The sequence below is a fragment of the Streptomyces sp. NPDC023573 genome (assembly GCF_055559735.1).
In genome coordinates, this window is the sequence record NZ_JBVHKB010000005.1 from 1 (window position 1) to 57,671 (window position 57,671).

General features: G+C 70.4%; 47 protein-coding genes and 3 pseudogenes (1 of these 50 running past the window's edge). 17 read left to right on the forward strand and 33 right to left on the reverse strand.

Features of this window, described 5'->3' with window-relative positions; translation table 11 throughout:
- Positions 1-360: 360 nt before the first annotated feature.
- The 3 genes from ACZ32T_RS17040 to thyX form a co-directional block, all read right to left on the reverse strand.
- A complete protein-coding gene (locus ACZ32T_RS17040) occupies positions 361-2,046 on the reverse strand; it encodes a ribonuclease J (protein ID WP_467273967.1) in 1,686 nt (561 codons plus the stop codon).
- Between the two features lie 130 nt (positions 2,047-2,176).
- On the reverse strand, positions 2,177-3,076 hold the full coding sequence (gene dapA, locus ACZ32T_RS17045; RefSeq protein ID WP_356713748.1) for a 4-hydroxy-tetrahydrodipicolinate synthase: 900 nt from the start codon (positions 3,074-3,076) through the stop codon (positions 2,177-2,179).
- Between the two features lie 151 nt (positions 3,077-3,227).
- Positions 3,228-3,965: an FAD-dependent thymidylate synthase gene (gene thyX, locus ACZ32T_RS17050; protein ID WP_467273965.1), complete on the reverse strand. Its 738-nt coding sequence runs from the start codon at positions 3,963-3,965 to the stop codon at positions 3,228-3,230.
- Between the two features lie 175 nt (positions 3,966-4,140).
- Here thyX and ACZ32T_RS17055 point away from each other — a divergent pair, with 175 nt between their 5' ends.
- Both ACZ32T_RS17055 and ACZ32T_RS17060 read left to right on the forward strand, forming a co-directional pair.
- On the forward strand, positions 4,141-4,380 hold the full coding sequence (locus ACZ32T_RS17055; RefSeq protein WP_356713746.1) for a hypothetical protein: 240 nt from the start codon (positions 4,141-4,143) through the stop codon (positions 4,378-4,380).
- A 93-nt stretch (positions 4,381-4,473) separates the two neighbouring features.
- The gene (locus ACZ32T_RS17060) at positions 4,474-5,025 is read left to right on the forward strand and encodes a hypothetical protein (protein ID WP_467273963.1); all 552 of its coding nucleotides are present in this window, start codon (positions 4,474-4,476) and stop codon (positions 5,023-5,025) included.
- A 55-nt stretch (positions 5,026-5,080) separates the two neighbouring features.
- Here the strand turns inward: ACZ32T_RS17060 and ACZ32T_RS17065 are convergent, their stop codons facing one another.
- From ACZ32T_RS17065 to eccD, 6 genes are all read right to left on the reverse strand, one after another.
- Entirely contained in the window at positions 5,081-5,533 is a 453-nt protein-coding gene (locus ACZ32T_RS17065; protein ID WP_104789520.1) for a tetratricopeptide repeat protein, read from the reverse strand.
- Positions 5,534-5,547: 14 nt separating this feature from the next.
- Positions 5,548-6,300 carry a 4-hydroxy-tetrahydrodipicolinate reductase gene (dapB, locus tag ACZ32T_RS17070; protein WP_467273960.1) on the reverse strand — a complete coding sequence of 251 codons (753 nt, stop codon included), beginning with the start codon at positions 6,298-6,300 and terminating at the stop codon, positions 5,548-5,550.
- A gap of 12 nt (positions 6,301-6,312) precedes the next feature.
- Positions 6,313-7,704, reverse strand: coding sequence for a M16 family metallopeptidase (locus ACZ32T_RS17075; RefSeq protein ID WP_467273958.1), 1,392 nt, complete (start codon positions 7,702-7,704; stop codon positions 6,313-6,315).
- The gene (locus tag ACZ32T_RS17080; RefSeq protein ID WP_467273973.1) at positions 7,701-9,914 is read right to left on the reverse strand and encodes a polyribonucleotide nucleotidyltransferase; all 2,214 of its coding nucleotides are present in this window, start codon (positions 9,912-9,914) and stop codon (positions 7,701-7,703) included. Before ACZ32T_RS17080 ends, ACZ32T_RS17075 begins: the two co-directional genes overlap by 4 nt.
- 270 nt (positions 9,915-10,184) lie before the next feature.
- The gene (gene rpsO, locus ACZ32T_RS17085; RefSeq protein ID WP_003965855.1) at positions 10,185-10,475 is read right to left on the reverse strand and encodes a 30S ribosomal protein S15; all 291 of its coding nucleotides are present in this window, start codon (positions 10,473-10,475) and stop codon (positions 10,185-10,187) included.
- 176 nt (positions 10,476-10,651) lie between these two features.
- Positions 10,652-12,154, reverse strand: a complete 1,503-nt coding sequence (gene eccD / locus ACZ32T_RS17090; protein ID WP_467273956.1) for a type VII secretion integral membrane protein EccD — start codon at positions 12,152-12,154, stop codon at positions 10,652-10,654.
- A gap of 246 nt (positions 12,155-12,400) precedes the next feature.
- Here eccD and eccCa point away from each other — a divergent pair, with 246 nt between their 5' ends.
- Entirely contained in the window at positions 12,401-16,369 is a 3,969-nt protein-coding gene (eccCa, locus tag ACZ32T_RS17095; protein WP_467367611.1) for a type VII secretion protein EccCa, read from the forward strand.
- A 594-nt stretch (positions 16,370-16,963) separates the two neighbouring features.
- Positions 16,964-18,034, forward strand: coding sequence for a (+)-(1(10)E,4E,6S,7R)-germacradien-6-ol synthase (locus ACZ32T_RS17100; protein ID WP_467273952.1), 1,071 nt, complete (start codon positions 16,964-16,966; stop codon positions 18,032-18,034).
- Between the two features lie 91 nt (positions 18,035-18,125).
- On the opposite strand, the gene ACZ32T_RS17105 is transcribed toward ACZ32T_RS17100, so the two are convergent.
- The 3 genes and pseudogenes from ACZ32T_RS17105 to ACZ32T_RS17115 form a co-directional block, all read right to left on the reverse strand.
- Positions 18,126-18,629 carry a DinB family protein gene (locus ACZ32T_RS17105; protein ID WP_467367613.1) on the reverse strand — a complete coding sequence of 168 codons (504 nt, stop codon included), beginning with the start codon at positions 18,627-18,629 and terminating at the stop codon, positions 18,126-18,128.
- Positions 18,630-18,659: 30 nt separating this feature from the next.
- A pseudogene (locus ACZ32T_RS17110) lies at positions 18,660-18,801 on the reverse strand (IS982 family transposase); the annotation flags it as partial.
- 243 nt (positions 18,802-19,044) lie between these two features.
- Positions 19,045-19,490: pseudogene (locus tag ACZ32T_RS17115) on the reverse strand (transposase); the annotation flags it as partial.
- Positions 19,491-19,893: 403 nt separating this feature from the next.
- On the opposite strand from ACZ32T_RS17115, the gene ACZ32T_RS17120 reads away from it, so the two are divergent.
- The gene (locus ACZ32T_RS17120) at positions 19,894-20,472 is read left to right on the forward strand and encodes a fasciclin domain-containing protein (RefSeq protein WP_467273950.1); all 579 of its coding nucleotides are present in this window, start codon (positions 19,894-19,896) and stop codon (positions 20,470-20,472) included.
- Positions 20,473-20,491: 19 nt separating this feature from the next.
- Here ACZ32T_RS17120 and ACZ32T_RS17125 read toward each other — a convergent pair.
- The 10 genes and pseudogenes from ACZ32T_RS17125 to eccB all read right to left on the reverse strand — a co-directional run.
- Positions 20,492-20,780, reverse strand: a pseudogene (locus ACZ32T_RS17125) (IS5/IS1182 family transposase); the annotation flags it as partial.
- Between the two features lie 65 nt (positions 20,781-20,845).
- The gene (locus ACZ32T_RS17130; RefSeq protein ID WP_467273948.1) at positions 20,846-21,073 is read right to left on the reverse strand and encodes a hypothetical protein; all 228 of its coding nucleotides are present in this window, start codon (positions 21,071-21,073) and stop codon (positions 20,846-20,848) included.
- A 49-nt stretch (positions 21,074-21,122) separates the two neighbouring features.
- Positions 21,123-21,314: a DUF397 domain-containing protein gene (locus ACZ32T_RS17135; protein ID WP_467367615.1), complete on the reverse strand. Its 192-nt coding sequence runs from the start codon at positions 21,312-21,314 to the stop codon at positions 21,123-21,125.
- Complete coding sequence (locus tag ACZ32T_RS17140) at positions 21,311-22,162, reverse strand: helix-turn-helix domain-containing protein (RefSeq protein WP_467273944.1); 852 nt, start codon at positions 22,160-22,162, stop codon at positions 21,311-21,313. The genes ACZ32T_RS17135 and ACZ32T_RS17140 overlap by 4 nt, the downstream gene beginning before the upstream one ends.
- A 283-nt stretch (positions 22,163-22,445) precedes the next feature.
- The gene (locus ACZ32T_RS17145) at positions 22,446-22,745 is read right to left on the reverse strand and encodes a WXG100 family type VII secretion target (protein ID WP_467273942.1); all 300 of its coding nucleotides are present in this window, start codon (positions 22,743-22,745) and stop codon (positions 22,446-22,448) included.
- Positions 22,746-22,808: 63 nt separating this feature from the next.
- Positions 22,809-23,162 (reverse strand): WXG100 family type VII secretion target, encoded by a 354-nt coding sequence (locus tag ACZ32T_RS17150; protein ID WP_467273940.1) that lies wholly within the window; start codon positions 23,160-23,162, stop codon positions 22,809-22,811.
- Positions 23,163-23,240: 78 nt separating this feature from the next.
- Positions 23,241-24,500, reverse strand: a complete 1,260-nt coding sequence (locus ACZ32T_RS17155) for a S8 family serine peptidase (protein ID WP_467367617.1) — start codon at positions 24,498-24,500, stop codon at positions 23,241-23,243.
- A gap of 1,754 nt (positions 24,501-26,254) precedes the next feature.
- Positions 26,255-26,707: a hypothetical protein gene (locus ACZ32T_RS17160; RefSeq protein ID WP_467367619.1), complete on the reverse strand. Its 453-nt coding sequence runs from the start codon at positions 26,705-26,707 to the stop codon at positions 26,255-26,257.
- A 148-nt stretch (positions 26,708-26,855) separates the two neighbouring features.
- Positions 26,856-28,118 (reverse strand): type VII secretion-associated serine protease mycosin, encoded by a 1,263-nt coding sequence (gene mycP / locus ACZ32T_RS17165; protein ID WP_467368035.1) that lies wholly within the window; start codon positions 28,116-28,118, stop codon positions 26,856-26,858.
- A 17-nt stretch (positions 28,119-28,135) separates the two neighbouring features.
- Complete coding sequence (gene eccB, locus ACZ32T_RS17170) at positions 28,136-29,668, reverse strand: type VII secretion protein EccB (RefSeq protein ID WP_467367621.1); 1,533 nt, start codon at positions 29,666-29,668, stop codon at positions 28,136-28,138.
- Between the two features lie 183 nt (positions 29,669-29,851).
- Between eccB and eccE the strand changes: the two genes are divergently transcribed.
- The 9 genes from eccE (at position 29,852) to ACZ32T_RS17215 (ending at position 41,610) form a co-directional block, all read left to right on the forward strand.
- The gene (gene eccE / locus ACZ32T_RS17175) at positions 29,852-31,192 is read left to right on the forward strand and encodes a type VII secretion protein EccE (protein WP_467367623.1); all 1,341 of its coding nucleotides are present in this window, start codon (positions 29,852-29,854) and stop codon (positions 31,190-31,192) included.
- Positions 31,189-31,899: a hypothetical protein gene (locus ACZ32T_RS17180; protein ID WP_401514930.1), complete on the forward strand. Its 711-nt coding sequence runs from the start codon at positions 31,189-31,191 to the stop codon at positions 31,897-31,899. Before eccE ends, ACZ32T_RS17180 begins: the two co-directional genes overlap by 4 nt.
- A gap of 82 nt (positions 31,900-31,981) precedes the next feature.
- Positions 31,982-32,215, forward strand: a complete 234-nt coding sequence (locus ACZ32T_RS17185; protein ID WP_203182782.1) for a DUF397 domain-containing protein — start codon at positions 31,982-31,984, stop codon at positions 32,213-32,215.
- Between the two features lie 354 nt (positions 32,216-32,569).
- Complete coding sequence (locus tag ACZ32T_RS17190; protein ID WP_467367627.1) at positions 32,570-35,473, forward strand: SCO5717 family growth-regulating ATPase; 2,904 nt, start codon at positions 32,570-32,572, stop codon at positions 35,471-35,473.
- Positions 35,474-35,670: 197 nt separating this feature from the next.
- A complete protein-coding gene (locus ACZ32T_RS17195; protein WP_467367629.1) occupies positions 35,671-37,545 on the forward strand; it encodes an ABC transporter substrate-binding protein in 1,875 nt (624 codons plus the stop codon).
- A 3-nt stretch (positions 37,546-37,548) separates the two neighbouring features.
- Positions 37,549-38,640, forward strand: a complete 1,092-nt coding sequence (locus tag ACZ32T_RS17200) for an ABC transporter permease (RefSeq protein WP_467367631.1) — start codon at positions 37,549-37,551, stop codon at positions 38,638-38,640.
- Positions 38,637-39,557, forward strand: a complete 921-nt coding sequence (locus ACZ32T_RS17205) for an ABC transporter permease (RefSeq protein WP_467367633.1) — start codon at positions 38,637-38,639, stop codon at positions 39,555-39,557. Before ACZ32T_RS17200 ends, ACZ32T_RS17205 begins: the two co-directional genes overlap by 4 nt.
- Complete coding sequence (locus ACZ32T_RS17210) at positions 39,554-40,615, forward strand: ABC transporter ATP-binding protein (protein ID WP_467270685.1); 1,062 nt, start codon at positions 39,554-39,556, stop codon at positions 40,613-40,615. Before ACZ32T_RS17205 ends, ACZ32T_RS17210 begins: the two co-directional genes overlap by 4 nt.
- On the forward strand, positions 40,612-41,610 hold the full coding sequence (locus ACZ32T_RS17215; RefSeq protein WP_467270684.1) for an oligopeptide/dipeptide ABC transporter ATP-binding protein: 999 nt from the start codon (positions 40,612-40,614) through the stop codon (positions 41,608-41,610). Before ACZ32T_RS17210 ends, ACZ32T_RS17215 begins: the two co-directional genes overlap by 4 nt.
- On the opposite strand, the gene ACZ32T_RS17220 is transcribed toward ACZ32T_RS17215, so the two are convergent.
- The 10 genes from ACZ32T_RS17220 to rimP all read right to left on the reverse strand — a co-directional run bounded on the left by ACZ32T_RS17220 (position 41,607) and on the right by rimP (position 54,721).
- Positions 41,607-42,731: an XdhC family protein gene (locus ACZ32T_RS17220; protein WP_467367635.1), complete on the reverse strand. Its 1,125-nt coding sequence runs from the start codon at positions 42,729-42,731 to the stop codon at positions 41,607-41,609. The genes ACZ32T_RS17215 and ACZ32T_RS17220 overlap by 4 nt on opposite strands.
- A 79-nt stretch (positions 42,732-42,810) precedes the next feature.
- On the reverse strand, positions 42,811-43,764 hold the full coding sequence (locus ACZ32T_RS17225; protein WP_467367637.1) for a bifunctional riboflavin kinase/FAD synthetase: 954 nt from the start codon (positions 43,762-43,764) through the stop codon (positions 42,811-42,813).
- A gap of 43 nt (positions 43,765-43,807) precedes the next feature.
- Positions 43,808-47,365 carry a S1 family peptidase gene (locus ACZ32T_RS17230; protein ID WP_467367639.1) on the reverse strand — a complete coding sequence of 1,186 codons (3,558 nt, stop codon included), beginning with the start codon at positions 47,363-47,365 and terminating at the stop codon, positions 43,808-43,810.
- 233 nt (positions 47,366-47,598) lie between these two features.
- The gene (gene truB / locus ACZ32T_RS17235) at positions 47,599-48,504 is read right to left on the reverse strand and encodes a tRNA pseudouridine(55) synthase TruB (protein ID WP_467270677.1); all 906 of its coding nucleotides are present in this window, start codon (positions 48,502-48,504) and stop codon (positions 47,599-47,601) included.
- Entirely contained in the window at positions 48,501-48,962 is a 462-nt protein-coding gene (rbfA, locus tag ACZ32T_RS17240; protein WP_467270675.1) for a 30S ribosome-binding factor RbfA, read from the reverse strand. The genes truB and rbfA overlap by 4 nt, the downstream gene beginning before the upstream one ends.
- A 25-nt stretch (positions 48,963-48,987) precedes the next feature.
- On the reverse strand, positions 48,988-49,284 hold the full coding sequence (locus ACZ32T_RS17245; protein WP_356713710.1) for a DUF503 domain-containing protein: 297 nt from the start codon (positions 49,282-49,284) through the stop codon (positions 48,988-48,990).
- Between the two features lie 201 nt (positions 49,285-49,485).
- Entirely contained in the window at positions 49,486-52,590 is a 3,105-nt protein-coding gene (gene infB, locus ACZ32T_RS17250; RefSeq protein ID WP_467367641.1) for a translation initiation factor IF-2, read from the reverse strand.
- 148 nt (positions 52,591-52,738) lie between these two features.
- On the reverse strand, positions 52,739-53,017 hold the full coding sequence (locus ACZ32T_RS17255; RefSeq protein WP_014153747.1) for a YlxR family protein: 279 nt from the start codon (positions 53,015-53,017) through the stop codon (positions 52,739-52,741).
- Positions 53,018-53,180: 163 nt separating this feature from the next.
- Positions 53,181-54,221: a transcription termination factor NusA gene (gene nusA, locus ACZ32T_RS17260; RefSeq protein ID WP_362937801.1), complete on the reverse strand. Its 1,041-nt coding sequence runs from the start codon at positions 54,219-54,221 to the stop codon at positions 53,181-53,183.
- A gap of 2 nt (positions 54,222-54,223) precedes the next feature.
- Positions 54,224-54,721, reverse strand: a complete 498-nt coding sequence (gene rimP, locus ACZ32T_RS17265; protein ID WP_467270669.1) for a ribosome maturation factor RimP — start codon at positions 54,719-54,721, stop codon at positions 54,224-54,226.
- Between the two features lie 171 nt (positions 54,722-54,892).
- Between rimP and ACZ32T_RS17270 the strand changes: the two genes are divergently transcribed.
- From ACZ32T_RS17270 to ACZ32T_RS17280, 3 genes are read left to right on the forward strand one after another with little or no spacing between them, the layout of a single operon-like run.
- Positions 54,893-55,417 (forward strand): hypothetical protein, encoded by a 525-nt coding sequence (locus tag ACZ32T_RS17270; protein ID WP_467367643.1) that lies wholly within the window; start codon positions 54,893-54,895, stop codon positions 55,415-55,417.
- Entirely contained in the window at positions 55,414-55,920 is a 507-nt protein-coding gene (locus tag ACZ32T_RS17275) for a ferritin-like domain-containing protein (RefSeq protein ID WP_467270665.1), read from the forward strand. The genes ACZ32T_RS17270 and ACZ32T_RS17275 overlap by 4 nt, the downstream gene beginning before the upstream one ends.
- Before the next feature lie 46 nt (positions 55,921-55,966).
- Positions 55,967-56,881, forward strand: coding sequence for an aminoglycoside phosphotransferase family protein (locus ACZ32T_RS17280; RefSeq protein ID WP_467270664.1), 915 nt, complete (start codon positions 55,967-55,969; stop codon positions 56,879-56,881).
- A 62-nt stretch (positions 56,882-56,943) separates the two neighbouring features.
- Here the strand turns inward: ACZ32T_RS17280 and ACZ32T_RS17285 are convergent, their stop codons facing one another.
- Positions 56,944-57,671, reverse strand: the final stretch of a protein-coding gene (locus tag ACZ32T_RS17285) for a proline--tRNA ligase (RefSeq protein ID WP_467270662.1). 973 nt of this gene lie beyond the right edge of the window; only the last 728 of its 1,701 coding nucleotides appear in the window; the start codon falls outside the window, past its right edge — the gene reads right to left on this strand; the stop codon is at positions 56,944-56,946.

A 57,671-nucleotide genomic window follows, 5' to 3' on the forward strand; every position in this document is an offset into this window, starting at 1 on the left:
ACTCTATCAGACTCTTTCGTGTCCGATTCCCGGCCGAAGCGGGTTCCTGCTCAATCGCTTTCCAGTTCTTCGCTTTCGCGTTTCCCTTTCCGGCGTTTCCAACTTTACCAGACTCTTTTCCGTTCCGTTTCCGGTCCGAATTTGATTCCGGTGGCCTGTGGAGTGGCCTTTGCCTTTCGGCGGATCCGACTTTATCAGAGATTCTGAGTCGGATTTCCCGCCCCAGCGAAGGGCTCCCAGCGCACGGATGCGCGGGGTGCTTCCCGTTCAGGCGGAACCGCAAACGTACTGGAGCGGGGCGCCTCGATGCAAATCGAGGCGCCCCGCTCCTGGTCGGTGGCCTGAAGGCGGCCGTACCCGTCAGACCTCGACGACGACCGGAAGGATCATCGGACGCCGGCGGTAGGTGTCCGACACCCACTTGCCCACCACGCGCCGCACGAGCTGCTGGAGCTGGTGAGGCTCCATCACCCCGTCCTGCGCCGACTTGTTCAGGGCGTCCTCGACCTTGGGCACCACCGCGGTGAACGCACCGTCGTCGATACCGGAGCCGCGGGCCTGGATGTGCGGGCCGCCCACGATCTTGCCGGACGAACTGTCGACCACGATGAAGACCGAGATGATCCCCTCGTCACCGAGGATGCGGCGGTCCTTCAGCGACGTCTCGGTGACATCGCCGACGGAGAGACCGTCCACGTACACGTAGCCGGCCTGAACCTTGCCGACGATCTTCGCCCTGCCGTCGACGAGGTCGACGACGACGCCGTCCTCGGCGATGACGATGTGGTCCTTCGGCACACCGGTCAGCGCACCCAGCTCGGCGTTGGCCCTGAGGTGGCGCCACTCGCCGTGCACCGGCATCAGGTTCTTCGGCTTGCAGATGTTGTAGAAGTACAACAGCTCGCCGGCCGAGGCATGGCCCGAGACGTGGACCTTGGCGTTGCCCTTGTGGACGACGTTCGCACCCCAGCGGGTCAGACCGTTGATCACGCGGTAGACCGCGTTCTCGTTGCCGGGGATCAGCGACGACGCCAGGATCACCGTGTCGCCCGGGACGATCCGGATCTGGTGATCGCGGTTCGCCATACGGGAGAGGGCCGCCATCGGCTCGCCCTGGGAGCCCGTGCAGACCAGCACGACCTCGTCGTCGGGCAGGTCGTCGAGGGTCTTGACGTCGACGACCAGACCCGCGGGCACCTTCAGATAGCCCAGATCCCGGGCGATCCCCATGTTGCGGACCATGGACCGTCCGACGAAGGCGACCCTGCGGCCGTATTCGTGAGCGGCGTCCAGGATCTGCTGGATGCGGTGGACGTGGCTGGCGAAGCTGGCCACGATGATGCGCTTCTGCGCGTTGGCGAACACCGTACGCAGGACGTTGGAGATGTCCTTCTCCGGCGGGACGAATCCAGGGACCTCGGCGTTCGTCGAGTCGGAGAGAAGAAGGTCGATGCCTTCCTCGCTCAGCCGGGCGAAGGCGTGCAGGTCGGTGAGACGGCCGTCCAGCGGGAGCTGGTCCATCTTGAAGTCACCGGTCACGACGGCCATGCCCGCAGGGGTGCGGATGGCGACCGCGAGGGCGTCCGGGATGGAGTGGTTGACGGCGATGAACTCGCAGTCGAACACACCGATGCGCTCACGCTGTCCCTCGATCACCTCAAGGGTGTAGGGACGGATCCGGTGCTCCTGGAGCTTGGCCTCGATGAGCGCGAGGGTCAGCTTGGAGCCGATGAGCGGGATGTCCGGCTTGAGCCGGAGCAGATAAGGGACGGCACCGATGTGGTCCTCGTGGCCGTGCGTGAGGACGATGCCCTCGATGTCGTCCAGGCGGTCCCGGATGGTGGTGAAGTCCGGAAGGATCAGGTCGATGCCGGGCTGCTCCTCCTCCGGGAAGAGCACGCCGCAGTCGACGATGAGCAGGCGGCCGCCGTACTCGAAGACCGTCATGTTGCGGCCGATCTCGCCCAGGCCGCCCAGCGGGGTGACCCGCAGGCCGCCCTTGGGGAGCTTCGGCGGGGTACCGAGTTCAGGATGCGGATGACTCAAAAGACTCTCCTTACCACGCGCGCCACGTACCGCTGAGGGCACGTGGCGCGCATGTCATTCGTGCACTTGCTGTTGTCAGGTGGTGTTACCGCCGCGAGTGTCCTCGCGTATTCAGTTGTGAAGTCCGTGGTCAGAGCTGTACCCCACCGGCAGCCAGATCGATCTTGAGCTGGGCCGTCTCCTGTGCGGTGAGTTCCACGAGGGGGAGGCGCAGCGGGCCGGCGGGGAGGCCCTGGAGGGTGAGCGCGGCCTTGGTGGTGATCACGCCCTGGGTGCGGAACATCCCGGTGAAGACCGGGAGCAGCTTCTGGTGGATCTCCGTGGCCTTCTGGACGTCGCCGCCGAGGTGGGCCTCGATGAGCGCGCGCAGTTCCGGCGTGGCGACATGGCCGACGACGGAGACGAAACCGACGGCGCCGACCGAGAGGAGCGGGAGGTTGAGCATGTCGTCGCCGGAGTACCAGGCGAGGCCGGACTGGGCGATGGCCCAGCTGGAACGGCCCAGATCTCCCTTGGCGTCCTTGTTGGCGACGATCCGGGGGTGCTCGGCGAGGCGTACGAGCGTCTCTGTGTCGATCGGCACACCGCTGCGGCCCGGAATGTCGTACAGCATGACCGGGAGCTCCGTGGAGTCCGCGATGGCGCCGAAGTGGCGGAGGAGACCCTCCTGCGGCGGCTTGTTGTAGTACGGCGTCACCGCGAGGAGGCCGTGGGCACCGCTGCGCTCGGCGGTACGTGCCAGCTCGATGCTGTGCCGGGTGTCGTTGGTGCCGACGCCGGCGACGACGTGGGCCCGGTCTCCCACAGCTTCCAGCACAGCCCGTACGAGCTGGTCTTTCTCCGCGTCGCTGGTGGTCGGGGACTCGCCCGTGGTGCCGTTGACGACCAGGCCGTCGTTGCCTGCGTCCACCAGATGGGCGGCGAGCCGCTGGGCGCCGTCGAGGTCGAGAGCGCCGTCCGCCGTGAACGGCGTGACCATAGCGGTGAGGACCCTCCCGAAGGGGGTCTGCGGAGTGGAGATCGGAGCCATGGGTAACACGCTACTCGTTGCTCGGAGCGCCGCGCTCCCTCGGGGGACGAGGAAGAGGAGCCCGGCACTGCCTGCTCGGGGGTTCAAGCAGTGCCGGGTCCGTTTGATCAGCCTAGATGAACTTTACGAAACGCCGCAATACGGACACCGCCTACGGGGCTACCCGTCCGTTTTTGTTGAAGGCGGCATGAGTGAGCGGCATCAGGTTCTGCCAGTGCTGTTCCATCTGCTCGCCGACCATTTCGATCTCCCGCTGCGGGAAGGACGGCACCTTGGCCAGTTCGTGCTGTGTACGCAGGCCGAGGAAGTGCATCAGCGAGCGGGCGTTGCAGGTGGCGTACATCGTGGAGAACAGGCCGACGGGGAGCACCGCCCGTGCGACCTCGCGGGCCACCCCGGCGGCGAGCATCTCCTGGTAGGCGTCGTATGCCTGGCGGTACGACGCCTCCATGGCACGGCTGGTGAGCTCGTGCTGCTCCGGGGTTCCCTCGACGAATTCGTACTTGCCGGGGCGGCCCTGCTGGATGAGCTTGCGCGACTCGCCCGGGACGTAGAAGACCGGCTCGAGCTCCCTGTAACGGCCCGATTCCTCGTTGTACGACCAGCCCACGCGATGCCGCATGAACTCACGGAACACGAAGATCGGGGCGCTGATGAAGAAGGTCATCGAGTTGTGCTCGAACGGGCTGCCGTGCCGGTCCCGCATCAGATAGTTGATGAGCCCCTTGGACCGCTCGGGGTCCTTGGTCACCTCTTCCAGGGACTGCTCCCCCGCCGTCGACACGCGGGCTGCGAAGAGCACGTCGGAGTCGGCGGCAGCCGATTTCACCAGGTCAACGGTGACATCGCTGCGGAAGTGGGCTTTCGTGGGCTCGGGGGTGTCGGTCACCGGCGGGGGTCCTTCCAATGGCGTCGCTCGGGCGGCGTCCACTCTACGGGCCCCGGGGACGGCCTCCGTCAGCGGGAAATTCTGGACCGGTTCGGCGATTCGGGGCACCGATGGGGCCTCTCGTACGTCTGACTGATTAGCAGCACCCGTCACAGAGTTCAAGGAGAGTTTCCTCATGTTCCGCCGGCGTGAATCCGTCCCGTTCTCGTTCGTTGCCGAGGCCGACCGGTTCCGCAGTAATGTCACTCCGCCTCCCCGCCGCCGCGCCAGCCGCTCCCAGCTGGCCGCTCACTCCCTCGTAGGGCTGACGCTGATCGCCGGCTTCGCCGGTTCGCTGCTCTTCGGCCTGCCCGCTCTCGACACCGACCGGACGCCGTCGCACAGCCAGACGTCCGAGGCCGCGCGGCACCGCTGACCCGTACGGGCCCCCTGGGGTGGTCGGCCGGGGGGCCGCTCGGTAGCCTCACCGGGCACAGCAATCGAGCGTGCTTGTGAGTGAGGATCAGTCGTGCCCCTGCCCTTCCTGACGGCCGACCGCGCATTCGACGCGGAAGCGGAGGACATCGCGCTGCCGTTCGACGACCATGACAGCTGGCGGCGGCCCTACCGCCCCGGCCCGTGGCGGGTCGCGGCGGCAGCCACCCTGCTGCTGCTGGCGTCCTTCGTCCTGCTGGCCGCGGTGATCATCACGTTCGCCGGATCTCTGTCCGGTGCCTCGCTGTGTTTCGCACTCGCCGCCGTGATGATCGCGTGTGCGCTGCGGCTGCTCCGGGTCGGTGCCTGGGTCAGCCGGCACGGCGTGCGCCGGGTGGGCTTCTTCCTCACGACCACCGTCCGTTGGAACGACGCCGCAGCCGTGCGCACGGTGCAGCAGCCGGTCAAGTGGCTCGGTCTCCCGCGCACCGTCCAGGGACAGGCCCTGGTCGTGGTGCGTAAGGGCGGCGAGTCGCTGGCGCCGCTGGTCACCGACCACAACGCGGACTTCCTGGCCCGGCCCGAGGCGTTCGAGCGTGCCACGGACTCCATCGAGGCCTGGGGCGACGAATACCGCACCCCCTGACGGAAGGGGCCCTCGGGGGCCCGCCAGGACACCTACAAGCCGGTACGGCGCCAGGTCAGGCGCGTACCGGCTTGTTCGTGTGCAGGGCGATGGCGCGCTGCATGGCCTTGCGGGCGCGGGGGGTGTCCCTCGCGTCCTGGTAGGCCACCGCCAGCCGGAACCAGCAGCGCCAGTCGTCCGGGCTGTCCTCGGTCTCCTCCCGGCGCCGCGCGAAGACGGCGTCGGCGGAGTCCCGGTCGATACGCCCGGAGGGGGTGCGCACCAGCTCGTCGACGGGGAGGCCGCCCTCCGCGTCCAGTTCGGCGGCCAGGGCGTTGGCCCTGCGTACGAACTGGGTGTTCTTCCAGAGGAACCAGATGCCGATCACCGGCAGGATCAGCACGGCCACGCCGAAGGTGACCGTGAGCAGCGTGCCGTGCTCGATGAGCAGGACGCCGCGGCTGCCGGCGAGGACGAAGTAGAAGACCAGCACGGCGGCGGTGACGACGTAGGTGAGCTTTGCGCGCATGGGGTTGGGCCCAGTCAGTTCAGGTCGAGGAAGTGTTCCAGGCCGAAGGTGAGGCCGGGAGTGGTCACCACGCGGCGGGTGCCGAGCAGGATGCCCGGCATGAAGCTGCTGTGGTGCAGCGAGTCGTGGCGCAGGGTGAGGGTCTCGCCCTCACCGCCCAGCAGGACCTCCTGGTGGGCGAGGAGGCCGCGGAGCCGGACCGAGTGGACCGGGACCCCGTCGACGTCCGCGCCGCGGGCTCCGTCCAGCGCGGTGGCGGTGGCGTCGGGCTGCGGCGCCGCTCCGGCCTTCTTCCGGGCCGCCGCGATGAGCTGGGCGGTGCGGGTGGCCGTGCCGGAGGGCGCGTCGGCCTTGTTCGGGTGGTGGAGCTCGATGACCTCGACGGATTCGAAGTAGCGGGCGGCCTGCTCCGCGAACTTCATCGTGAGGACCGCGCCGATGGAGAAGTTCGGCGCGATGAGCACACCGGTCTCGGGGGAGGCGGAGAGCCAGGTGTTCAGCTGCGCGAGCCGTTCGTCGGTCCAGCCGGTGGTGCCGACGACCGCGTGGATCCCGTGCCGGACGCAGAAGTCGAGGTTGTCCATCACCGACGCGGGTGTGGTCAGCTCGACGACCGCCTGGGCGCCGCTGTCCGTGAGGGCGTCCAGCGAGTCGCCGCGGCCGAGTGCGGCCACCAGCTCCATGTCGTCGGCGGCCTCCACGGCTCGTACCGCCTCGGAACCGATGCGTCCCTTGGCGCCGAGAACGGCCACGCGCAGCTTGCTCATGTGTTCTTTTCCTTACGGGGTGGTGAGAGAGACCGCTTCCTGGAGGCGGTCGGCCTGCTTGTCCTTCAGCGGGCCGATGACCGAGAGCGAGGGCCGCTGGCCGAGGACGTCGGCCGCGACGGCCCGGACCTCGTCGGGGGTGACCGCCGCGATCTTCGCCAGCATGTCATCCACGGACATCTGTTCGCCCCAGCAGAGCTCGCTCTTGCCGATGCGGTTCATGAGCGCGCCGGTGTCCTCCAGTCCGAGGACGGTGGACCCCGCGAGCTGTCCGACGGCGCGGCTGATCTCCTCGTCGCCGAGGCCGTCCGTCGCCGCGCGGTCGAGCTCGTCGCGGCAGATCTTGAGGACGTCGTGCACCTGGCTGGGGCGGCAGCCCGCGTACACGCCGAAGAGCCCGCAGTCGGCGAAGCCCGAGGTGTACGAGTACACGCTGTAGGCCAGACCGCGCTTCTCCCGTACCTCCTGGAAGAGGCGGGAGCTCATGCCGCCGCCGAGGGCGGTGTTCAGGACGCCGAGTGCCCAGCGGCGCTCGTCGGTCCTGGCCAGGCCGGGCATGCCGAGCACGACATGGGCCTGCTCGGTCTTGCGGTTCAGCAGTTCGACGCGGCCGTTGGCGCGCAGCGTGCGGGAGCCTGCGCGGGGCGCGGTGGGGACGGCGTCGGTGCGGCCCAGGGCGCCGGCGCGCTCGAACGCCTTGCGGACCTGGCGTACGACCGTGGCGTGGTCGACGTTGCCGGCGGCGGCGACGACCAGGTGCGTGGGGTCGTAGTGCTTCTTGTAGAAGCGGGCGATCTGCCCCCGGTCCAGGGCGTTGATCGTGTCGACGGTGCCGAGCACGGGGCGGCCCAGCGGGGTGTCACCGAGCATCGTGTGCGCGAACAGGTCGTGCACGCAGTCGCCCGGATCGTCCTCCGTCATCGCGATCTCCTCGAGGATGACGCCGCGCTCGGCGTCCACGTCCTCGGGGGCGATCAGGGAGCCGGTCAGCATGTCGCAGACGACATCGATGGCCAGCGGCAGATCGGTGTCCAGGACCCGCGCGTAGTAGCAGGTGTACTCCTTCGCCGTGAAGGCGTTCATCTCGCCGCCGACCGCGTCGATCGCGGACGAGATGTCGAGGGCACTGCGCTTGGCCGTGCCCTTGAAGAGGAGGTGTTCGAGGTAGTGCGTCGCGCCGTTCAGGCTGGGCGTCTCGTCGCGGGAACCGACGTTGGCCCAGATCCCGAAGGTGGCGGAGCGTACGGAGGGCAGCGTCTCGGTGACGATCCGGAGCCCGCCCGGGAGGACGGTGCGGCGGACGGTCCCGATGCCGTTGCTGCCCTTGAGAAGCGTTTGGGTACGGGCGACGGCCCGCGCCTCCGAGGAGGTGCGGGCCGTCGTCACGGAACTACGGGACGTCACTTGTCGGTGTCGTCCTTCTTCTCGTCTTCTTCACCCTCGATGACGGGGATGAGGGAGAGCTTGCCGCGGGAGTCGATCTCCGCGATCTCGACCTGGACCTTGGCGCCGACGCCGAGCACGTCCTCGACGTTCTCCACGCGCTTGCCACCGGCGAGCTTGCGGATCTGCGAGATGTGCAGCAGACCGTCCTTGCCGGGCATCAGGGAGACGAACGCACCGAAGGTGGTGGTCTTGACGACCGTACCCAGGTAGCGCTCGCCGACCTCCGGCATGGTCGGGTTGGCGATGGCGTTGATCGTGGCGCGGGCGGCCTCGGCCTGCGAGCCCTGCTGGGCACCGATGTAGATGGTGCCGTCGTCCTCGATCGTGATGTCGGCGCCGGTGTCCTCCTGGATCTGGTTGATCATCTTGCCCTTGGGGCCGATGACCTCACCGATCTTGTCCACCGGGATCTTGACGGTGATGATCCGCGGGGCGTTCGGGGACATCTCGTCCGGGACGTCGATGGCCTCGTTCATGACGTCCAGGATGTGCAGACGCGCGTCACGGGCCTGCTTCAGCGCGGCGGCCAGGACCGAGGCGGGGATGCCGTCGAGCTTGGTGTCGAGCTGGAGCGCGGTCACGAACTGCTTCGTACCGGCGACCTTGAAGTCCATGTCGCCGAAGGCGTCCTCCGCACCGAGGATGTCGGTGAGGGCGACGTAGTGCGTCTTGCCGTCGATCTCCTGCGAGATCAGGCCCATGGCGATACCGGCGACGGCGGCCTTGAGGGGCACACCGGCGTTCAGCAGCGACATGGTGGAGGCGCAGACCGAACCCATGGACGTCGAGCCGTTGGAGCCCAGCGCCTCGGAGACCTGGCGGATCGCGTAGGGGAACTCCTCGCGCGACGGCAGCACCGGCACGATGGCGCGCTCGGCGAGCGCGCCGTGGCCGATCTCGCGGCGCTTGGGCGAGCCCACGCGGCCGGTCTCACCGACGGAGTACGGCGGGAAGTTGTAGTTGTGCATGTAGCGCTTGCGGGTCACCGGGGAGAGGGTGTCCAGCTGCTGCTCCATGCGGAGCATGTTGAGGGTGGTGACGCCCAGGATCTGGGTCTCGCCACGCTCGAACAGTGCCGAGCCGTGCACGCGCGGGATGGCCTCGACCTCGGCGGCGAGCGTACGGATGTCCGTGACGCCGCGGCCGTCGATGCGGACCTTGTCCTTGATGACGCGCTCGCGGACCAGCTTCTTGGTCAGCGCGCGGTAGGCACCGGAGATCTCCTTCTCGCGGCCCTCGAAGGCCGGGAGGAGCTTCTCGCCCGCGATCTCCTTGATGCGGTCGAGCTCCGCCTCGCGCTCCTGCTTGCCGGCGATGGTGAGCGCCTTGGCGAGCTCGGTGCTGACGGCCTTGGAGAGCGCCTCCAGGACGTCGTCCTGGTAGTCGAGGAAGACCGGGAACTCGCCGGTGGGCTTGGCGGCCTTGGCGGCGAGGTCGGACTGGGCCTTGCAGAGCGCCTTGATGAAGGGCTTCGCGGCTTCCAGACCGGCGGCGACGACCTCTTCGGTCGGGGCCTCGGCGCCGTCCTTGACGAGCTGGATGGTCTTCTCGGTGGCCTCGGCCTCGACCATCATGATCGCGACGTCGCCGTCCTCGAGGACGCGACCGGCGACGACCATGTCGAAGACGGCGTCCTCGAGCTCGGTGTGCGTCGGGAAGGCGACCCACTGGCCCTTGATCAGGGCGACGCGGGTGGCGCCGATCGGGCCGGAGAAGGGCAGGCCCGCCAGGATCGTGGAAGCGGAGGCGGCGTTGATCGCGACCACGTCGTACAGGTGGTCGGGGTTGAGCGCCATGATCGTCTCGACGATCTGGATCTCGTTACGCAGGCCCTTGGTGAAGGAGGGGCGCAGCGGGCGGTCGATCAGGCGGCAGGTGAGGATCGCGTCCTCGGAGGGCCGGCCCTCACGGCGGAAGAAGGAGCCGGGGATCTTGCCGGCCGCGTACTGCCGCTCCTCGACGTCCACCGTGAGGGGGAAGAAGTCGAGGTTGTCCTTGGGCCGCTTGGAAGCGGTGGTGGCCGACAGCACCATGGTGTCGTCGTCCAGGTACGCGACGGCGGAGCCTGCGGCCTGCTTGGCCAGGCGGCCCGTCTCGAAGCGGATGGTGCGGGTGCCGAAGGTTCCGTTGTCGATAACGGCCTCGGCGTAGTGGGTCTCGTTCTCCACTAGTGATTTCTCCATACTCGTCGTCTTTCGTCCTGGCGCCCGTGTGGCGCAGGACGGTGCGGAGAAGCGCACCGTGTGTGCGGGGCCGGTCTTCGATCGAAGCTCCCGGGCGTTGTCCCGGGGGCCACTACCGAGGACCGGCGGCGGCCGTGGGGCGCCTCTCCTCGTCTGGTGTTGTACGTCCAGGTTACTGAGCCGGGGCCCGGTAGCGCACGTACGGCAAAGGGAGCGGTCCCCTGGAAGTGGGTACCGCTCCCTTCGACAGCGTCTTTACTTGGCGCCGCCGGCCGCGCCACGGCGGATGCCGAGGCGGTCGACGAGCGCACGGAAGCGCTGGATGTCCTTCTTGGCGAGGTACTGCAGGAGGCGGCGACGCTGGCCGACCAGGATCAGCAGACCACGACGGGAGTGGTGGTCGTGCTTGTGCGTCTTGAGGTGCTCCGTCAGGTCCGAGATCCGGCGGGAGAGCATGGCGACCTGGACCTCGGGGGATCCGGTGTCACCCTCCTTCTGGGCGAACTCGGACATGATCTGCTTCTTCGTAGCGGCGTCGAGCGGCACGCGTACTCCTCTTGATGTTCGATGCGCCCACGAGTGCCCCTGGTCTTGATCTCAGGGGAGCTTCCATGACTCGGAGGCGAAGGTCCGATGAGCGCAGCCCCCAGGATGATCCGGGGACGCGTACACAAACGGCCACTGGTCAGAGTACCAGTCCCCCGGGGCGCCTCTGACGGGCGTCAGCTGGTGAGCGCCCGGATCGAGTGGTAGACGTCGAAAACGGCCAGGCACAGCGGCAGCAGCGTCAGGAGTACGCACGCCTCGGCGACCTCCAGGAAGCGCCCCCAGAACGGGGTGACCCCCTTGCGCGGCACGATCAGGCCGATGGCGGTGATCAGCGCGGCGACGCCCGCGACCGCGGCTGTGAGCCAGATCGTACGGATGTCGAGTCCCGCGCTGTCACCCTTGAGCGCGTTCAGGAACAGCTCGGCCGGCGGGTTGAGCGAGAGCCCGAGACCGAGGAGCACGAGCGCGGAGAGACCCGCTCCGAGGGCGCAGCCGACCTGGGCCGTGTAGCGGAACAGGTGGGCGCGCATCAGCATCGCGACCCCGGTGGCGAGCGCCAGCAGCTGGCCCCAGACGCTGTCCGAGAAGCCCAGCACCGCGGCTGCGCCCACGGCGACCAGCGCGCATCCGCCGACCAGACCGAGGAGCAGTTCGTGGCCGCGCCGGGCCTGGGCGGCGATGCGGTCGGCATCCACGGGGCCCTGCGGGGCCGGGTCGGAGGTCCCGTAGTCGCCGACGGTGGTGCGGGGAGGCTCGAAGCCGATCGGGAGACGGGCGAAGCGGGTGGAGAGCCCGGGCAGGAAGCCGAGGAGCCCGACGGCGAGGGGCGCGCAGACGGCCGCGGTCTCGGACGGCGCCATGCCGGTCATGATCGCGATGAAGGTCACCAGAACGCCGATGGCCGAGGCGAACACGAACGCGACGAAGGTTCCGTCACCCTCGGGAGCGGCGATCATGAGGATCACCGACACCACCAGGACGGCGGCACAGGCGAGCAGGAACTGGAGCCTGCCGATGCCCTGGCCCTGGCTGAGCGAGAGGAGCCCGGCGCCGGCGACCGCCGCGTTGGCGAGTGCGCCGATACCCAGGGCGATGGAGGACCCGCGGTCCGCGTAGACACGCGCGCGTACGCACGCCAGCGCGAGAAGGAGCAGGGCGGTGACGCCGGCCAGGATGCCCGGCAGGCCGTGCATGTCGTGCCGGACGTCGGAGGTCCACAGTACGAAGCCGAGCAGGACCAGCAGGACGGAGCCGCCGAAGAGGCCGGCCGAGCGCATCAGGGTGTCACCCCAGAGGGTGCGGTCCTTGGCGACGGCTGTGGCGACGGCGTCGGAGACGTCGTCGAAGACCGCGGGGGGCAGCGACTCCGAGAAGGGACGCAGGGACAGCAGCTCGCCGTCGAGGACGCGCAGTCCTGCCAGTGTGCGTCCGCTGTCGAGCACGGTGCCGTCACGGCGCACCAGGTGGTAGCCGACCGGGGCGCCCTGGGCGGGGCTCTGCCCCGACAGCCGGAGGATCTCCGGGTAGAGGTCGGCGACGGGGATGTCCTCGGGCAGCGCCACGTCGACGCGGCTGTCGGGCGCGACGACCGTGACCCGGCAGAAGCCGGTTCCGTTGCCGGCCGGAATTCCGGGACCCGGCCGACCGGATCCGGTCGCCGCCGTTTGGGCCGTCATAGTCACCTGCTGCTCCCCCTCATGCTTCTCCTGGACTCCCTCTGCGACGCACCCTCGGACCACGGGCTCCAGCCGCGTCCCGAATGACCCATTTTTTTGCGGTAGTTAGCGGATGCGTACACGCGTCGCGACACCCTACCGCCCTCGGGTCGCCGGGTACGCCAGTAGGATCCTCCCGCGGACGGAACCCGTCGCCACGGGGGCGCCGATAGGAACAGTTCCGTCCGGCAAGGGAATTGGTGAGCTGTGAGCCAGATTGTCGTCAAGCGCCCACCGCGGGCCCTCCCCTCCGAAGTTCCGGGCGAGCAGGTGCAGTTGCAACCTCCGCCCGAGTTGCCCCGTGGGCAGCAGGAGGGGGTGATGATGCAGCTGCTGCCGATGCTCGGCATGGGTGGCTCGGTCGTCTTCTTCTTCATGACGCCGAACCCGATCATGCGGATCATGGGCATGATCATGATTGCGTCGACGGTCGCGATGGCCATTGCGATGATCGTCCGTTTCCGGCGCGGCACCCAGGGTCAGCTCGCGGACATGCGGCGCGACTATCTGAAGTACCTGACGCAGACCCGGCGCGCGGTGCTGAGGACCGCCCGGAAGCAGCGTGACGCGCAGTTCTACCTCCACCCCTCCCCCGAGCAGCTGTGGGCGCTCGTCGCCGAGGGCAGCCGGGTGTGGGAGCGCCGTGTCGGGGACGCGGACTTCGCACACGTACGCATCGGTCTGGGCAGCCAGGAACTCGCCACGCCGCTCGTCGCACCGGACACCGCGCCGGTCGATGAGCTGGAGCCGCTGACCGCCGGGGCGATGCAGCAGTTCCTGACGACCCACAGCACGCTGGACGGGCTGCCGATGGCGGTCTCGCTCCGTGCCTTCTACCACCTGACGATCAGCGGTGAGGCGGAGTCCGCGCGTGCCACCGCCCGTGCGATGGTCGGGGCGCTCGCCTCGCTGCACTCCCCCGAGGACCTGGTCATCGCCGTGGCGGCCGGCCGCGACGCCGCTCCGCGCTGGGAGTGGACGAAGTGGCTCCCGCACGTCCAGGTGCGGGGTTCCACCGACGGGGCCGGCAGCCGGCGGCTGATCACCACGAGCGTGGCGGAGCTGGAGGAGATGCTCGCGGGCCGTCTCGACGGCCGGCCCCGCTTCCAGCCGGGTGGCCAGCCGATCCTCGACCAGCCACACGTCGTCGTCGTGCTCGACGGCGAGTCCGTACCGGCCACGTCGGCGCTCGCGTCGGCGGAGGGTCTCCAGGGCGTGACGGTCGTCGAGATCGTCACGGGCCAGGTCACCGGAGCGCGCGGCGGCCTCTCCATCGTGGTCGACCCCCACTCGCTGCAGCTGGAGTCGGGGCACGGCCTGGTGTACGACGGTCTCCCCGACCTGCTGAGCCACGAGGCCGCCGAGGCGCTGGCGCGCCAGCTGGCCCCCCTCCACGTGGCGTCGGGCGGCGACGACGACGAACCGCTGCTCGCCAATCTGGAGTTCACCGATCTGCTGAATCTCGGTGACGCCGCCTCGGTCGATGTGAGCCGGACCTGGCGGGCCCGCTCGCAGGCGGAGCGGCTCCGGGTGCCGATCGGCGTGGGCGAGGACGGCGGCCCCGTGATGCTGGACCTCAAGGAGGCGGCGCAGGAGGGCATGGGCCCGCACGGCCTCTGTGTCGGTGCCACCGGTTCCGGAAAGTCCGAGCTGCTCCGCACGCTCGTTCTGGGCCTCGCCGTCACCCATACCTCGGAGACGCTGAACTTCGTCCTCGCGGACTTCAAGGGCGGTGCCACCTTCGCCGGCATGGCGCAGATGCCGCACGTCGCAGCGGTGATCACCAACCTCGCGGACGACCTGACGCTGGTGGACCGCATGGGCGACTCCATCAGCGGTGAGCTCAACCGCCGCCAGGAGATGCTGCGCGACGCGGGCAACTACGCCAACATCCACGACTACGAGAAGGCGCGGGCCGCGGGTGCGCCGCTGCAGCCCATCCCGTCCCTCGTCCTGGTCATCGACGAGTTCAGCGAGTTGCTCACGGCCAAGCCGGACTTCATCGAGATGTTCGTGCAGATCGGGCGTATCGGCCGCTCCCTCGGCGTCCATCTGCTGCTGGCCTCGCAGCGCCTCGAGGAGGGGCGGCTGCGCGGCCTGGAGACCTATCTGTCGTACCGGATCGGTCTGCGTACGTTCTCCGCGGGTGAGTCCCGAGCCGCGCTGGGCGTGCCCGACGCCTACCACCTGCCCAACGTCCCCGGGTCGGGCTATCTGAAGTACGGCACGGACGAGATGGTCCGCTTCAAGGCGGCGTACGTCTCCGGGGTGTACCGCTCGGGTGCCCAGCCGGCCGCGGCCTCCGGTCCTCTGCCGGTGGACCGCCGGCCGGTGGTGTTCACGGCGGCTCCGGTCCCGGTGCGTTACGTACAGCCGACGGCGCAGACAGGCGTACCCGACGCCCACACGTCCGAGGACGACGCCCTGGCCGACACGGTGCTCGACGTGATCGTGCGCCGGCTGGAGGGCCGGGGGGCGTCCGCGCACCAGGTGTGGCTGCCTCCGCTGGACAATCCGCCGTCGCTGGACGAGCTCCTGCCGGGACTCTCGGCGGTGGAGGGGCGCGGGCTGACCCAGCCCGGGTTCGAGGGCTCGGGACGTCTCGTCGTACCGCTGGGTGTGGTCGACAAGCCGTACGAGCAGCGCCGCGACACGCTGTACCGGGACTTCTCCGGCGCGGCGGGCCACATGCAGATCACCGGCGGCCCGCAGTCGGGCAAGTCCACGCTGCTGCGGACGCTCATCGCGGGCTTCGCCCTCACCCACACGCCCCAGGAGGTCCAGTTCTACGGACTCGACTTCGGTGGCGGAGGACTGTCCTCGGTCTCCGGCCTCCCCCATGTCGGCGGGGTCGCCTCCCGGCTCGACCCCGAGCGGGTGCGCCGTACGGTCGCCGAGGTCTACGGGATCATGGCGCGCCGCGAGGAGTACTTCCGCAGCGCCGGCATCGACTCCATCGCCACCTTCCGCAGGATGCGGGCGCGCGGTGACATCTCGGTGACCGACCAGCCGTGGGGCGACGTGTTCCTGCTGATCGACGGCTGGGGCAACTTCCGCACGGACTACGAGGGCCTGGAATCCGCGGCCGTCGACATCGCGCAGCGCGGACTCGGCTACGGCATCCACCTGGTCGTCACCGCGTCGCGCTCCATGGAGGTCCGGGCCAACCTCAAGGACCACCTGATGAACCGGCTCGAACTGCGACTCGGTGACGTCATGGACTCCGAGCTGGACCGCAAGGCCGCGGTCAACGTGCCCGCCGGCGTGCCCGGTCGCGGTCTCACCCCGGAGAAGCTGCACTTCATGGCCGCGGTCCCGCGGATCGACGGCATCAACTCCGACAGCGACCTCTCCGAGGCCACGGCCGCCATGAACCAGGAGGTCGCCCGGCACTGGACCGCGGCGCCCGCCCCGGCGGTACGGCTGCTGCCCCGGGAACTCCCGGTCCACGAACTGCCCGCGGGCTACGCCCGGCCGGAGCGGGGCATCGCGTTCGGTATCGACGAGAACAACCTGGAGCCGGTCTTCCTCGACTTCGAGCGGGACCCGTTCTTCCTGGTGTTCGGCGAGAGCGAGTCCGGCAAGTCCAACCTGCTGCGTCTGCTCATCAAACAGCTGACCGAGAGGTACGAGGGGAACGCCGCCAAGTTCTTCGTCATCGACAACCGGCGAGCGCTCCTGGACGTCACCCCCGCCACGCACCTGGCGGAGTACGTGCCCATGTCCAACAACATGGAGCACCACGCGGACGCGCTGTACGACCTGATGAAGCGCCGTACGCCCTCGCCCGAGGTCACGGCGCAGGAGCTGCGTGACCGCAGCTGGTGGAGCGGCCCCGACGTGTACGTGGTCGTCGACGACTACGACCTGGTCTCGACGTCCAGCGGCAACCCGCTGGCGAAGCTCACGGAGATGCTGCCGTTCTCCCGCGACGTCGGCGTGCGGTTCATCATCGCCCGCAGCACGGCGGGGGCGGGCCGCGCCCTGTACGAGCCCTTCCTGCAGCGCATCCTGGAACTGGGCGCGCAGGGCCTGATGCTCTCGGGCGACCCCATCGAGGGCGACATCCTCGGCAACGTACGACCGCGCCCGATGCCCCCGGGGCGCGGGGTGTTCGTCACCCGGCGCCGCGGGAATCCGCTGGTGCAGTCCGGTCTCATGGACGGGGAGCGGTAGGGCCTACGGCGGTACGGGAGCGGGCGGTGACAGCGGGCGGTGACAGCGGGCGCGTACGCGCCACTGTTGCCGCCCGCTTCGGCGTGCGGGGCGGGCGGCGCGTCCCCTGACGCGGTGGGCGAGCCGGCTCATTGACGGTCCCGACTGCGCTTTGCCGTGACGAGCCGCGAAAGCGAGGGCTGAAAGCCTCTCGTCGGGCGTCACTTCCCGCCGATGTTTCCCCGCCATTGTTTCCCGGCACAGAGCGGTCCCTCCGGCAGGAGCGACTGCGGCGGTCCGGGCCACCTCAGCCTGTTCGACGGTTTCGAATGGGCGGAACCGGGTGCTCCACCGCTGAATTGGTGAATCTTGAACTGGCAAGAGTCACTTTCGGGCCAACTGTGCACCGAGATCGATCAACTGCAATCGATGCCTGATCAACCAGTTTCGCACCTCACTCGGACGCCGGAGACGCTGCCGGATGCCTGGACCAAGGCCGAAAACGACAGCCGGACACGAGCCAACCAGGCTTGAAAAGGCTGTACCCGTTACCCGTACACCTTGCTAACTTCCGGGTCTCAGAGGCATTGAAAAGTACATGTGAAAGGGCGGTACATGACCTCCCCAGCACCAGCGCCGAAGATCCCCCAGCTATGGGTTCCGCTCCCCTCGGGGATCCATCCAAGTTGGCGTGAGATCGACGAACGCTCGGCCGCCTGGCTCGATCGGTTCGGCCTCTACTCCGACCGCGCGCAACGCGAACGGCTGACCCGGATCTCCGTGGGTGAGATCACCAGCCGCGGTGCTCCCTCCGGACGCGTCCCCGCGCTGCAGTGGACCTCGGACTTCCTGATGTGGCTCTTCGCCTTCGACGACGAGTACTGCGACGAGGGACCCGTCGCGGCTTCCCCGGATGCCACCCTGCTCATGGTCACCAAGCTTCAGCGCATCGTCGAGGTCCCCTGGACGGCGCCCACCGACGACAACTACAGCGCGGCGTTACGCGAGTTGCGCCTGCGGCTCGACACCTTGACCACCCCGGTGCAGACGGCCCGCTGGGCGGCAAGCTTCCGCGCCTACCTCCAGGGCCAGATCTGGATGGCCGCCAACAGCGCAGCAGGGCGGATCCCCACCCTCTCCGACCACCTCGCGGTCCGGCTCGACTCCTCCGGGGTCAAGATCTTCTCGACCCTCAGCGAGATCATCCACGGGTACGACCTCCCGGCGGCCGACTACGAGCGCCCCGACATCCGGGGGTTCGTCGAGATCTTCGCCTCGATCATCGGCTGGTCCAACGACCTGGTCTCGTATCACAAGGAGCGCCAGCGCAGCCAGGACGGATACGGAAACATCGTCGACCTGATCGCGTACGAGCGGAAATGCACCCTCGACGAAGCGGTGAGCGAGACCGCCATGATGCACACCCGTGCCATGGCGCTGTACCTCCGCCTCCGGGACCAGATCCTGCGTGACGCAGGCCCCGAGCTCCGTCGGTGGGTCACGGACTGCGACTCCTGGATCCGCGCCGACTACGACTGGTCCCTCACCACCCATCGCTACGTCAACCCCGAGAACCCGGCCGACCTGCCGGCCGGCAGCGCCGCTTCCCCCTTCCAGGAGAGGGAAGCGGACCAGCCCCTGCCGATCGCCAGCATCGCTTGGTGGTGGCACCTGGTGAAGGACTAGATGACCGATCTAGGGGCTCGGTTGTCGCAGGCGGTCAGGGCTCGCGTGATCGGTCGGTGGGTGCGGTCCCACCTGACTCACCGCCCCTGCGTCACCGCCCGATCGAGCCGTCGATCTGCTCGCGCAGGATGTCTGCGTGGCCGGCGTGCCGGGCGGTCTCCTCGATCATGTGGACCAGCACCCAGCGCATCGACGGCGGCGCGGTTTCGCGCAGCGAGCGGGCGCCGGGGCGGTCCAGGTCGGTGCAGGCGAGGATGCTCTCGTTGGCCCGGGTGACCGCTTCGCGATAGGCGTGCGCCAAGTCCGAGGCGGTGTCGTCGGCGGAGACCGCAGCCTCGTCCTCCCACTGCTCGCGGTCGGCGCCGGCGTAGGCCCAGACGAACCAGTTGAGCTCGACGGCCGTCAGGTGCTTGAGCAGTCGGAGCAGGCTTGTACCGGAAGGGACACCGGCCGCGCGGACCGCAGGCTCCGGGACACCGGCCGCCTTCGCGAGGACCGACTCGCGCAGGTAGTCCAGGAAGGTCAGCAGGGTGGTCTTCTCGTCGGCGTTCAGGCCGGGGGGCCGAAGATCCGAGCGAGACTCCGTAGTCGTCATGACGGAACCGTAGATGATTGAACCAAGCCGTCAGTGGTCGTATGCAGTCAGCGATTTCATGACGGGCTGCCCGGTGTGCTCGTCGTGCCGGATGACGGCGGCCGGCGCAAGGACTCGCTCGCTGGAGCACGCGGACGATCACGCTGTTCGGGGTTCGGCCTTCGCCCCGGTCAGCGCGAGCGCGATCCGCTCGGATCAGCGGGTCGGCTGGGTGGGGCGCTGGCCGCCCACTCGACCGTGCCACCTTCGATCCATCCGGGATTTGCCGCCAAGGCTTGCCGAGCGGCGGGGACTTGGCCGTCGGGTCGGCCGGCTTACGGGCCGGGTGGAAGCCAGCCATACACGCTGCGTGTACTTCGCGTCCGGGGACAGCCTCATGTACACCTGACAAGCTAAGAGCTCCCGGTCGTAGGCGTCACTTCAGGCGCTTGGTGGTGGGCGGCTGTCCCAGCGGTGGAGCGGGGTCGCGCGGCGGATGAGCATGCGCAGGGTGACGATCGCGGCCGACAGGTAGAGGGAGAAGTCCACGACGCGGCTGCGCTTGTCGGTGCGGCGTCGCAGCCTGTCGAAGCCGTTCCTCCACGCGCGGCTCCGCTCCACCACCCACCTCTCGCCGTTCTGGATCGGGGCGGGACGCCCTTGCGGCGATCTCGCCGGTGAAGCCCAGCTCTCATAGCGCGCGACGAGTCTTGTCGCTGTCGTAGCCGCGGTCCAGATACACGTTGACCTGGCCGGGAAGCCCGCCGACCTACTCATCGGCGGCCTTGAGGGGGGCAGAAGCAGCGGGGAGTCGTGACGGTCGGCACCGGCCGTGACGATGCCGAGCGGGATGCCGGTGGCCTCGGTGGCCACCGAGCGCTGCATGGAGTCGTCTTTGCGTAGGAGGGCCGTGAGGTTTCCGGCGCGCCACTCCAGCACGTCGTTCACGAGTGTGAGCGTCTGGGTGCCCGGGGAGCGGGAAGGGCCCTGGTCGCCGTCGGTCGTATCCAGATCATGGTGAGCGTCACTGCCGCACACGTTCAGGCAGGGGTTCAGGGCATGCGGAAGTGCAGGCCCGGGTTGTTTTCATGTCGTGTCCACCGGATGTCGTGTCCACCGGCGCGGGGTCCCTGGGCGGAGTCGAGGAATTTGTGTGACGCTGAATGACGGGCCCGCGCGGGGAGAGGCACAGCCCGCGGTCGCGGCGCCCGCGTTGCCGGTCCGGTCGGCCTTCGTCGGCGGGACCGTGCACAAGTCCCGGTCCCGAGTCCGGAGGAGACGTCCCATGAACATCACACGAATCCGCCGCTCCGTCCTTGGCGCGTCAGCAGCAGTGGTCCTTCCCGTAGCCCTGGGGCTCGCTGTGCCGGCGGCTTCCGCCGACAGCGGCTCGCAGCCGTTCGGGCCGGGGTGTTCTTCCCTGCCGACGGAAGGCCAGGGAAGCGCCGCCGGCATGGCCGACGACCCGGTGGCCACCGCGGCCTCCAACAACTCGGAGCTGTCGACGCTCACCGCCGCGATCAAGGCGGCTGGCCTGAGCGACACTCTGAACAATTCCAAGAACATCACGGTGTTCGCCCCGACCGATGCTGCGTTCGAGAAGATTCCGAAGGCGGATCTCGACGCTCTGCTGGCCGACAAGGACCAGCTGACAAAGGTCCTCACCTATCACGTGGTGGACCAGAAGATCACCAAGAGCCAGCTCGGGAACGGAGACTTCAAGACCTTGCAGGGCAGCAACATCACCACGTCCGGATCGGGCGACGCCTTCAAGGTGAACGACTCCGCGAACATCGTCTGTGGGGGAATTCCGACCGCGAACGCAACAGTCGAGCTCATCGACACGGTCCTGATGCCCAAGTAAGAGCTCCCGGCCGTAGGCGTCACTTCAGGCGCTTGGTGGTGGGGCGGCTGTCCCAGCGGTGGAGCGGGGTCGCGCGGCGGATGAGCATGCGCAGGGTGACGATCGCGGCGGACAGGTAGAGGGAGAAGTCCACGACGCGGCTGCGCTTGTCGGTGCGGCGTCGCAGCCTGCCGAAGCCGTTCCTCCACGCGTGGCTCCGCTCCACCACCCACCTCTTGAGTCGGCTCCGTCCTCACTCCGGCCTGGATCGGGGCGGGGACAGCCTTGCGGGCGATCTCGCCGGTGAACCCCAGCTCTCCGAGCGTCGCGTGGTGGAGGCGGCCGAGGAGAGCGCCGAAGGTGAGGCCCGGCGGGACAGGAATGCGCGCCGTCGCTACCTCGACACCATCGTCGAGTCCGGTCTGACGGCACTGGGCAACCGGTGCCGGAGCGCCCGGACGCAGAGTTCACAGATGTCCTGTGCGACTTCTTCACCCGCGCCGTCGTGCTGCCCGGCCGCCACCCTTTCGCCTTCGGACAGGAAGACGGAGACGGCGAGGGCGGCCACTTGCTGGACCAGCACGACGACTCCGCCGTGCTGGCTGAACTCCTCATCAAGCACGCAGGGCGCGGGCGAGGAGTCGGGCAGTGGGCTGCCCCACCGCCCTCGTTCAGACCGCTGAGTCAGCTGCGAGTGCGGTGAATGCGGACCAGGCACCCGGGGAGACGCTCAGCGGACGCCTCTGCGTATTTTTGGAGTCCCGGATGAGGACCGTCGCCTGGTGTGCCGTCACTTCCACGCAGTTGTCGCCCTCGCTCCCGCTGTAGCTGCTCTTGAACCATTCCTGCTCGGCGGTGTTCATAGCGCTCCTCGCATCTGTTCCAGCAGGCTGATCGTGGCCCTGCAATCATGGGCCTGCGAACGCAGCTTGCCATAGCGCTGGAGTAGAACGCTTACGTCCTTCGGTGCGGTGAGGAGGCTGCTCGACCGCTGTCCCTCCGTGTATCCGGCCCACTGGTGCTCGGGGGTCTCGGCAAGGTACATGTGCCCGTCGATTCCGCAGTGATCCTCTTGCCGCAGCGGCATGATCTGAATCTCGACGTTGCGCAGCCTGCCTACGGACAGCAGATGGTCGATGCTGGCCCGCGTGACCTCGTCACCGCCCAGGCCCCGTTCCAGGACGGCCTGTTCAATGATGAAACTGAACGCGGTGTTCGGCTTCTGCTGAATGACTTGCTGCCGGTCGAGCCTGGCAGCGATCTCCCGCTCCAGTTGCTCCTCGGTGACCGGCGGCAGCCGACGTTCGAAGATCGCCCGGATGTACCTCTCCGGCTGCAACAGCCCTGGGATCGCCCGGCACTCGTACGCGTACAGCGTGATCGCATCCTCCTCGATCCCCGCCCACTGCCGGAACCACGACGCCAGCCCCACCTTCCGCGTCAAGCTCCGCGCCGCCGCGGCGAGCACCCGTGCAGCCGGCGCCCCCAGCACCCCCTCCGAGCGGTCCAGCAAATCCCTCGGCGGGAACCGCTTCCCCTGCTCGATCTTGGCGATGTACGCCGCCGAGTACTGCACCAGCGGCGCGAACTGCTCCTGCGTGAGATGGGCTTCGTCCCGCAGCGCCTTCAGCACCGCCCCGAACGTCTTGAGGCTGTCCGACAGCTCCGGCTCGTTGTTGGTCGCGTCCCCGGCCCCATTGTCCGCCCGCATAGCCACCGCCCGCCCTTCCGTGCCTGCTCAGTACTGGACCCAACCGTGCTGTCCGGTACAACGCTGGCGCCCCCTGCGGTCACGGGCAGCTACCCACCCAGTTCTGGAGGTCAACCAGTACAACGGATTCTGTATCGGCGCTGGACCTGTGAGCGTTCACGGGGGAATCACCCACCTGGTATCGGTCGGTTCTGTGCTTCACGTAGGGGACTGCCCCACGACACACGTCAGGGTGGGCACCTCCCGTGCGTGCCCACCCTGATCTGTGTGTTCTTGTCGAGTTCTACTCGAAGTTGGCCCGCGCCCGCTTGTCGCCTGCGTGGTAGGCAACACCGGCGTCGCGCACCTTGCGAGAGATCTCGGACAAGGCGGTGTGGATCCCCGTGGCGTCGCGGTCCCAGCCGGCCTGCGACGAGTCGTACGCGGACTTGGCCTCGCCGACCCAGAGCTCGGAGACGCTGGCGATCATCCGCTTGATCGCCGCAAGGTCTTCCTGGAGCTGCTTGCTCTGCCGGTCGATGTCCCCGGCTGCCTGCTCCAGGCTCGAGTAAGTGACAACCATCGTGCCGTCGTTGGCTGACATACGGTCCTCCAGTTCAATCTAGTTCGGTGTGGTGGCCCGCACTCGGTACGGGTGCAGCAAGCTTCAGAGAGAGTTGATGGCGGAGGTCCTGGCCTCCGAGCCGCCCGAGTGACCGGAGACGACGTCAACGCCCTGGAGGGCCTGCTTGATCTCGTCTTCGGTGTTGCCCGAGATGGTGCGAGCCGCCTTGATGGCTTCCTGGAAGTTGACCAGCCGGGTGGCGATGCCGCTCATCCTGTTGTTGATGTCAACCTGCTTGGCGTTGAACGCGTTGGCGCCGATACCCTTCCAGGCGCCTTCCAGGCTGTCGATCGTCGCGTTCAGCGTCTTCAGCTGGCCCCTCACGGAGTCGAATCGCCTGCCGAGCTCATTCTCGAGCTTGAGGAGGGCTTCATCTGAAAGCTTCTGATCTGCCATAGTTCTGGCTTCCTTTCTGGTGCTCTTGTTCGGTCCGGCGTTCCCGCCGGGGGTACATACAGGAGGAACTACGGTCGGTCAGGCGCTACGGCGCTTGCGAACCAGCGCGAACGCGCCACCACCGAGCACGAGCACCACTGCCACTCCGCCGAGAATCAGGCCCAGTTGGCTGTCGTCGCTCTTCTCCGTGCTGGAGCCTGCCATGGCGGCGTCCTCAGCCTTGTCCTTCTTCTCAGGCTGTGACGAAGCTGATGCGGATGCGGCGGGCGAGCCGGTGGAGCCGGACGTCTTCTCGTTGGTCAGCGGGCTGACGTCCGGGGCGCCGGGGTCTCCCGTGCCCTTGAGGATGTTGACAGCCGGACGGATGATGCCGTGACCGATGTAGTTGCTGAGCGTGCCCTTTTCCATGTCACCTCGCCCAGCGGTGTCGAAGAGCACGTTGAGGACTTGGTTGGCCGTCCACTCGGGGTGAGCGGACCAGATCAGGGCAGCGGCGGCTGACGTGATGGCTGTTGCAGCGCTGGTTCCGCCGTTTCCCTGGCAATACCGCTCGAAGTTCTCATCACACCAGAGCGGAAGGTCATCACCGGGCGCGGCGATATCCACGAAATCGCCGTGCTGAGAGGTCGCAGATGCCTTGCCTTGCCGGTCTGTAGCTCCGACACCAACAACTTCTGGATACGCTGCCGGATAAATTGGATTATTGGCCTTATTGCCTTCATTGCCAACAGCAGCAAAGAAGAGTTTCCCCTTGCTTTGAGCATATTTTACGGCTTCGATTTCCTCATCAAGCTTGAAGTCGTTACCGAACGACATGCTGATAATTTTCGCATCACTATCAGCAGCGGCCCTAATCGCGTCCGTGGTGTCAAGGGAATTCATGGATTTCTTTTCCCCCCAATCACCCCCCGCAATTCTCATCGGAATGATCTTCGCCCCTGGAGCCAGCCCCTTCAACCCACCATCCCGGCCCGTGCCAGCGATCAACTCGGCCATGGTGGTGCCATGCCCCTCGTAGTCGTCGGTCTCGTCACCCGCCGCACCCGTGGCATCAAGTCCCTTGAGGACCTGCCCCTTCAGAGACGCCGTAGACGAGTTAACACCGGTATCAATGACAGCAACCTTGACGCCTTCGCCGGTAGTCGTCTTCCACATCTCTTCGGCATGCATGAGTTCCAGGTACCACTGCTTCGACTGCACGTCTTCGGCGACCGCCGAGGGAGCAGTTCCTGCGAAGACCACGCTCCACGCAGCGGCCACGGCCATCGTGCCGAGTAGGCGTCCTCTCCATCCGAGAGGCATACGGCGCACCTGGGTCTGGCTCATTTCTGCTGTCATCCCGACTTCCGAACCTTCCCTGTACTACTCGATCACCGGTGGTGCAGTTCCACGCCGACCGGCCTCCCAGGTCTCCCTGTCTTCCGTCAGGTAGTCCGGGCGCGGTGTGCCGTCGTCCTGCTCGTCGTCTCCGGAGTCCCTCCGACCCGCGGGGCCACGCACAAGGCCCGCACCCCCGACGGTGAAGCCCTTCGAGCCTGCGCCAGGGCGCCCAGCACCTCCACTGGGTGAGCCCACAACTCCGCTGGTACTGGGAGTGCCTCTCCCACCAGGGCGAGACGCACTATTCGCACCTGCTCCGACTACTCCTCGCTGGCCAACGCCACCGGCTGGCCCCCCCGTTCGGGCCGCTCCTCCAGCTCCAATGACGGTGCCGCGTGGAACACCACGGGATCCCCCAGAGGTGCCTGCGCCCGGAACGGCCCGCTGCGGGGTGCCGCCAACGATGCCGCTCCGGCCCGCGCGCGGGCCAGCAGTCCCGGACGTCCCCGCGTGGCCTGCCGCTGTGGGCCTGCCACCAGTGACACCAGACCGCCCGGCAGTGGGGGACTGGGTCCCGCCACCTCCTCGTCCAGCAGTTCCTGAGGTCGAGCCCCCGCTCATGGATGCGGGGCGCCCCACCGGCGGCCCAGCGGTGCGACTGTTTGCCGCTGGGCCACCGCCTGTGCGATTACTGCCCCCCGGCTGGCCAACAGCTTTGGGCGTGCCTGTTGGTGTCTGGGACCCTCGCGAGTTACCGGTCACCGGGTTCACGAAGCCGGTCGTCATGGGTGGATTCGGGCCTCCCCCAGACGGTGCAGGGCTCGTGGTTGGCACGGGAGAGTGCGTGGTGGGAGTCGTCACCGGCGCCGGTGGAGTGGCAACGCTGTTGATCTCGGTCGAGACACCTTCGTCCAGGACCGGAGCTACGACCACGGGCGGCTCATAACCGTTGCCGTTCGGTGCAAAGCCTGGGCTGCCAGTCGCCGCGTGCTCCGTGACACGTCCAGAGCTTTCGCGGCTCGGCGAGCCGGGGCCACCCGACGACGAGGAGCCCGACTCTTCACCGTCGCGCCAGTGGCCCTGCGGCCGCGGCATATCGACGTCAAGCCTCTTGTCGAACCGCGGCGGCTCCTGTCCTGCCAGCGACTCCCCCGCCACCGCGTAATACGAAGCCAGCCGGTTGGCCTGGTTGATGGCCTCCTGGCGGTCCTTCTCGACCTTCAGCGCCGCCGCATACTCCGGATTCGACTCGATCCGCGCCGGGGACTCGATGTCCTCGGGGGACTTGCGGATGAAACGGCTGTCGCGAGGAGGAAGGGAGTTGCGCACCGAAGCGAGGCCCGTGCCCGCGACCGTGATCTGTGTGCCGGCCGCCTGGGCGAATTCACCAAGCTTCTCGGCATGGGCCACCAAGCCCTTGCCCCAGTCCCGGAAGGCGACTCCGGACTCGCCCTCCCAGTCGACCTCTGCGATGAAGTCGCCCAGTTCCTTTGCCGCGCCACTGATCGCGGTCCGTGCCTTCAGCAACGCCTCACCGGCCTCCTCGAGGTGCTCCGGGTTGGAGTTCTCGATCAGGTCGATCATCACGTTGAGGTCCACGCCCTCGAAGGACGTCCGGCCCGAGCCGCCGGGGCTCCCGAAGCCGAATGCCTCCATGACGCCCTGCATCTGGCGCGTCACGTCCGTGACGATCAGCTGACCCTGGACGCGCTCCGTGTCCTGCTGCTGCTGCTCAGCGGGCGTCAGTTCCGGCTGCTGCTTCTCGTCACTCATCAGCTATCACCCAAGTCGTCGTATGCAGAGCCGGGGTTACTGTCGGAGCGCGGCTGCTCAGGCTTGTCGGCCTTCTCCGCCCGCGCCTTCTCGCTCTCCGCGTCCAGGTGCGCCTGGATCTCGTAGAACCGCCGCCGCGTGTCGTCGTCCACGTTGTCGAAGCCCACCGCCGCCGCGTGCACGCCGAGGCTCAGGTACTCGATCTGGTCGCCCAGCGACTTCGAGAGCGTGACGAGTGCGTCGTGGACGCGGTTGTACTGGGTGTAGAGGCCGTCCGCCTCTGCGAAGCTTGTGTTCCCGCCGCTCAAGGCGTTACGCGACACCGTCTGTGCCGCGACCTTCGACTTGCCGGCCGGTGAGCTCTCGAGGTCCGCCAGCAACGCGTTGACGCTCTTCTGGAACTTCTCCAGGGCGCCTACCCCGCGCCGGAGGTCTCCCTTTCCTTTGCTCACGTTGCTGCCCTTCCCCGTTTCCCCGTTTGCTCAGTCCGTTTCACGTTGCTATCGCACCCGCGCGAACAGGACTGACCCCATAGCATCACTCTAGCCAATGGCACTGACAGGACCAACTGTCTTGTCCATCACGTAACTTCCCGGGGCCTCACGCGCCGCCCGGTCGCCCCTGCCGTCGCTGCCTGTCGCGTACGGCCACTGCCGCGCCCGCGATGGCGGCGACCAGGACCCCTCCGCCCACCACGACGTACGTCGCGAGCCGGGAGTTGCGTTCCTCGGCGGTTTCGCCCAGGTGGACGACGGCCGGAGACGGGGCCTCGCCCTTGCTCACACCTTCGTGTGCCACCGGTTTCTCGATGGGCTTGTCATCCTCGGTGAGCGCGCGCACCGGGTCGACGACGCCCCAGCCGACCAGGTGGTCCTTGCCCGCGATCGAGCGTTCCGCCGTCTGCTCGATCTGGGCGACGATTTGCTCCTGCGTCCAGTCCTTGTGCTTGGCCTTGATAAGGGCCGCGACCCCGGCGACGTACGGGGCCGAGAAGCTGGTGCCGTTGTCGGAGCAGTGGCCCCCGCCGGGGACCGTCGAGACGATGTCCACGCCCGGTGCCGAGACGCCGACGTCGCCGGACTGGGAGAAGGCGGCACGTTCGTTGTTGCGGTCCGAGGCACCCACGGACAGGACGCCCTCGTACGAGGCCGGGTAGGTCTTCTTGATGTTGCCGCCCAGCCCGTCGTTGCCGGCCGAGGCGACGACCACGATCTCCTTGGCCAGGGCGGCGTCCACCGCCTGCTCCAGGAGGGGCGTGGGCTTCACCGCGTCAGCCGTGTCCTGGGAGATGTTGATGACGTCCGCCCTGCCCTGTCCGGCGGCGTAGTTGATGGCGTCCGCCAGCGTCTCCGCCGTCCCGTGGCCCTCGGCGTCGTTCTGCTGGATCGGGATGATCGTCGCGTCGGGAGCGAGGCCGGTGAAGCCGGTGCCCTTCGCCTCCCGCGCGGCGATGATGCCGGCGACCTTGGTGCCGTGGCCGACCACGTCGGTGGTGCCGTTCTCCTTGCCGCGCTCGATCTTGTTGCCGCTCTCGTCCTTGAGGTTCTTCGGCAGGTAGTTGCGGCCGCTCCCGGCGTCCACGGCCCTCGTGAGCTGCGGGTTCTTGATGTCGACACCGGTGTCGATGACCGCGACGCGTACGCCCTTGCCGGTGGACTGCTCCCACAGTTCGTCCATCAGCACGCGCTGGAGTGCCCAGGGCCGGCCCGTGTACATCTTCGAGTCCGGGCCGAAGGTGCACTGGGTGGAGTCGTCGGCGGCTGCGGGCAGCACCGGCAGCGAGACGAGGAGGACCGCCGTGGCGGCCGCGGTCGTCAGCAACCGCCGCCGGCGTGAAGAGTATGAGGAGCAGGAAGCGTCCATGGTCACGTGGCCGCTCCTCACGAGCCCTGCGGCTGGCGGGCCGCGCCCGTCGACAGGCGGGGGCCGGTCGGCAGGAAGGTGGACCAGGCGGCGGGGACGGGCGCGGGTTCGACGTCCTTGTACCCGAGGTGGTTCTGCGCCTGCTGTGCCTCCTGCTGGCTCTGCTTCTTCTCCTCCTGTGTGCCTGACTCACCGATGCCGGAGTCACCCTGCACGCTGTCCCCGTTGGACTGCATGGCATAGCGCAGCCCGGTGTCGGTCACGAGGAAGAGAGGGCCGGAGTCGGGGCTCGATCCCTTGAACTGCCGGAAGAGCTGCCCGGATCCGGGGGTGGCGTAAGCACTGCTGGAGCCGGTGGGGAGCGTGGCGGGGAAGCTCGTGCCCGCCCAGGTGCTGAGGGTGGTGGCTCCGCTCTTGTCCGAGACACCGCGCAGGACGTTGCACACGGTGTTGCGGCTTCCGCTCTCCGTGCTCGCGGAGTTGACGGGCGTCGGCTCGCTCGTGGGCCAGTTCTTCTCCTGCCCGAACGCCTCACCGGGCTCGAACGCTCCGGCGCTGACCTGCTTCGCCTGGCCGTCCTGGTCGAGGCCGACCAGGTCGCGGCTGCTGAGCAGGAGTTTGGCGACGAAGTCGGACACCGGGGCGACCCTGCCCGGCAGGACCACGTACTGCTGGGTTCCGGTGCCGGAGGTCGCCGCGAGGATCATGCCGACCTTGTTGTCCTCGGCCTGGAGGATTCCCGGAACGCCCGCGTCGGTACCGGGCGTTCCCTCGATGGTCGGAATGGCGACAGCGTCTCCCTTGTGCAGGGTGTCCAGCCAGTCGGCGGACACCCGCTGAGGGTCACGGTCCGGGCCGACCAGGGTGCGCAGCAGGAGTTCGTCGTTCTTCACCGCGTACGCGGTGCCCGTGGCGTCCACGATGTAGCGGGGCTTGTCCGGCCCAGGGCCCTCGACGTACATGAGCTCGCCGCCCCGCAGCTTGCCCTTGCCCTCGGTCTTGCTCTGCTCGCGCTCCGCGAAGACGAACGCCGCCTTCTGTATGGCCCTGCCGCCCTCGCCGGGCCGCTCGCAGACCGCCCAGCGCTTGGCGGAGCCGGCTTCCTTCGGGTCGGGCAGGCGGTCCGGGGCGTAGGGAATCCCGAGGGTCGCCCCGTGCGGGATCTTGCCGTTGTCGAGGACCGACTCGTCGACGTTGATGACCTTGCCCTTGTCCGGTGCGAGGAGGAGCTTGGCGCTGGACATGTTCAGGACGGGGTGGAGCTGGGTCTTGCCGTCGGTCTTCAACACCACGTAGCGGGTGGTGGATTTGCTGGCGATGATGACGTTCTCGTACGGGGTGTCCCACTTCTGGGGCGCCACGGGTTTGAACATCCCCCAGGCTCCGAACACCGCCAGGACGACCACGCCGACGATCGCTCCGGGCACCACCGCGCGAAGAGGGCGCGGCGCGCCCTCCTCCGAGCCGGACGGGTGGGGCTGCAGGAACTGTGCGACCAACCTCCGCTTCGCGAAGGTGTAGGCATTGAGTTCGTCCCGCCGTGATGCCATGTGCGCGCTGCCCCTTCTCCCCAGTGGGCGACCAGGTTCCCACACCCGCCGTGGGCCGCTGCCGTCGACCGGGACCCCTACTATGCCTGTTGGCACTTGGCATTCACCGCTCAGGTAGGGTGATCGCCCGATCAACGCCCGTGAAAAAAACGGTGAATACGGACACGAGGGGGCAACGCGGCGATGGCTGCAGCGACGGGCGAGCGCACGAGGCGGTCAAGCCGGCGAACCCCCGCCCCTTCCCGGCGGCAACGCAGCAACGGACCGGACGGATCCGCTCCCCGTCAGCCGGGGAACACCCCCGCCGCGACCACTCTGCATTCGATCTCCAGGACCGGCCGCGTCGGGCCCGCGCTGCGCCAGCTGGTGCTCGTCGAGGCCGCCTTGGCGGTCGCCGTGGTCGGTGCCGCGCTCGGCGGCGCCTGGATGATCCCCGCCGGTGTGATCGCCGCGCTGCTGATCCTCCTCGCGGTGGTACGCCGCCGGGGCAGGGCCGTGCAGGACTGGCTGTCGACCGTGTCGTCCCTCCGCCGTCGCAGGCGGTCCGCCACGGCGTCCTCCCCCGAGACGGAGCCGCAGCTGGCGCCGGTGGCGGAGAGCGTTCCGGGGTTCGCTCCCTACATCTATGTGGACGGTGCCCGCCGCACGGTGGGCATGGTCGGGGACGGGACGTTCCTGACCGCCGTCGTGCGGGTCGAGGCGAGCGGTGAGTCGCTCCGTCAGGCCATGGGAGCCCGGGCGCTTCCGCTGTCCCTCCTGGGTGACGCGCTCGCGGTGGACGACATCGTGCTGGAGTCCGCGCAGCTGGTGCAGCAGGTGCGGCCCGCTCCGGCGCCGCACCTGCCGGAGCGGTCGGTGGCCAGGCTGTCGTACGCGCCCCTCCAGGACCGGACCGGGGCGCCCGCGCTGCGGATGACCTGGGTGGCGGTGAAGCTGGATCCGGAGCTCTGCCGGGAGGCCGTGGAGGCGCGCGGTGGCGGGCTCGGAGGGGCTCAGCGCTGTCTGGTGCGGGTCGCGGACCATGTGGCGAGCCGGATCACCGGCGCCGGATTCCGGGCCTCGGTGCTGGACCAGGACGAGCTGAATTCCGCCGTGGCCACGTCCGCGTGTGCGAATCCCATCCTGTCGGCGCGCGCCGGGCGTCCGGATGCCGCGCCGCAGCGGCGGACGACGGAGACCACGCGGGTCTGGCGCTGCGACGACCGGTGGCACACCACCTACGCCGTGGACCGCTGGCCCGAGCTCGGCCGGGGAGCGACCCCGCTGCCGCGGCTCGTGGCGCTGCTGACCTCGGTGCCCGCGTACGCGACGACGTTCAGCCTGACGGTGCGCCGCGGGGCGCACCAGGGGCACATGTCCGTGCGCGGCCATGTACGGATCACCGGTGGCTCCGACACCGAACTGGTCGGGGTGCGGAGGACTTTGGAGCAGGCCGCCCGGCACGCGGAGGTCGGTCTCGTACGGCTGGACCGCGAGCAGCTGCCGGGTGTCCTGGCCACGCTCCCGCTGGGAGGCGCGCAGTGACGAAGCACATCGCTCCGAGGCGGGGGCTGCTGGGGCCGCGCCATGCCGGTCACACCCTGGCCGCGGACCATCTGGGCGCGCTGTCGTTGCCGGTGGGGGACGACGGCGTGATCATCGGGGACGACGCCGAGGGGCGCCCGCAGATGATCGGGTTCCACCGGCCGGCGCCGTACGACGTCCTGTTGATCGGCGGTCTGTGGACCGCGCAGGTCCTGGCGCTGCGCGCGGCCGGTACGGGTGCGCGGGTGGCGGTCGAGACGGGCCGCACCCAGGCGTGGACCACGCTGGCGCAGGCCGCCGGCGCCGGTCTCGAGTGCGTCTCGCTCCATGACGTGGGGCGGGTACCGCCGACCGGTGCGACCGTGGGCAGCCCCGTGGTGGTGGTGCGCGACTGCGGTATGCGTCCGCCCCGCGGCCGGGTGGTGTCCTCGCCGTGGCAGTCGGTGCTGACGCTGCTGCCCTATCTGAGCCCCGTGGCCCCCCGGTTGATGCGGGCGGCGACCCTCGTGGGTGTTCAGCGGGTGTCGCCGGAGGAGGCGCAGCAGATCGGCCGGATCCTGGGGCTCGCGCGCGCCGAGAGCGAGGCGCTGCCCACCCTGGCGGACGGTGTCACCCTCTGGGTGGCGGGCCGTGAGCGCCACTGGGTGATGACCAGCGCGACGGACGTGGAGACCGGATTGCTGGGCACCGCCCGCAGGATGGACTGAATACGTCCCGTTCGGGCCCCGGACCGGCCGCTTTTCAGGATCATTGCGGGGAACGACACAGTTCGACCGAAGGGACGTGCGCATGGGCACCCAGCAGGAAAAGGACGAGCTCTACGCTCTCGACATCTCGGATGTGGAGTGGCTGAGCGCGCCCGGTACCGAGGACGTCGAGGAACGGGTCGAGATCGCCCACCTCCCTGGGGGCGCGGTCGCGATGCGGTCGTCGTTGGACCCGGGGACCGTGCTGCGCTATACGGAGGCGGAGTGGCGGGCGTTCGTGCTGGGCGCCCGGGACGGGGAATTCGACCTCAAGTAGGCGACCGCGCGGCGAGGGGGCGGCGGTCGTGGACCGCCGCCCCCTCGCCGCGCCCCGCCGCCCGTCGAGCCCGCCGCTTCGCCTTGCCCCGCCCCGTCCTCGATGCCGCAGGACCGTGTTCCGCCACGCCCGCTCCGTGCGTGAGCCGAGCGTGACCTACGGGACAGCGGTCGCGAGCGATACGGCCTGCCGTAGTGCACCCCATGGCGATTAGGGTGGGTGGGGGCGCGGCAGAGGAACCTGCGGGCAGGCACTGCGCGTCGCAAGGGGGAGAGCCGGGCGGACCGGACATTACGGGAACGGTCGCCCCCACCCACCACGGCACAAGGGTGCTCGACCACACCAGGAGGCAAAGTGAACGGCGATCGGGACGAGATCAGCGGGGGATGGAACATGCCCGTCGACGAGTCGTCCGACGCGGATCCCGCCGAGATGACGGGTGAGTTCACCATCGACTACACCCCGCCCGCCTGGTACACGCAGAACGCGCCGGGTGACTCCTCGGGAGGGACGGGGTCACACCTGACGCCGCCTCCGCCGCCTCAGGGGGCGCCGTTGTCCGTACCGGCACCGTCGGCTTCCGAGCCCGTCTGGCCGCCGGATTTCTCGGTCGGGCTGCCCGAAGCGGCATCGTCCGCCTCACCCCAGCCGTCACCGCCTTCCTCCGAGCCCGCTCCCCCGGCACCGGCGCCGGCTTCGTCCAACGAGCCCGCTCCCCCGAAGCCGGCGTCGGTTTCTCCCGCGGCGGGCTCCGAGGAGCCTGCCGCCGCGCCGGATCCCTTCGGCGGCGGCGATGTGGAGAGCGGCGCGACCATGCGGTTCTCACCTGCCGCGCTGAAGCAGGAGATCGCCGAGCGCGAGGCGGCGAAGGCCGGTGCGGAGGCCGTGTCCACGGGTTCCGGTTCCGCCGGATCCACACCGGGTTCCGCGCCGTCCGAGGCCGCCGGTGCGGGCTCGGACGGGCCCGTGAGGGAACAGGGCTCCGCAGCATCCGACGAAGATCCCGAGACGTCCGGAGCGCCTGGAGCGGCCGAGGACTCCGAAGAGGACACCGGCGAGGCAGGCGCCCAGGGGGACGCGGCACAGGCTCCCGCAGGGGACGAGACGGACGACGAGCCGTCGGACTCCGTGACCGACGCGGCATCCCGGAACACACCACCGGCAGGTGCACCGTCGGGTGTCACACCGTCCGCCGACGCACCGCCTCATGGCGCCGTCCCGGCGAACGCACCCGCCCCGTGGACGCCCGCGCCTCCCGCGCAAGGCGCCCTTCCGCCGCTGCCGCCCGCCTTCCAGCCGGCCGCACCGCAGCCGAGCGCCCCTCAGCCCGCGCAGCAGTGGCCCGCGCAGCAGCCACCCGCTCCGGCCGCCGGCGCGGCGGGCGGCTACGGCTTCCCGCAGGCTCCCGCGCCGCCGCCCGCGCAGCCGTCCCCGCCGGCTCCCCAGCAGCCGGTCCAGCCGAACGCGCCCGCACCGCAGGGTGGTTACGGCTTCCCGCAGGCGCCGCAGCAGGGCGGCTACGGGTTCCCTCAGGCTCCGCAGCAGCAGTATCCCGCCCAGGGTGCGCCCCAACTGCCCCCGGGTGCGCAGCCGCAGGGCGGCTACGGCTTCCCTGCTCCGCAGGCCGGCCAGCAGCCCCCGCACCTCCCCGCGCAGGGTGCCCCGCTCCCCCCGCAGCAGCCGGCTCCCCCGGGCACACCGAACCTGCCTGCCCAGCAGCAGCAGCAGCCCGAGGCCTACCAGCCCCGGCCGCCCGCGCCCCAGGCCCCGCCGGTCGACCCGCGCACCGGCGCCGCCTGGCCGACGCCCGTCACTCATGACCAGCGCGAGCGCTCGGTGCCGGGCGCCCCGCTCGGCTACACGGCCGCGGTGGAGCTGTCGTCGGACCGGCTGGTCCGGGGCAAGCAGAAGGCCAAGAGCAGCCGTACGCCGTCCGCCGCCTCCCGCTTCAAGCTGGGCGGGAAGAAGGAGGAGATCGAGCGGCAGCGCAAGCTGGAGCTGATCCGTACGCCGGTGCTGTCGTGCTACCGGATCGCGGTCATCAGCCTCAAGGGTGGCGTCGGCAAGACCACGACGACCACCGCCCTCGGCTCGACCCTGGCCACCGAGCGGCAGGACAAGATCCTCGCCATCGACGCCAACCCGGACGCCGGCACGCTCGGACGCAGGGTGCGCCGCGAGACCGGGGCGACCATCCGCGACCTGGTCCAGGCGATCCCGTACCTCAACTCGTACATGGACATCCGCCGCTTCACCTCACAGGCTCCCTCGGGCCTGGAGATCCTCGCCAACGACGTGGACCCGGCGGTCTCCACCACCTTCAACGACGAGGACTACCGCCGGGCGATCGACATCCTGGGCAAGCAGTACCCGATCATCCTCACCGACTCGGGCACCGGCCTGCTCTACAGCGCGATGCGCGGGGTGCTGGACCTCGCCGACCAGCTGATCATCATCTCGACGCCGTCCGTCGACGGCGCCTCGAGCGCGTCGACCACGCTGGACTGGCTGTCGGCGCACGGCTACGCGGAGCTGGTGCAGCGCTCCCTGACCGTGATCTCCGGTGTCCGCGAGACCGGCAAGATGATCAAGGTCGACGACATCGTGCAGCACTTCGAGACGCGCTGCCGCGGTGTCGTGGTCGTACCGTTCGACGAGCACCTGTCGGCGGGCGCCGAGGTGGACCTCGACATGATGCGGCCGAAGACCCGGGAGGCCTACTTCAACCTCTCCGCGCTCGTCGCCGAGGACTTCCAGCGCGCCCAGCAGCAGCAGGGGCTGTGGACGGCCGACGGCACCAGCCCGCCGCCGCAGTACGCCCCGCCGATGCCGGGTCAGCAGACGCCCGGTCAGCAGGTGCCCGGCCAGCAGCCGTACGCACCCCAGCCCGGTCAGCCGTACCCGGGGCAGCAGCCGTACCCCGGACAGCCGTACCCCGGGCAGCCGCAGCAGCCGTATCCGCCCCAGCAGCCGTACGGCGGGCAGCAGTACGGAGGCCAGCAGCCTCCGCCCCAGCAGCCCGCCGCGCCGCAGCAGGCCTACCCGCCGCACGCCGGCCCGGGTGTGCAGAACAACGGCTGGCAGCAGCCGCTGCCACCGCAGGCGCAGCCCGGCGCGGGACAGGCCGGGCCGCCTCCGCCGCCCGGGCAGCACGATGGCCAGGCACATCAGCCAGGGCAGCCCGAACTGCAAGGCCCGGTTCCGCCTGCGGGCCGGCAGCAGCACCCTCCGCAGCCGCCGCCGGCGCCTCAGCAGTAAGGCAGTAGAGGTCTAAACCAATGAGGGCCCGCACCGTTCACACGGTGCGGGCCCTCCTTGCATTCCCGCAGACCACACGCGGTTTGGCGGACCGTTGACGCGACTCGACCGCCGCTGATAAACCTTCGCTTCACCAGCTGGCGAACCAGAGATCTGCCCGCCTTCACCATGCGAGTCATGACGCGAGGTCCACGTCCATGGTCACAAGATTCCCACCACGCCCGTCCCGCCCACGCGGCCGACTGCGTATCCTCCTCGCCTCCGGAGCCGCCGCCCTGGCGCTGGCCGCCGGATCGGTCGTCCCCGGAAACCCGCTCGCCCCCGCCCCTCAGGAGGCGCAGGCCGCCGACGGCACGTCGACGCTGACGGTCGCGGTCGCGCAGAGCGTCGACTCCCTGAGCCCGTTCCTCGCGCAGCGGCTCGTCTCCACGAGCATCAGCCGGCTGATGTATGACTTCCTGACCAACTACGACGCCAAGGACAACCACACGATCCCCGGGCTCGCCACGAAGTGGGAGCCGTCCGCGGACAAGCTGACGTGGACGTACACCATCCGGGACGACTCGAAGTGGTCGGACGGCGAGAAGGCCACCGCAGAGGACGCGGCGTGGACCTTCAACAAGATGATGACGGACGAGGGCGCCGCGACGTCGAACGGCAGCTTCGTCTCCAACTTCAAGAAGGTGACCGCGCCCAGCCCGGAGAAGCTGGTCATCGAGCTGAAGCAGCCTCAGGCCACGATGACGGCGCTGGACGTGCCCATCATTCCCCGGCACGTCTGGGAGAAGGTCGGTGACTTCTCGAAGTTCAACAACGACACGAAGTTCCCCATCGTCGGCAACGGGCCGTTCATCCTGACGGACTACAAGGTCGACAGCTATGTGAAGCTCAAGGCCAACAAGGACTTCTGGCGGGGCTCGCCCAAGTTCGACGAGCTCGTCTTCCGGTACTACAAGGACCAGGACGCAGCGGTCGCCGCCCTCCGAAAGGGTGAAGTTTCCTTCGTCGCCGGAAGCCCGAGCCTGACCCCCGCGCAGGCCGCGTCGCTGAAGTCGGCCGACAACATCAAGGTCAACGACGCCCCCGGCCGGCGCTTCTACGCACTGGCCACCAACCCCGGCGCGCAGACCAGGGACGGCAAGAAGTTCGGCGACGGGCACCCGGCGCTCCAGGACCAGAAGGTCCGTCAGGCGCTGTTCATGTCCGTGGACCGTACGGCCATCATCGACAAGGTCTTCCAGGGGTACGCCATAGAGGGCGAGGGCTACATCCCGCCCCGCTACGGCACGTACTTCTGGAAGCCGACGGCCGGACAGAAGCTCGCCTACGACCCGGCGAAGGCGGGCGCCCTCCTCGACGAGGCGGGATACAAGAAGAACAGCGCGGGCAAGCGGACCGGCAAGGACGGCAAGCCGCTCGACTTCCGCATCCTGTGCCACGCCACGGACCCCAACGACAAGGCGATCGGCAAGTACCTCCAGGAGTGGTGGGGCGAGCTCGGCATCGGCCTGAAGGTCGACTGCCGGGACAACGTCTCCGACCCCTGGTACGCCGGTGAGTACGACCTCGCCTTCGACGGCTGGTCCGTCAACCCGGACCCCGACTTCGTCATGTCGATCCACACCTGCGCCGCGCTCCCGGCCAAGGCGAAGCAGACCGCGGCGACCGACAACTTCATCTGCGACAAGCAGTACGACGAGCTCTACGCGAAGCAGCTGGCCGAATACGACCCCGCCAAACGGGCCGACCTGGTGAAGCAGATGGAGTCGCGGCTGTACGACACGGGATACATGAATGTCATGGCGTACCCGAATGCCGTCGAGGCCTACCGCACCGACCAGATCGAGTCCATCACGACCATGCCCTCGGACGCGGGCAACATCTACGGTCAGGACGGTTACTGGAGCTGGTGGTCGGCGGTCCCGGCCGCCGGTGCGTCGGGCGGCTCGTCCGGCGACAGCGGCAGCTCCACCGGAGTCCTCGTCGGTGTCGGTATCGCTGTAGTCGTCCTCGCCGGTGGCGGGCTGCTGTTCGCCATGCGTCGTCGTTCCACCGCGGAAGACCGTGAATAGTCCATGAGCACAGAAAGCACTCCCGCGCTCGTGAAGGGCGCGGCGGGCGTGGACGCTGTGCAGACCGACGGCCCGGCTCCGGCCGGGCCGTCGGCCCGCAGTCCGCGCTCCCGCAGCACGACCGCGTATCTCCGCTATGCGGCGGGCAAGCTGGCCGGTGCGGCCGTCTCGCTGTTCGCCGTGCTCGTCACCAGCTTCTTCCTGTTCCGTCTGATCCCCGGCGACCCGGTCAAGCAGATGACCGGCGGCCGGCAGGTGTCGAACGAGCAGATCGCCGCGATGCGCAAGGAATTCGGCCTGGACCTGCCGCTCTGGCAGCAGTTCACCGAGTACTGCGGCAAGGCCCTGACCGGGGACTTCGGTACGTCGTACCAGTTCCGCGCTCCCGTCATGGACAAGATCAGCGAGGCCCTGCCCGCGACGCTGCTGCTCACCGGCACCGCGTTCGTGATCTACACGGCGATCGGCATCTGGCTGGGTGCCAGGTCCGCCTGGCGCAACGGCTCGGCGGGCGACCGCTTCCACACGGCCTTCGCGCTGACGCTGTACTCGGTGCCCTCGTTCTGGCTCGGACTGCTCCTGATCATCACCCTGTCGGTCGGTATCGGGCCCATCCCCGGTCTCTTCCCGACCGGTGGCATGGAGTCCGGCAGCGAGAGCGGCTTCGCCTACGTCCTCGACGTGGCCCACCACCTCGTGCTGCCGGTCCTCACCCTCGTCGCCGTCGAGTACGCGCGCACCCTGCTGGTGATGCGCTCCTCGCTGCTCGACGAGATGGGCAGCGACTATCTGACGACGGCCCGCGCGAAGGGGCTCCGCGACGACCTCGTACGCCGCCGGCACGCCGTCCCGAACGCGATGCTGCCGACGGTGACGCTGCTCTTCGTCAACCTGGGCAACACGGTGGCCGGTGCCATCCTGGTGGAGACGGTGTTCTCCTGGCCCGGCCTGGGCGGTCTCTTCTACCAGGCGCTGAGCGTCCCCGACCTGCCGCTGGTGCAGGCGCTGTTCTTCATCTTCGCCACCGCGGTGATCCTGATGAACACGCTCGCCGATGTGATCTATCCGCTCCTCGATCCCCGGGTGGGCCGATGACGACCTCGACCGACGCCGCGCCGGCCATCGGCCCGCGCGCGCTGACCTGGGCCCGCCGTCGCCAGGCGGCGGGCCGCTTCTGGCGGCAGTACCGGAGCCACCGGGCGGGCCTGGCCGGTCTGGCCGTGCTCGCGCTGATCGCCCTGACCGCGCTGGCGGCGCCGCTGCTGGTCGGCGCGGACTCGCAGAGCGTCACCGCCGCGCCGGGCGGCGCGCTGGAGTCGCCGAGCGCCGAGTTCCCGCTCGGCACCGACCAGTTCGGACGCAGTCTGCTCGCCCTCCTGGTGTGGGGGACGCGGGTCTCGCTGACCGTCGGCCTGCTCGCCGCCTTCCTCTCGGTGGCCATCGGGACGCTGGTGGGCATCACGGCCGGTCACTTCAAGGGCTGGTACGGCAACGTCGTCATGCGGATCACGGACTGGTTCCTCGTGATGCCGACGCTGGTGCTCGCCATCGCGCTGGCCACCGTGCTCTCGCGGTCCCTGTGGACGACGGTCCTGGCCATCGGCGTGACGACCTGGCCGACGACCGCGCGGCTCGTGCGGGCGCAGACGCTGTCCGTGGAGTCCCGTCCGTACATCGAGCGCTCCAAGGCGCTCGGGGGCGGACACGGCCACATCATGTCCCGCCATGTGCTGCCCAACGTGATGCCGCTGGTGCTCGCACAGACCACGCTGGTGATCTCCACCGCCATCCTCACGGAGGCGACCCTCGCCTTCCTCGGGCTCGGCGATCCCACGATCGTCTCCTGGGGCGGGCTGCTCCAGGACGCCCGTGAGGCCGGAGCGGTCAGCTCCGGCAACTGGTGGTACCTCGCTCCGCCCGGACTCGCCATCGCGGTCGTCGCCCTCGCGTTCACGCTGTGCGGCCGCACCATCGAGACCGTGCTCAACCCCAAGCTGGGGGTATCCCGTTGACCGCCGTGAAGACCGAGAACGTCACGGAGCCGGAGACCGGGCAGCCGCTGCTCGACGTCCGGAACCTGCATGTCACCTACGGCTCCGGGGCGTCGGCCGTCCCCGCCGTACGGGGAGTCGACCTGCGGGTCGAGGCGGGCCAGAAGCTGGGCATCGCCGGGGAGTCCGGGTGCGGGAAGTCGACGCTCGCGCTCGCCCTGCTGAGGCTGCTGCCCGTCACCGCGACCCTGAGCGGTGAGATCCTGCTGGACGGCGAGGACATCCTCACCATGAAGTGGGGGCGGCTGCGCGCCGTGCGCTGGGCGGGGGCGTCGATCGTCTTCCAGGGCGCGATGCACTCGCTGAACGCCGTGCACCGCATCGGGGACCAGATCGCCGAACCGATCCTGCTGCACGGCAGGGGGACCCCGGCGGCCGCCCGCAGGCGCGCCGGTGAGCTGCTGGAGCAGGTGGGGCTGCCGGCCGCGCGCGCGGACGCCTATCCGCACGAGCTGTCGGGCGGTCAGCGCCAGCGCGTGATGATCGCGATGGCGCTGGCCTGCGACCCGCGGCTGATCATCGCCGACGAACCCACCACCGCCCTCGACGTGATGATCCAGGCGCAGATCCTGCGGCTGATCGAACAGCTCGTCAGCGACCAGGACCTCGGACTGATCATGATCAGTCACGATCTGGCGGTGCTCTCCGACACCTGCGACCGGCTGGCGGTGATGTACGCGGGCCGGGTCGTCGAGGAGGGACCGGCCAAGAAGGTCTACGAGAACGCCCGTCACCCCTACAGCAGCGCCCTGTCGGCCGCCTTCCCCCGCATCGGCGACCCGGCGTCGCGGCACGCGCCGCGTGGCCTGCCGGGAGATCCCCCGGACCCCTCGGCGCTGCCCTCCGGCTGTACGTTCCATCCGCGCTGCGCCGCCGCGCTGGACTCCTGTGCCACCGAGGACCAGGAGCTGCGGCCGGCCGGCCCGTCCCGGCGGGCGGCCTGTGTGCTGGTGGAGCCGGAAGCCACCGCGACGCCCGGTCCGCAGGGCGGCACCGAGGAAGCAAGGAGCACCTCATGACGACGACTCCCCCGGCTCCCCTGCTCAGCGCCCAGGCGCTGGAGATCGCGTTCCCCGGGCGGCGGGGGGCGGCGACCGCGCGGGCGGTCGACGGGGTGGACCTCGACATCCGTCCCGGTGAGATCGTCGCCCTGGTCGGCGAATCCGGCTGCGGGAAGACCACGCTGGCCCGGTCCCTGCTCGGCCTGGTGACGCCCACGGCCGGCCGCGTCACGTTCGGCGGCGAGCCCCTCGACTACGCGAGCCGGGCGCTCAAGGCGTACCGCAAGCGGGTGCAGCTGGTGCTCCAGGACCCCAGCGGTTCGCTCAACCCCCGCCACACGGTGTACGACGCGGTGGCGGAGGGCCTGCGCATCCACGGCTACGCGGGCGACGAGCGGGAGGCCGTGTCCGGTGCGCTGGCGCGGGCGGGGCTGCGGCCCCCGGAGCGGTTCTTCCTGCGCTATCCGCACGAGCTGTCCGGCGGTCAGCGCCAGCGCGTCGTGATCGCGGGCGCACTGGTCCTGGAGCCCGAGCTGATCGTCGCGGACGAGCCCGTGGCCTCGCTGGACGCCTCCGTGCGCGGCGAGATCCTCGCGCTCCTGCTGCGGCTGCGGGACGAGCTGGGCCTGTCGGCGCTGGTGGTGACGCATGATCTGGGGCTGGCGTGGAACATCGCGGACCGGGTGGCGGTGATGTATCTCGGCCGGATCGTGGAGACGGGTGACGTCGAGCAGATCCTCACGGCTCCCCGGCACCCGTACACCCAGGCGCTGCTGTCGGTGCTGCCGGAGGCGGACGGTGAGCCGGTGCTGCTGACGGGCGAACCGCCGGACCCCTCGAAGGTCCCGTCCGGCTGCCGCTTCCACGCCCGGTGCCAGATCCTGGCCTCGGGCGAGGCGGAGCGGGCGGGCGTCGCGGACGCGTGCCGCACGAAGGACCTGCCGGTGCTGGAGGGAGGCGGCCTGACCCAGGTGGCCTGCCACTGGGCGGCCGCGGGAGCGGTGGTTTCCTAGGCCAGTGACCGGGCGCCGCCGCGGTCGTGGTGGATCGCGCCGGCCAGCTCCCCCAGGGGGCGGCCGGTGCCGCCCCAGCGGTGCTGGATGATCTCGGCGGCGATGGAGACGGCCGTCTCCTCGGGAGTACGGGCTCCGAGGTCGAGGCCGACGGGTGAGGCGAGGCGGGTCAGTGCGGCCTCGTCCACCCCCGCCTCCCGCAGCCGGGCGGTCCGGTCGGCGTGGGTGCGCCTGCTGCCCATCACCCCGATGTACGCGGCGGGTGTGCGCAGCGCGGCCGCGAGCAGGGGCACGTCGAACTTCGGGTCGTGGGTCAGGACGCAGACGACGGTGCGCGCGTCCACGGGGGTCGACTCCAGGTAGGTGTGCGGCCAGGCGCAGACGACCTCGTCCGCCGTGGGGAAGCGCTCCCGGGTGGCGAAGGCGGGGCGGGCGTCGCACACCGTCACCCGGTAGCCGAGGAAGGATCCGATCCTCGCGGTGGCCGCCGCGTGGTCGATGGCCCCGAAGACGAGCATGCGGGGCGCGGGGGCGTACGTCTGGACGAAGACGGTGACGTCCTGCATCCGGCGCTCGCCGTGCGCGCCGTACCGGACGCTGCCCGTGGCTCCCTGGGCGAGCAGCCCACGCGCGTCGTCGGTGACGGCGGCGTCGAGCCCTTCATCGCCCAGCGAACCGCTGACACGGCCGGTCAGGACCACCCGGCGGGCGCCGGGGCGCGCCGCGCCGGACACCACGGTGGCGAGCGCGACGGGTTTCCCGGCGGCGACGGTGTCGACGAGCTCCCGCAGGCCCTCGCGGTCGGCCGCCGTGACGAAGGGCCGCACCAGGACCTCGATCGTGCCGCCGCAGGTCAGCCCGACGCCGAAGGCCTCGTCGTCGCTGATGCCGTAGGTCCGCAGCTCCGTACGGCCGGTGGTGAGCGTCTCGGTGGCGACCTCGTACACATCGCTCTCCACGCACCCGCCCGAGACGCTGCCCGCCACCGCGCCCGTCGCGGACACCGCCATGAGGGCGCCGGGGGCCCGTGGCGCGCTGCCCCGCACCGCGACGACCGTGGCCAGGGCGAAGGGCGTACCGGCCGTGTGCCAGTCGCGCAGTTCCGACAGCAGTTCACGCATGGGCGGGCGTCCTCCCGGGCTCGCGGGCTCCTGTCCCCCGACCATGCCCCGGTGCCGGCGCGCGCACCACAGGAAGGCGTCAGGCCCGCTCGTACGCCGCGATCAGCTCGCTGGAACGCTTCACGTCGGCGGCCATCGCGACGAGCAGGTCGTCGATCGAGTCGAACTTCAGCATGCCGCGCACATAGGCCAGGAAGTCCACCGCGACGTGCAGCCCGTACAGGTCGAGGCCGACGCGGTCGATCGCGTACGCCTCGACGGTCCGCTCCGTGCCGTCGAACTGCGGGTTCGTGCCCACGGAGATCGCGGCGGGCATCGCCTCGCCGTTCACCGTGAGCCAGCCGGCGTAGACGCCGTCGGCGGGGATGGCGGTGTGCGGCAGGGTCTCCACGTTCGCCGTGGGGAAGCCGAGCTCTCGGCCCCGCTGGGCGCCGCGCACCACGACTCCCTCGACGCGGTGCGGGCGGCCGAGGATCTCCGCGGCCCCTGCGACGTCGCCCTCGGCGATCAGGCGGCGGGTGAGCGTGGAGGAGAACGGCTCGCCGCCGCCCGCGTCACCGCTCACGTAGAGGTCGATGACCTCGACCTGGAAGTCGTACGTCGGGCCGAGCTCGGCGAGGAAGGTGACGTTGCCCGCCGCCCGGTGCCCGAAGCGGAAGTTGGGGCCCTCGATGACCAGCTTCGCGTGCAGCTTGTCGACGAGGACCTTCACGACGAAGTCCGCGGGCGAGAGCTTGGAGAACTCGGAGGTGAACGGCAGGATCAGCACCGCGTCCACCCCGAGGCCGGCCATGAGCTCGGCTCGCCTCTGGTGCGGCGCGAGCAGCGGCGGGTGCGTGCCGGGGCGTACGACCTCGCTGGGGTGCGGGTCGAAGGTGACGACGACACAGGGCACGCCGAGCTCGCGCGCCCGCTCCACGGCACGGCCGATGATCAGCTGGTGTCCGCGGTGCACCCCGTCGTAGGAGCCGATGGTGACGACACTGCGCCCCCAGCCCTCAGGGATGTCCTCCAAGCCACGCCAGCAGTGCACTCTGACCGCTCCTCGCCCGAACCTGTGTACGTGTGTGTGTCCATTACGCAGGTCTAAGACTGCCATGCTCACGTCCCGCGGCCTGCATCGGCATGGGGATCCCGGGCCGTGAGCCGTCCAGTGCCTCCATCGTGCGCCGGGCACCGGGTCCCACGACGGCGGCCCACTCCTGCGGGGCGTCCGCCAGCCAGCGGGTGACGAGGGCCGCGAATCCGGGAACGTCACGGGCGAGTTCGACCAGGCCCCGGTCGAAGCGGGCCGCACCCTCGGGTGTCCGCACGAGAAGCATCCCGGTGCGGTGCACCAGAGCCCGTGTACGGGCCTCGGGGCGGCGGCCGGAGCCTGCCGCGGCCGCCCTCAGCAGGGCGTCGAGGACCTCCGGGTCCCTGCCCTTCTCCTGTTCGAACTCCAGCAGGACCTCCAGCAGCTCCGCCCGCAGCGGCCTCGAAGCGGCGCTGCCCGTGGCGGCGAGCACCCGGGCCAGCGCGGCGCGTACGGCGGGGGGCGCGGGACGGTCCCGCAGCAGCCCTGTCATCAGGGGCAGCAGGAGCGCCCGGGCGGCGGGACTGTGCTCCAGCCGCAGATCCACGTAGGCGGCGGCCTGCGCACCGGACTCCTCGCCGTCGGCCCGGCTGTCGATGTAACGGCGTACGAGATCCGGGGCGTGCAGCGCCAGGGCGGGGGCGTCCAGGGCGGCCAGCTCCCGAAGGACACCGTCGGCGGCCTCCCCGGGCAGCGAGAGGCGGGCGCGCAGCGCGGCCAGTACCGGCTCGGGGTGTTCGGGGAACACCTCCGTGAGCAGGGCCACGGGCAGCCGGGGGTCTCCGGCGGCGAAGAGCCTCAGGGCCTGCGGCAGGTAGCGGCCCCCTGTGCCCGGGTCCCGTACGAGGACGGTGAGCGCCTGGGCGTGCAGGGGTGTGTCGTCCGGCCGGGCCAGCAGGGTGAGCGCCGCCCCGCGCAGCAGGGCGCGGTCGGACGCGGCCAGGTCGCGGGCGGCGGTGAGCGCGGCGTGGACCGCCGCGGCGGCGCGCCGCCCGGGCCGCTCCTCGTCACGCGCCCACCGGTCGACGGCCCGGCAGAGGGCGGTCGGCTCGTCCTCGGCGAGAGTGGTGAGGAGTTCGGCGGCGCGCGGGTGGTCGGCGTCGGCCAGCGCCTCGGTCAGGTCGTCGACGGCGAGGTCCCGGCGGGCGTACAGGAGGGCCTGCGCGGCGGCGGCCACGGTGAGCCGCATCGGCAGGCCCTCCTCGGCCGGCAGTGGGCTCTCGTCGGTGAACCAGCGGCAGAGCAGCGCCTGGACGGTCCTGGGGTGGGCGGCCAGGCGCCGGGAGACGGCGTCCAGATACCGTTCGCCGCCGTCCGCGCGGGGGGCGCCGTCGGCGGGCAGGAGACGGCGCAGGAGGTCGATCCGGTCGGCTTCGGGCAGCCGGATCCGGCGCCAGAACCACGGACCGAACTCCGCGTAGGGGCCGAGCGCGGCCGGGCCGCCGCCGGACAGGGAGCGCCGGGTGATCCGGCCGGCGAGCACCCGCAGCACCCCGAGGCAGGGGCCGGCGTCGGGGACCCTCAGCAGGCTCTCCCGGAGCAGGTGCGCGGCCCACCAGGCGGCGTCGGTGAGCCTCTCCCGCGTGCCCGGGCCGGTGGGCAGGCGGTCCATCGCCTCGATCAGGTCGGCCATGCGGTGGGCGAGGGCCGCGTGCCCCTGCCGCCGCTCCAGCAGGAGCATCGCCTGGAGCACGGGGCCGATGCGGTGACGCGGCACGGGAAGGTTGTGGGGCGCGGCCGGGTCCTGCGGGGCGGGCGCGGGCTCTTCGGGGGCCCCGTCCGCGTGCCAGCGGTGGACCAGCGAGTGCAGCGCCGCGTCCAGGTCGAGGTGCGCGCCCTGCACCCAGTCGCCCAGCTCCTCGTGGGCGAAGCGGTATCCCGATCCCGCAGGGACCAGCAGGCCCTCGGTGAGTACGGCGGAGGCCCAGCCCGTGCGCCAGGGGAAGATCTCCTCGAACGCCGCCCGGTCCAGCTCGCCCTGGCCCGGCCCGAGGCAGCGCCTGGCCGCCTCGTGGACCTGGCCGGCCACCTTCGCCGCCAGTCTGCGGACCGCCGCGCCCCTGAGCCGGGGCTCGCCCTGGGCCCCGATCCGGACGGCGATCCGGACGCAGGCGAGGTCCAGATGTGCGGCGAAGACCTCCTCCGTGCCGGGTCTGCCGGGCACGTCGGGGGGCAGGGCCGCGCGCACCTCGGCGAGCAGGCGCAGCGTGAGCGGATGCCGGTCGTGGCCGGGAGCGATCGCGCCGGGCGGGATGCCGTACCGCTCCGCCGCGCGCTCGGCCTGTTCCGCCGTGAGGTCGCCGAGCCGGACGGCTGGTGGCAGGCCTCCGGCAGGCCGCTCCGGGCGGTGCAGTGTTCCCGGGGGGTACAGCGCGCCGGCGGTCTCCCAGTGCTCGGGGCGGCAGGCGACGACCATCCGCACCTCGTGGGCCCGCAGCCACCCGGCCGTCGCCACGGCCCACCCGGCGAGCCGGTGGGCCAGCAGGGGCGGCATCTCCTCGGGGCCGTCCACGACGACCAGGAGCGGGTTCCCGGAGGCCGCGGCGAGGCGGGCCACCCGCTCGGGGGTGGCCGTCTCCATGTCGCCCCTGGCCCCGGCAGCGGTGATGATCCTGCCGGAGCGCTGCAGCGCGCGGGTCATGGCGTCGGTGACCGAGGTGTCGTCGGCCAGCAGGTCGGCACCGCGCAGCCAGAGCGTCAGTGCGGGCACGGGGCCCCGGGCGCGGCGGTCGGCCAGGGCGGCGAGCTCCGTGGTGCGGCCGGTCCCGGGAGCGCCGACCATGCCGAGCACGGGCCCTGTGCCGGTCTCGAAGGCGGTGAACTCCGCGCTGATCTCGGGGCGTTCCACGACCTCCGTGCCGCAGGGCCGGCTGTCCGCGTGGCCGAGCGAGGTGGCGGTCAGCTGCAGCGCTCCCGCGAGGTTGAGGTCGCGGCCGTATCCCGGAACGCTGTTCGCGTTGCGCCGGAGGACCTCGGCCAGCGGCGCCGGGGCGTCCCGGGGAGCCGGCGGCACCGCGAGCCCCGCGGTCTCGCGTCCGGCGCTCAGCGCGGTCGAGAGAACACCGAGGACGGCCCCGGTGCGCGGGTCCGTCACGGGCCCCCCGACGGCGGCGCCGCCGGACCGCAGAGCGTCGCGCCCGTCCGTACCGAGGGCGAGCTCCAGCGCGTCGCTCACCGGGTGGTCGCGTCCGCCCTCGGAATACGTCGCGGGGGTCGTCCCGAGCACCCTTGCCTCGCGCCAGCCGTGGGCGGCGATCCGCACATAGGTGCCCGTACCGATCTGTTCGCGTACGGCGATGGGGAGCGGCTCCACCCCGAGGGTCCCGGGGCCGCCGGTGCGCAGCAGGGCCAGGCCCAGGGCGGGCAGCTCGGTGATGTCGTCGGGGCCGACGGCGCAGCTGAGGCCGTCGGCGGAGTGCAGCGTCAGGGGCGTGGAGCGGGCGACGGCCTGATGGCTGGTGACGACTGTGCCCCGGTCGTCCGCGACGAATCCGGTTCCCCGCGGCCGGCCGGCCTGATCGCAGATCTTCACAAGTTTCGACCGGTCCCCGCTGCCCATGGTCCGACGGTAGGTCCCGGATGATCGGCACCGGAAACGCGCGAGGCGAAAGCGCCCCCCTCGCACCCCCCGGTCACTCCGAGCGCCCGCCCATTGGGGTGAATCGGCGGGTTCCGGTGGACAGGGATGGACGCGGGAGGGGGATCGTGGAGCGGGCCCGCACGGGGGGGCGGCCCGCTCCACGACGGGCGGACCCACGGGGAGCCCGCGCGCATGTCGTCGGGGACGGAGACTCAGGCGAAGACGGCGAGGCTCTTGGCCTTGCCCTTCTGCTCCTCGACGAGCACGAGGAACGCCCCGTCGGGCCCGAAGACCCCCACCGGGCCCGGCGGATAGGACGGCATGTCCACCCGCACGCCGTTGAGCAGCAGCTTGGCGCGCTTCTCGTCCACATCCCAGCGCGGGAAGGCCGAGGCGGCGGCCTCGGCCACCGGCATCACGGTCAGCTCCTGCTGGTGCTGGTCGAGGGTGCGCGCCCCGTCGAGGCCGTACGGTCCGACGCGGGTGCGCCGCAGCGCGGTCAGGTGCCCTCCCACGCCGAGCCCGGCGCCGAGGTCGCGGGCCAGGGCGCGGATGTACGTACCCGAGGAGCAGACCACGGAGACGACCAGGTCGACGACCGGGGTGCCGTCCTCCGCGACGGCCTCACGGACGTCGTAGACCCGGAAGGACGAGACGGTCACCGGACGGGCCGGGATCTCGAACTCCTCGCCGCCGCGCACCCGGGCGTAGGACCGCTTGCCGTCGATCTTGATGGCGCTGACCTTGGACGGCACCTGCATGATCGCGCCGGTCAGCGCGGCGACCCCGGCGTCGATGCCCTCGCGGGTCACCCCCGAGGCGTCGGTGGACGAGGTGATCTCGCCCTCCGCGTCGTCGGTGACGGTGTCCTGGCCGAGCCGGATCGTCCCCAGGTACTCCTTCTCGGTCAGCGCGAGGTGCCCGAGCAGCTTGGTGGCTCTCTCGACGCCCAGGACGAGAACACCGGTCGCCATCGGGTCCAGCGTGCCGGCGTGGCCGACCCGCCGGGTGCGGGCGATGCCGCGCATCTTGGCCACGACGTCGTGCGAAGTGAAGCCGGACGGCTTGTCGACGATGACAAGGCCGTCCGGCGTCTTGTTCTGCTTGTTCTGCGTCATGCGGAAGGCGAGTCCCCGTCGTTCTCGTCGGACTCGTCCTCCGGCTTGCGGTACGGGTCCGCGTCTCCGGCGTACGTGGCGCCGGAGGACGCCTCACGGACCTTGGCGTCCGAGGCACGTGCCCGGTCGAGCAGGTCCTCGATCGCCTTGGCGTTGTCCGGCAGGGCGTCGGCCACGAAGGCCAGCGTCGGGGTGAACTTCGTCCCCGCCGCCGCGCCGACCGCCGAGCGCAGGATGCCCTTGGCGCTCTCCAGGCCGGCGGCCGCGCTGGCCCGCTCCTCGTCGTCGCCGTAGACCGTGTAGAAGACCGTGGCCTCCCGCAGGTCGCCGGTGACACGGGTGTCCGTGATGGTCACGTGCGTGCCCAGACGCGGGTCCTTGATGCCGCGCTGCAGTTTCTCGGCGACCACCACCTGGATGAGGTCCGCCAGCTTCTTTGCCCGCGCGTTGTCGGCCACTGGTCCTTCTCCTTCTGATACGTGCTCAGTCTTCTTCGTCGTTGTGCAGCCGCCGTCGTACGGACAGCAGCTCCACCTCGGGCCGGCCGGCGACCATGCGCTCGCACCGGTCGAGTACGTCTGTGAGGTGCCCGGTGTCCCCGGAGACCACGGCAAGACCGATCTGGGCCCTGCGGTAGAGATCCTGGCCGCCCGTCTCCGCGACGCTCACCCCGAACTTGCGGTGGATCTCGGCGACGATCGGGCGGACGACGGAGCGCTTCTCCTTCAACGACCGTACGTCGCCGAGGAGCAGATCGAAGGACAGTGTCCCCACATACATGTATGTCCGGATGTCCCGCCGGTTCGGGTTCGGGGTCCGGGGTCGTCCCCCGGACTGGCACAGCCACGCCCCGCCTTCACCCGGCGGGGACATCCGCACCGTACACGCAACGGCCGGGGCCGATCGACGGAAATACGACCCGTCGACCGGCCCCGACCGTGCAGGAGAGCCCGGGGGTCACCCCCCGGGGTTCCCCGTGGATCAGCCTCGCGGCTTCTCGCGCATCTCGTACGTCGCGATGACGTCGTCGATCTTGATGTCGTTGAAGTTTCCGAGGTTGATACCGCCCTCGAAGCCTTCGCGGATCTCGGTGACGTCGTCCTTGAAGCGGCGCAGACCGGAGATGTTGAGGTTCTCCGCGATGACCTTGCCATCGCGCAGCAGGCGCGCCTTGGTGTTGCGCTTGACCTCGCCGGAGCGGACCAGCACACCGGCGATGTTGCCCAGCTTGGACGAGCGGAAGATCTCGCGGATCTCCGCCTTGCCGAGCTCGACCTCTTCGTACTCCGGCTTGAGCATGCCCTTGAGGGCCGCTTCGATCTCTTCGATCGCCTGGTAGATGACCGAGTAGTACCGGACGTCCACGCCCTCGCGCTCGGCCATCTGCTCGGCACGCCCTGCGGCGCGCACGTTGAAGCCGATCACGATGGCGTCGGAGCCGGTCGCCAGGTTGATGTCCGACTCGGTGACCGCACCCACACCGCGGTGCAGGACCCGGATGTCGACCTCTTCACCGACGTCGAGCTGGAGCAGCGAGGACTCGAGAGCCTCCACCGAACCGGACGCGTCGCCCTTGATGATGAGGTTGAGCTCCTGGACCAGACCGGCCTTGAGCGCCTCGTCCAGGTTCTCCAGGGAGAACCGGACACCCTTGCGGGCGAAGTTGGCGTTGCGCTCGCGGGCGGCCCGCTTCTCGGCGATCTGACGCGCCGTGCGGTCCTCGTCGACGACCAGGAAGTTGTCGCCGGCACCCGGGACGTTGGTGAGACCCAGGACCAGGACGGGGGTCGAGGGACCCGCTTCCTGCACGTTGTTGCCGTTGTCGTCGAGCATCGCCCGGACACGGCCGTACGCGTCGCCCACGACCATCGTGTCGCCGATGCGCAGCGTGCCGCGCTGGACGAGGACGGTCGAGACGGCACCGCGGCCGCGGTCGAGGTGGGACTCGATCGCAATACCCTGCGCGTCCTGCTCCGGGTTGGCCCGCAGGTCGAGCGAGGCGTCGGCGGTGAGGACGACGGCCTCCAGCAGTGCCTCGATGTTGAGGCCCTGCTTGGCGGAGATGTCGACGAACATCGTGTCGCCGCCGTACTCCTCGGCCACCAGACCGAACTCGGTGAGCTGACCGCGCACCTTGGTCGGGTCGGCACCCTCGACGTCGATCTTGTTGACCGCGACCACGATCGGCACCTCGGCCGCCTTGGCGTGGTTCAGCGCCTCGATCGTCTGGGGCATCACACCGTCGTTCGCCGCCACCACGAGGATCGCGATGTCGGTGGACTTCGCACCACGTGCACGCATGGCGGTGAACGCCTCGTGACCCGGGGTGTCGATGAAGGTGATCCTGCGGTCCTCGCCGTTGACCTCGGCGCCGACCTGGTACGCACCGATGTGCTGCGTGATACCGCCGGCTTCGCCCGCGACGACGTTCGTCTTGCGGATCGCGTCCAGCAGCCGGGTCTTACCGTGGTCGACGTGACCCATGACGGTCACGACCGGCGGACGGGAGACCAGGGCCTCTTCGCCGCCCTCGTCCTCACCGAACTCGATGTCGAAGGACTCGAGCAGCTCGCGGTCCTCCTCCTCCGGGCTGACGATCTCGAGGACGTAGTTCATCTCGTCCGCGAGGAGCTTCAGCGTCTCGTCGGAGACGGACTGCGTGGCGGTGACCATCTCGCCGAGGTTCATCATCACGGCGACGAGCGACGCCGGGTTGGCGTTGATCTTCTCCGCGAAGTCGGTCAGGGACGCGCCGCGCGACAGCCGGACAGCCTGCCCGTTGCCACGAGGCAGCATGACGCCGCCCACCGACGGGGCCTGCATGGCCTCGTACTCCTGGCGCCTCTGACGCTTCGACTTGCGGCCACGACGCGCGGGACCGCCGGGACGGCCGAACGCACCCTGTGTGCCACCACGGGCACCCGGGCCGCCGGGACGGCCACCGAATCCGGGACGGCCGCCGAAGCCACCGCCACCACCGGGACGGCCTGCGCCGCCACCACCGGGACCGCCGGGACGGCCGGCGAAGCCGCCGCCACCGCCACCGGGACCGGCCGGACGGCCTGCGAAGCCGCCGCCACCGGGACGACCGCCGCCGCCACCCGGGCGACCGCCGCCGCTACCGGGACCACGGCCACCGCCGGGGCCACCACCGGGACGCGGGCCCGCAGCGGGACGCTGCGGCATCATGCCGGGGTTCGGACGGTTACCCGACGGGGCACCGCCCGGACGCGGAGCCTGCGGACGGGGCATGCCGCCCGGAGAGGGACGTGCGCCACCCTGGCCCTGGGGGCGCGGGGCGCCGCCGGGACCACCCTGGGGGCGCGGGGCGCCGGGGCGCTCCTGACCGCCGCCGGGGCGCGGGGCACCGCCGGGACGGGGCGCCTGGGGGCGCGCCATGCCGGTGGAACCGCCGGAGGTGAAGGGGTTGTTGCCCGGACGGGGACCGGCCGGACGGGCGCCGCCGGGGCGCGGGGCGCCCTGGCCTGCGGGACGCGCGGGGCGGTCGCCGCCACGCTCGCCACCGCGGCCGCCGTCACGCTGGCCACCGTCGCGGCCACCGTCACGCTGACCGCCGGCCGGAGCCGGACGGGCGGGGCGGGGGCCGGGGGTGGCACCGGCGGGACGCGGGGCCTGCTGCGGCGCGGCCGGCTGCTGGGCCGGAGCCGGTGCCGAGAACTCCGCGGCGGGCACCGGGGTGACCGGGGCGGGCTTCGGCGCGGGCTTGGGACCCGGACGGGGACCCGCGGACGGCGCCGCGGGGGTGCTGCTCGCCGGAGTCTCCGCGGCGGCCGGCTTGGGGGCCGGGGCGCCGGGCTTCGGGGCAGCGGGACGTGCCGCGGCGGCCGGGGAGGGCGCTGCGGGCTTCGAGGGGGCGGCCTTGCGGGGCGCGCCAGGCTTTGCAGCGGACTTGCCGGCGTTGCCACCGGGACCCTGCAGTGCGTCAGTCAACTTGCGTACGACCGGCGCCTCGATCGTCGAGGACGCCGAACGGACGAATTCACCGAGTTCCTGGAGCTTGGCCATGACGACCTTGCTCTCAACTCCGAACTCCTTGGCGAGTTCGTATACCCGGACCTTAGCCACTTCGCTCCTTTTAGGTCCGGGTTACCGCCGGACCGTCGCTACTTCATGGGCGTACTCATCGCGTACTCATCGAGTGCTCATCGCAATCTCGACCTACTTCCAACTCGCGAGGTACCTGACCGCACGGGGACCCGTGCCGTTCACTTTCTTACGGTGTCACCCGCTCGACGAACCGCTGCAGTGCGGCGGAGTCGAACGGCCCCTTGGCCTTGAAGGCCCGGGGGAATGCCCGGCGGCGGACCGCCAGGTCGAGACAGACAGAGGCGGGGTGTACATACGCACCCCGGCCGGGCAGCGTACCGCGTGGATCAGGGACAACCTCTCCCTCGTCCACCACGATGCGCAGCAGCTCGCTCTTGGCCGCTCGCTCCCGGCATCCCACACAGGTTCGCTCGGGGCAAGCGCGGGCGTGCGTCCGGCCAGACACGTTTAAGTCTACCTCCCCGCACCGACCTCACCCCTTGGGGGCACAAATCGAACGGATGTTGTCGTGATCTCAGCGGCATGACGCCTCGATCTATTCCTTCGGAGACAGCCCGGAGACCGCCCGGAGGCAGCCCGGAGACCGCCCGGAGGCAGCCCGGAGTCCGTCAGCCGCGCTCGGAACGCTCCCGGGCGCGCTCGGCGCGCTCACGGTCCGCGACGTCGCGCTCCTCGTCGGTCTCGGTGTCCGGGCGGATGTCGATGCGCCAGCCGGTGAGACGGGCGGCCAGGCGGGCGTTCTGCCCCTCCTTGCCGATCGCCAGCGACAGCTGGTAGTCCGGCACGGTCACCCGGGCGGAGCGCGTCCCGAGGTCCACGACCTCGACCTTGCTCACCCGCGCGGGTGACAGCGCGTTGGCGACCATCTCGGCGGGGTCGTCCGACCAGTCCACGATGTCGATCTTCTCGCCGTGCAGCTCCGCCATGACGTTGCGCACACGGCTGCCCATCGGGCCGATGCAGGCGCCCTTCGGGTTGAGTCCGGCCCGGGTGGAGCGTACAGCGATCTTGGTGCGGTGGCCCGCCTCGCGGGCGATGGCCTCGATGACGACCGAGCCGTCCGCGATCTCCGGAACCTCCAGCGCGAAGAGCTTCTTCACCAGGTTCGGGTGGGTGCGCGAGAGCGTCACGGACGGACCGCGCACACCCTTGGCCACCCGCACGACGTACGTACGCAGCCGCAGGCCGTGGGTGTACTCCTCGCCCGGGACCTGCTCCTGGACCGGCAGGATCGCTTCCAGCTTGCCGATGTCGACCAGGACGTTCTTCGGGTCCTTGCCCTGCTGGACCAGGCCCGTGACGACGTCGCCCTCGTGGCCCGCGTACTCGCCGAACGTCCTGTCGTCCTCGGCGTCGCGCAGCCGCTGCAGGATGACCTGCTTGGCGGTGGTCGCGGCGATACGGCCGAAGCCGGACGGCGTGTCGTCGAACTCCTTGGGCTCCTGGCCCTCCTCGAGCTCGGCCGGGTCGTCCTTCGCCCACACCGTGACATGCCCGCCGGCGTCCAGCTCGACGCGCGCACGGCGGTGACTGCCGTCGGTGCGGTGGTACGCGATGAGGAGGGCCGACTCGATCGCCCCGACGAGCACGTCGAAGGGGATCTCCTTGTCCTGCGCCAAGCCCTTCAGAAGCTTCACATCGATGTCCACGGCTACGCCTCCTCTTCCTTCTTGTCCTTGCGGTTGAATTCGATCTCCACGCGCGCCTTGGCGATCTCGTCGAAGGTGACACGGCGCGACGTGGGCTTGCGGCCCTTGACGCCCGGTACCTCCAGATCGAGTCCCTCGTCGTCCACCCCGAGGATGCGGGCCACCAGCTCGCCGCCCTCACTCAGGGTGAGCCTGGCCAGCCGGCCCGTCGCTCGTACGTAGTGGCGGTGCTCGGTCAACGGGCGGTCGGCGCCCGGAGAGCTCACCTCGAGGACGTACTCGCCCTCGCCCATGGCATCGGTCTCGTCCAGCGTCTGCGAGACGGAGCGGCTGAGCTCCGCGCAGGTGTCGAGCTCCACGCCGTCCTCGGAATCCACGATGACCCGCAGCACCCGGCGGCGGCCCGCCTGGGACACCTCGATCTCCTCGAGGTCCAGCTCCTTGGCGCTGACGAGCGGCTCCAGCAGTTCGCGCAGCCTGTCGCTCTGGGTGGTGCTCATCCGGGTGACTCCTCGGCCGCGTGTGCTGTTGTGGGGATCGTCGCGTGTCAGGTCAAAGGGTATCCGGTCCGCAGGGGTGTTGCCGTCCCCCTCCCGTCCGGCCGCGGGTACGCTCACGTCCGGTGATCACTTCAGGTCAGAAACTGTCAAAAACCAGGCTGAAGGAGACAAGTGCACCGCACGGGGACGACGCGCAGGAGTGCGCTCACCGCTACGGGAGCCCTGGCCCTGGGTGCGGTGCTGACAGGCTGCGGGGACGGCGCCGAGTCGCCGAGTGCCTCCGGGGGCGCGGACGCCAGGGCCGCCTCGCTCCGGGCGGGCACGGCGCTGCGTGCGTCGGCGGCCCGTGACAGCGCCTCGCTGCTCTCCCGCTACGAACAGCTCGCGGCCGCCCACCCGGTGACGGAGCCCGGGGTCGCGCCGATGGGAGCCGCGGCACGGCAGCACCTCGCGGCCCTGGGCGGGCCGCCGAAGGCCGCGGGCGGCTCCCCCGCCCCCGCCCCGCCGGCGGTCGCCACCGACGCGCGTGCGGCCCTGAGGGAGCTGGCGGGCGAGGAGCGCAGGGTGGCCGACAGCCGCGCCGCCGCACTGCTGACCGCCGAACCGGAACTGGCCAGGCTGCTGGCCTCGATCGCCGCGGCCGGCGCGGCCCACGCGTATCTGCTGACCGAACTGGCCAAGGAGATCCCGGCATGAGCGGCATGGCACAGGAAGAGGCCGGGGCGGACGGCACCGAGGGCACGCTGCGCGCCGCACAGGCCGCACTCGCGGCCGAGCACGCCGCCGTGTACGGCTACGGGGCGCTGGGCGGCCGGCTGGAGGGAGGCCGCCGCGACGACGCCACAGCGGCCTACGACGCCCACCGGGCCCGGCGGGACGCGCTCACCCGGACCGTGCGTGACCTGGGCGGTACGCCCGTGGTCGCGCACGCGGCGTACACGCTGCCCTTCGCGGCGCGGGACCCGGCGACCGCGACGCGGCTCGCCGCCGTGCTGGAGGACCGGGTCGCGGGCGTGTACTCCGATCTCGTACGGGCTGCCCGGGGGCCGCTGCGGCAGGACGCGGCGGGCGCGCTCCGGGAGGCCGCGGTGCGTGCGGTGCGCTGGCGCGGCACCGGCGTAGCCTTTCCTGGGCTCACCGAGAAGGCCGCCCCGCCGGAGAACACGGCGGAGGCAGGGGCCACGGGTGTCACGCACTGAGCGACCGAGCGCAACTGAGCACGCTCCGAAAGGGAACAAGGCACGTATGGGTTTCGAACCGCCGCAGCGTCTGGTGCGAGCGCTCGGCGAGACGTACGGGGACGCGGCCGCCGCCGAGTGGCTCGGGCGGCTCCCCGCACTCACCGAAGACGCGCTGTCCGCGCACTCGGTCTCCCTGGACCGGGTCTGCGCCCCCGGCGGGCGGAGCGGTCTCGTCCTCCTGGTGCACCGGGGCGACGGCACGCCCGCAGTGCTGAAGATCGCGCCTCCCGGGGCCGCTCCCGCGCCGGAGAGGGCCGCACTGGCGCACTGGAAGGGCTGGGGGGCCGTCGAGCTCCTGGCCGCCGCCGACACGGACGGCCCCGACGGCGCCCTCCTCCTGGAGCGGCTGCACCACGAGGTGTCCCTGCGCTCCCTGCCCGAGGCGAAGGCGCTCCTGGAGGCCGCGGGCACGGTGCGCCGGCTGTGGGTCGAGCCGCCGGCCGGCCACGCCTTCGAGACCGTCGAGGAGCGCACCGCCCGGCAGGTGGGTCCCGTACGGGCGGCCGCCGCACAGGACGCCGCGCTCGAACCGCTCGTCTCGGCGGCCCTCGCGGCCCGCGAGGAGCTGGTCCAGGACTCCCCCGAGACTTTCCTGCTGCACGGCAACTTCCGGCAGAGCAAGGTCCTGGCCGGTGAGCGTGCCCCGTGGCTGGCGGTCGGGCCCGAGCCTCTGACCGGGGAGCGCGCGTACGACCTGGCGCGGCTGGTGCGTGACCGGGTCGAGGACCTGATCGCCTCGCCGGGCGGTGCCGTGACGGCCCGCCGCAGGGTCAAGAAGCTCGCCGAGTCCTTGGAGGTCGACCAGGCGCGGCTGCGCGGCTGGACGCTGTTCCGTGCCGTCGAGTCCGGCACCCGGGCGCTGGCGGCGGGGCGCACGCAGGACGGCGAGATGTCACTGGAGTTCGCGGCCTGGCTGTAGCCGGCCCGCACATCCAAGAGGGCCCCGCGCACCGCGCGGGGCCCTCTTGGATGCCGGCCGGATCAGCCCTGGTCGGTCAGGCGGGCGATCGCCTCGTCGACGGTGAGCTCCTCGCGCTCGCCCGTGCGACGGTCCTTCAGTTCCAGGACGCCCTCGGCCGAACGGCGGCCGGCGACGAGGATCTTCGGGACGCCGATGAGCTCGGAGTCGGTGAACTTCACGCCCGGCGAGACACCGGGACGGTCGTCGACCAGGACGCGCAGGCCCGCGGCGTTGAGCTTCTCGGAGACGTCGAGGGCGAGTTCGGTCTGGAGCGCCTTGCCGGCGGCGACGACGTGCACGTCGGCCGGGGCGATCTCGCGGGGCCAGCACAGCCCCTTCTCGTCGGCGGTCTGCTCGGCCAGGGCGGCCACCGCGCGGGAGACGCCGATGCCGTACGAGCCCATCGTGACGCGGACCGGCTTGCCCTGCTGGCCGAGGACGTCGAGGGAGAAGATGTCGGCGTACTTGCGGCCGAGCTGGAAGATGTGGCCGATCTCGATGGCACGGTCCACCTGGAGGCCGGCGCCGCAGTTGGGGCAGGGGTCGCCCGCCTCGACGACGACGACGTCGAGGTGTTCGTCGATCTCGAAGTCGCGGCCGGCGACGACGTTCCTCGCGTGCTTGCCCTCCTTGTTGGCACCCGTGATCCAGGCGGTGCCGGCGGCGACGCGGGGGTCGGCGATGTAGCGGACCTTCTCCAGGCCCTGCGGGCCGACGTAGCCGCGCACCAGGTCGGGGCGGCCCACGA

Bases quoted from the DNA above. Each gene is read 5' to 3' on its own strand.
- ACZ32T_RS17245 (WP_356713710.1), bottom strand. From the start codon at position 49,284: ATGTATGTGGGGACACTGTCCTTCGATCTGCTCCTCGGCGACGTACGG.
- ACZ32T_RS17280 (WP_467270664.1), top strand. From the start codon at position 55,967: ATGGGTTTCGAACCGCCGCAGCGTCTGGTGCGAGCGCTCGGCGAGACG.
- ACZ32T_RS17275 (WP_467270665.1), top strand. From the start codon at position 55,414: ATGAGCGGCATGGCACAGGAAGAGGCCGGGGCGGACGGCACCGAGGGC.
- dapA (WP_356713748.1), bottom strand. From the start codon at position 3,076: ATGGCTCCGATCTCCACTCCGCAGACCCCCTTCGGGAGGGTCCTCACC.
- ACZ32T_RS17200 (WP_467367631.1), top strand. From the start codon at position 37,549: ATGAGCACAGAAAGCACTCCCGCGCTCGTGAAGGGCGCGGCGGGCGTG.
- ACZ32T_RS17215 (WP_467270684.1), top strand. From the start codon at position 40,612: ATGACGACGACTCCCCCGGCTCCCCTGCTCAGCGCCCAGGCGCTGGAG.
- eccD (WP_467273956.1), bottom strand. From the start codon at position 12,154: ATGACGGCCCAAACGGCGGCGACCGGATCCGGTCGGCCGGGTCCCGGA.
- ACZ32T_RS17100 (WP_467273952.1), top strand. From the start codon at position 16,964: ATGACCTCCCCAGCACCAGCGCCGAAGATCCCCCAGCTATGGGTTCCG.
- ACZ32T_RS17140 (WP_467273944.1), bottom strand. From the start codon at position 22,162: ATGCGGGCGGACAATGGGGCCGGGGACGCGACCAACAACGAGCCGGAG.
- ACZ32T_RS17150 (WP_467273940.1), bottom strand. From the start codon at position 23,162: ATGGCAGATCAGAAGCTTTCAGATGAAGCCCTCCTCAAGCTCGAGAAT.
- truB (WP_467270677.1), bottom strand. From the start codon at position 48,504: ATGACGCAGAACAAGCAGAACAAGACGCCGGACGGCCTTGTCATCGTC.
- ACZ32T_RS17230 (WP_467367639.1), bottom strand. From the start codon at position 47,365: ATGGGCAGCGGGGACCGGTCGAAACTTGTGAAGATCTGCGATCAGGCC.
- ACZ32T_RS17155 (WP_467367617.1), bottom strand. From the start codon at position 24,500: ATGACAGCAGAAATGAGCCAGACCCAGGTGCGCCGTATGCCTCTCGGA.
- eccE (WP_467367623.1), top strand. From the start codon at position 29,852: ATGGCTGCAGCGACGGGCGAGCGCACGAGGCGGTCAAGCCGGCGAACC.
- ACZ32T_RS17055 (WP_356713746.1), top strand. From the start codon at position 4,141: ATGTTCCGCCGGCGTGAATCCGTCCCGTTCTCGTTCGTTGCCGAGGCC.
- ACZ32T_RS17105 (WP_467367613.1), bottom strand. From the start codon at position 18,629: ATGACGACTACGGAGTCTCGCTCGGATCTTCGGCCCCCCGGCCTGAAC.
- ACZ32T_RS17135 (WP_467367615.1), bottom strand. From the start codon at position 21,314: ATGAACACCGCCGAGCAGGAATGGTTCAAGAGCAGCTACAGCGGGAGC.
- mycP (WP_467368035.1), bottom strand. From the start codon at position 28,118: ATGGACGCTTCCTGCTCCTCATACTCTTCACGCCGGCGGCGGTTGCTG.
- rimP (WP_467270669.1), bottom strand. From the start codon at position 54,721: ATGAGCACCACCCAGAGCGACAGGCTGCGCGAACTGCTGGAGCCGCTC.
- ACZ32T_RS17120 (WP_467273950.1), top strand. From the start codon at position 19,894: ATGAACATCACACGAATCCGCCGCTCCGTCCTTGGCGCGTCAGCAGCA.
- ACZ32T_RS17195 (WP_467367629.1), top strand. From the start codon at position 35,671: ATGGTCACAAGATTCCCACCACGCCCGTCCCGCCCACGCGGCCGACTG.
- ACZ32T_RS17065 (WP_104789520.1), bottom strand. From the start codon at position 5,533: ATGCGCGCAAAGCTCACCTACGTCGTCACCGCCGCCGTGCTGGTCTTC.
- dapB (WP_467273960.1), bottom strand. From the start codon at position 6,300: ATGAGCAAGCTGCGCGTGGCCGTTCTCGGCGCCAAGGGACGCATCGGT.
- eccB (WP_467367621.1), bottom strand. From the start codon at position 29,668: ATGGCATCACGGCGGGACGAACTCAATGCCTACACCTTCGCGAAGCGG.
- ACZ32T_RS17205 (WP_467367633.1), top strand. From the start codon at position 38,637: ATGACGACCTCGACCGACGCCGCGCCGGCCATCGGCCCGCGCGCGCTG.
- ACZ32T_RS17145 (WP_467273942.1), bottom strand. From the start codon at position 22,745: ATGTCAGCCAACGACGGCACGATGGTTGTCACTTACTCGAGCCTGGAG.
- ACZ32T_RS17220 (WP_467367635.1), bottom strand. From the start codon at position 42,731: ATGCGTGAACTGCTGTCGGAACTGCGCGACTGGCACACGGCCGGTACG.
- ACZ32T_RS17185 (WP_203182782.1), top strand. From the start codon at position 31,982: ATGGGCACCCAGCAGGAAAAGGACGAGCTCTACGCTCTCGACATCTCG.